At 65.0% G+C, this 55,220-nt stretch carries 55 protein-coding genes (2 of these 55 only partly in view); 29 read left to right on the top strand and 26 right to left on the bottom strand.

Going from position 1 to position 55,220, the window contains the following annotated elements; genetic code table 11:
- The 4 genes from OU419_RS27605 to OU419_RS27590 all read right to left on the bottom strand — a co-directional run.
- On the bottom strand, window positions 1-1,659 hold the 5' portion of the coding sequence (locus OU419_RS27605; protein ID WP_254475467.1) for a PAAR domain-containing protein. 192 nt of this gene lie to the left of the window's left edge; only the first 1,659 of its 1,851 coding nucleotides appear in the window; it begins with the start codon at window positions 1,657-1,659; its stop codon lies beyond the left edge, outside the window.
- Window positions 1,660-1,778: 119 nt separating this feature from the next.
- A complete protein-coding gene (betT, locus tag OU419_RS27600; protein ID WP_254475465.1) occupies window positions 1,779-3,758 on the bottom strand; it encodes a choline BCCT transporter BetT in 1,980 nt (659 codons plus the stop codon).
- Window positions 3,759-3,971: 213 nt separating this feature from the next.
- Entirely contained in the window at window positions 3,972-4,781 is an 810-nt protein-coding gene (locus tag OU419_RS27595; RefSeq protein WP_254475464.1) for a TlpA disulfide reductase family protein, read from the bottom strand.
- 81 nt (window positions 4,782-4,862) lie between these two features.
- Complete coding sequence (locus OU419_RS27590) at window positions 4,863-6,314, bottom strand: aminotransferase-like domain-containing protein (RefSeq protein ID WP_254475462.1); 1,452 nt, start codon at window positions 6,312-6,314, stop codon at window positions 4,863-4,865.
- A 185-nt stretch (window positions 6,315-6,499) separates the two neighbouring features.
- Between OU419_RS27590 and OU419_RS27585 the strand changes: the two genes are divergently transcribed.
- Entirely contained in the window at window positions 6,500-6,730 is a 231-nt protein-coding gene (locus OU419_RS27585; RefSeq protein WP_254475460.1) for a DUF1127 domain-containing protein, read from the top strand.
- 141 nt (window positions 6,731-6,871) lie between these two features.
- Window positions 6,872-7,561, top strand: a complete 690-nt coding sequence (locus OU419_RS27580; protein ID WP_254475458.1) for a M15 family metallopeptidase — start codon at window positions 6,872-6,874, stop codon at window positions 7,559-7,561.
- 18 nt (window positions 7,562-7,579) lie between these two features.
- On the opposite strand, the gene OU419_RS27575 is transcribed toward OU419_RS27580, so the two are convergent.
- On the bottom strand, window positions 7,580-9,070 hold the full coding sequence (locus OU419_RS27575) for a YifB family Mg chelatase-like AAA ATPase (RefSeq protein WP_254475456.1): 1,491 nt from the start codon (window positions 9,068-9,070) through the stop codon (window positions 7,580-7,582).
- 36 nt (window positions 9,071-9,106) lie between these two features.
- A complete protein-coding gene (locus OU419_RS27570) occupies window positions 9,107-9,373 on the bottom strand; it encodes an accessory factor UbiK family protein (protein ID WP_254475454.1) in 267 nt (88 codons plus the stop codon).
- Window positions 9,374-9,796: 423 nt separating this feature from the next.
- On the opposite strand from OU419_RS27570, the gene glnK reads away from it, so the two are divergent.
- The 4 genes from glnK (at window position 9,797) to sutA (ending at window position 12,446) form a co-directional block, all read left to right on the top strand.
- Entirely contained in the window at window positions 9,797-10,135 is a 339-nt protein-coding gene (gene glnK, locus OU419_RS27565) for a P-II family nitrogen regulator (protein ID WP_003457590.1), read from the top strand.
- Window positions 10,136-10,175: 40 nt separating this feature from the next.
- The gene (locus OU419_RS27560) at window positions 10,176-11,510 is read left to right on the top strand and encodes an ammonium transporter (RefSeq protein ID WP_254475452.1); all 1,335 of its coding nucleotides are present in this window, start codon (window positions 10,176-10,178) and stop codon (window positions 11,508-11,510) included.
- 106 nt (window positions 11,511-11,616) lie between these two features.
- Window positions 11,617-12,042: a secondary thiamine-phosphate synthase enzyme YjbQ gene (locus OU419_RS27555; protein WP_254475449.1), complete on the top strand. Its 426-nt coding sequence runs from the start codon at window positions 11,617-11,619 to the stop codon at window positions 12,040-12,042.
- Window positions 12,043-12,119: 77 nt separating this feature from the next.
- Entirely contained in the window at window positions 12,120-12,446 is a 327-nt protein-coding gene (gene sutA, locus OU419_RS27550) for a transcriptional regulator SutA (RefSeq protein WP_254475447.1), read from the top strand.
- Window positions 12,447-12,543: 97 nt separating this feature from the next.
- Here the strand turns inward: sutA and OU419_RS27545 are convergent, their stop codons facing one another.
- The 6 genes from OU419_RS27545 to lptM all read right to left on the bottom strand — a co-directional run bounded on the left by OU419_RS27545 (window position 12,544) and on the right by lptM (window position 17,291).
- Window positions 12,544-13,236 (bottom strand): HAD family hydrolase, encoded by a 693-nt coding sequence (locus OU419_RS27545; protein ID WP_254475446.1) that lies wholly within the window; start codon window positions 13,234-13,236, stop codon window positions 12,544-12,546.
- Window positions 13,233-14,123 carry a tyrosine recombinase XerC gene (xerC, locus tag OU419_RS27540; protein WP_254475567.1) on the bottom strand — a complete coding sequence of 297 codons (891 nt, stop codon included), beginning with the start codon at window positions 14,121-14,123 and terminating at the stop codon, window positions 13,233-13,235. The genes OU419_RS27545 and xerC overlap by 4 nt, the downstream gene beginning before the upstream one ends.
- An 85-nt stretch (window positions 14,124-14,208) precedes the next feature.
- Complete coding sequence (locus OU419_RS27535; RefSeq protein WP_254475444.1) at window positions 14,209-14,913, bottom strand: DUF484 family protein; 705 nt, start codon at window positions 14,911-14,913, stop codon at window positions 14,209-14,211.
- Between the two features lie 134 nt (window positions 14,914-15,047).
- A complete protein-coding gene (dapF, locus tag OU419_RS27530; protein ID WP_254475442.1) occupies window positions 15,048-15,878 on the bottom strand; it encodes a diaminopimelate epimerase in 831 nt (276 codons plus the stop codon).
- 13 nt (window positions 15,879-15,891) lie between these two features.
- Window positions 15,892-17,139 carry a diaminopimelate decarboxylase gene (lysA, locus tag OU419_RS27525; protein WP_254475440.1) on the bottom strand — a complete coding sequence of 416 codons (1,248 nt, stop codon included), beginning with the start codon at window positions 17,137-17,139 and terminating at the stop codon, window positions 15,892-15,894.
- A gap of 11 nt (window positions 17,140-17,150) precedes the next feature.
- Window positions 17,151-17,291 carry an LPS translocon maturation chaperone LptM gene (lptM, locus tag OU419_RS27520; RefSeq protein ID WP_254475438.1) on the bottom strand — a complete coding sequence of 47 codons (141 nt, stop codon included), beginning with the start codon at window positions 17,289-17,291 and terminating at the stop codon, window positions 17,151-17,153.
- Between the two features lie 257 nt (window positions 17,292-17,548).
- Here lptM and OU419_RS27515 point away from each other — a divergent pair, with 257 nt between their 5' ends.
- The 4 genes from OU419_RS27515 (at window position 17,549) to rnk (ending at window position 19,689) form a co-directional block, all read left to right on the top strand.
- Window positions 17,549-18,610: an AraC family transcriptional regulator gene (locus OU419_RS27515; protein WP_254475437.1), complete on the top strand. Its 1,062-nt coding sequence runs from the start codon at window positions 17,549-17,551 to the stop codon at window positions 18,608-18,610.
- The gene (gene cyaY, locus OU419_RS27510) at window positions 18,607-18,942 is read left to right on the top strand and encodes an iron donor protein CyaY (protein ID WP_254475436.1); all 336 of its coding nucleotides are present in this window, start codon (window positions 18,607-18,609) and stop codon (window positions 18,940-18,942) included. Before OU419_RS27515 ends, cyaY begins: the two co-directional genes overlap by 4 nt.
- On the top strand, window positions 18,920-19,126 hold the full coding sequence (locus OU419_RS27505; protein WP_254475435.1) for a DUF1289 domain-containing protein: 207 nt from the start codon (window positions 18,920-18,922) through the stop codon (window positions 19,124-19,126). The genes cyaY and OU419_RS27505 overlap by 23 nt, the downstream gene beginning before the upstream one ends.
- A gap of 155 nt (window positions 19,127-19,281) precedes the next feature.
- Window positions 19,282-19,689, top strand: coding sequence for a nucleoside diphosphate kinase regulator (gene rnk / locus OU419_RS27500; protein ID WP_254475434.1), 408 nt, complete (start codon window positions 19,282-19,284; stop codon window positions 19,687-19,689).
- 43 nt (window positions 19,690-19,732) lie between these two features.
- Here the strand turns inward: rnk and OU419_RS27495 are convergent, their stop codons facing one another.
- The 3 genes from OU419_RS27495 to OU419_RS27485 form a co-directional block, all read right to left on the bottom strand.
- Complete coding sequence (locus OU419_RS27495; protein ID WP_254475433.1) at window positions 19,733-22,585, bottom strand: class I adenylate cyclase; 2,853 nt, start codon at window positions 22,583-22,585, stop codon at window positions 19,733-19,735.
- Between the two features lie 92 nt (window positions 22,586-22,677).
- On the bottom strand, window positions 22,678-22,914 hold the full coding sequence (locus OU419_RS27490; RefSeq protein ID WP_254475432.1) for a TIGR02647 family protein: 237 nt from the start codon (window positions 22,912-22,914) through the stop codon (window positions 22,678-22,680).
- Between the two features lie 68 nt (window positions 22,915-22,982).
- Window positions 22,983-23,258, bottom strand: a complete 276-nt coding sequence (locus OU419_RS27485; protein ID WP_254475431.1) for a hypothetical protein — start codon at window positions 23,256-23,258, stop codon at window positions 22,983-22,985.
- An 86-nt stretch (window positions 23,259-23,344) separates the two neighbouring features.
- Between OU419_RS27485 and OU419_RS27480 the strand changes: the two genes are divergently transcribed.
- Window positions 23,345-24,313: a magnesium transporter CorA family protein gene (locus OU419_RS27480; protein WP_254475429.1), complete on the top strand. Its 969-nt coding sequence runs from the start codon at window positions 23,345-23,347 to the stop codon at window positions 24,311-24,313.
- Window positions 24,314-24,534: 221 nt separating this feature from the next.
- A complete protein-coding gene (gene ppk2 / locus OU419_RS27475; protein WP_254475566.1) occupies window positions 24,535-25,428 on the top strand; it encodes a polyphosphate kinase 2 in 894 nt (297 codons plus the stop codon).
- Between the two features lie 4 nt (window positions 25,429-25,432).
- Here the strand turns inward: ppk2 and OU419_RS27470 are convergent, their stop codons facing one another.
- Window positions 25,433-26,200, bottom strand: a complete 768-nt coding sequence (locus tag OU419_RS27470) for a hypothetical protein (RefSeq protein ID WP_254475427.1) — start codon at window positions 26,198-26,200, stop codon at window positions 25,433-25,435.
- Between the two features lie 143 nt (window positions 26,201-26,343).
- Complete coding sequence (locus OU419_RS27465; protein WP_254475424.1) at window positions 26,344-27,033, bottom strand: Crp/Fnr family transcriptional regulator; 690 nt, start codon at window positions 27,031-27,033, stop codon at window positions 26,344-26,346.
- Between the two features lie 73 nt (window positions 27,034-27,106).
- On the opposite strand from OU419_RS27465, the gene OU419_RS27460 reads away from it, so the two are divergent.
- Window positions 27,107-27,631: an Mpo1 family 2-hydroxy fatty acid dioxygenase gene (locus OU419_RS27460; RefSeq protein WP_254475422.1), complete on the top strand. Its 525-nt coding sequence runs from the start codon at window positions 27,107-27,109 to the stop codon at window positions 27,629-27,631.
- 6 nt (window positions 27,632-27,637) lie between these two features.
- Here the strand turns inward: OU419_RS27460 and OU419_RS27455 are convergent, their stop codons facing one another.
- Complete coding sequence (locus OU419_RS27455; RefSeq protein ID WP_254475420.1) at window positions 27,638-28,441, bottom strand: MmyB family transcriptional regulator; 804 nt, start codon at window positions 28,439-28,441, stop codon at window positions 27,638-27,640.
- A gap of 128 nt (window positions 28,442-28,569) precedes the next feature.
- Here OU419_RS27455 and OU419_RS27450 point away from each other — a divergent pair, with 128 nt between their 5' ends.
- The gene (locus OU419_RS27450; RefSeq protein WP_254475419.1) at window positions 28,570-28,971 is read left to right on the top strand and encodes a hypothetical protein; all 402 of its coding nucleotides are present in this window, start codon (window positions 28,570-28,572) and stop codon (window positions 28,969-28,971) included.
- 404 nt (window positions 28,972-29,375) lie between these two features.
- Here the strand turns inward: OU419_RS27450 and OU419_RS27445 are convergent, their stop codons facing one another.
- Complete coding sequence (locus OU419_RS27445) at window positions 29,376-29,966, bottom strand: 2-hydroxychromene-2-carboxylate isomerase (RefSeq protein ID WP_254475417.1); 591 nt, start codon at window positions 29,964-29,966, stop codon at window positions 29,376-29,378.
- 184 nt (window positions 29,967-30,150) lie between these two features.
- On the bottom strand, window positions 30,151-30,882 hold the full coding sequence (locus OU419_RS27440) for an SDR family oxidoreductase (RefSeq protein WP_254475415.1): 732 nt from the start codon (window positions 30,880-30,882) through the stop codon (window positions 30,151-30,153).
- Window positions 30,883-30,971: 89 nt separating this feature from the next.
- Here OU419_RS27440 and OU419_RS27435 point away from each other — a divergent pair, with 89 nt between their 5' ends.
- Window positions 30,972-31,544, top strand: a complete 573-nt coding sequence (locus tag OU419_RS27435) for a TetR/AcrR family transcriptional regulator (protein WP_254475413.1) — start codon at window positions 30,972-30,974, stop codon at window positions 31,542-31,544.
- An 81-nt stretch (window positions 31,545-31,625) separates the two neighbouring features.
- On the opposite strand, the gene OU419_RS27430 is transcribed toward OU419_RS27435, so the two are convergent.
- The 6 genes from OU419_RS27430 to OU419_RS27405 all read right to left on the bottom strand — a co-directional run bounded on the left by OU419_RS27430 (window position 31,626) and on the right by OU419_RS27405 (window position 38,247).
- Complete coding sequence (locus tag OU419_RS27430) at window positions 31,626-32,615, bottom strand: sulfate/molybdate ABC transporter ATP-binding protein (RefSeq protein WP_254475412.1); 990 nt, start codon at window positions 32,613-32,615, stop codon at window positions 31,626-31,628.
- Window positions 32,616-32,618: 3 nt separating this feature from the next.
- On the bottom strand, window positions 32,619-33,491 hold the full coding sequence (gene cysW, locus OU419_RS27425) for a sulfate ABC transporter permease subunit CysW (protein WP_254475410.1): 873 nt from the start codon (window positions 33,489-33,491) through the stop codon (window positions 32,619-32,621).
- A gap of 10 nt (window positions 33,492-33,501) precedes the next feature.
- On the bottom strand, window positions 33,502-34,320 hold the full coding sequence (cysT, locus tag OU419_RS27420) for a sulfate ABC transporter permease subunit CysT (protein ID WP_254475408.1): 819 nt from the start codon (window positions 34,318-34,320) through the stop codon (window positions 33,502-33,504).
- A 177-nt stretch (window positions 34,321-34,497) separates the two neighbouring features.
- Complete coding sequence (locus OU419_RS27415; protein WP_254475406.1) at window positions 34,498-35,496, bottom strand: sulfate ABC transporter substrate-binding protein; 999 nt, start codon at window positions 35,494-35,496, stop codon at window positions 34,498-34,500.
- Between the two features lie 151 nt (window positions 35,497-35,647).
- Window positions 35,648-35,830: a sulfur starvation response protein OscA gene (gene oscA, locus OU419_RS27410; protein WP_254475405.1), complete on the bottom strand. Its 183-nt coding sequence runs from the start codon at window positions 35,828-35,830 to the stop codon at window positions 35,648-35,650.
- Between the two features lie 143 nt (window positions 35,831-35,973).
- Window positions 35,974-38,247 carry a putative bifunctional diguanylate cyclase/phosphodiesterase gene (locus OU419_RS27405; RefSeq protein ID WP_254475404.1) on the bottom strand — a complete coding sequence of 758 codons (2,274 nt, stop codon included), beginning with the start codon at window positions 38,245-38,247 and terminating at the stop codon, window positions 35,974-35,976.
- A gap of 167 nt (window positions 38,248-38,414) precedes the next feature.
- On the opposite strand from OU419_RS27405, the gene desA reads away from it, so the two are divergent.
- The 14 genes from desA to OU419_RS27335 all read left to right on the top strand — a co-directional run.
- Window positions 38,415-39,596, top strand: a complete 1,182-nt coding sequence (gene desA / locus OU419_RS27400; protein ID WP_254475403.1) for a delta-9 fatty acid desaturase DesA — start codon at window positions 38,415-38,417, stop codon at window positions 39,594-39,596.
- Window positions 39,597-39,736: 140 nt separating this feature from the next.
- Window positions 39,737-40,708, top strand: coding sequence for a GGDEF domain-containing protein (locus OU419_RS27395; protein ID WP_254475402.1), 972 nt, complete (start codon window positions 39,737-39,739; stop codon window positions 40,706-40,708).
- Between the two features lie 594 nt (window positions 40,709-41,302).
- Entirely contained in the window at window positions 41,303-41,779 is a 477-nt protein-coding gene (locus tag OU419_RS27390; RefSeq protein ID WP_254475401.1) for a hypothetical protein, read from the top strand.
- The gene (locus OU419_RS27385) at window positions 41,772-43,184 is read left to right on the top strand and encodes a hypothetical protein (protein WP_254475400.1); all 1,413 of its coding nucleotides are present in this window, start codon (window positions 41,772-41,774) and stop codon (window positions 43,182-43,184) included. Before OU419_RS27390 ends, OU419_RS27385 begins: the two co-directional genes overlap by 8 nt.
- Before the next feature lie 53 nt (window positions 43,185-43,237).
- Complete coding sequence (locus OU419_RS27380) at window positions 43,238-44,332, top strand: DegT/DnrJ/EryC1/StrS family aminotransferase (protein WP_254475399.1); 1,095 nt, start codon at window positions 43,238-43,240, stop codon at window positions 44,330-44,332.
- Between the two features lie 10 nt (window positions 44,333-44,342).
- Window positions 44,343-45,863 (top strand): lipopolysaccharide biosynthesis protein, encoded by a 1,521-nt coding sequence (locus tag OU419_RS27375; RefSeq protein WP_254475397.1) that lies wholly within the window; start codon window positions 44,343-44,345, stop codon window positions 45,861-45,863.
- A 2-nt stretch (window positions 45,864-45,865) separates the two neighbouring features.
- Window positions 45,866-46,795 carry a glycosyltransferase family 2 protein gene (locus tag OU419_RS27370; RefSeq protein ID WP_254475395.1) on the top strand — a complete coding sequence of 310 codons (930 nt, stop codon included), beginning with the start codon at window positions 45,866-45,868 and terminating at the stop codon, window positions 46,793-46,795.
- 31 nt (window positions 46,796-46,826) lie between these two features.
- Complete coding sequence (locus tag OU419_RS27365; RefSeq protein WP_254475393.1) at window positions 46,827-49,040, top strand: polysaccharide biosynthesis tyrosine autokinase; 2,214 nt, start codon at window positions 46,827-46,829, stop codon at window positions 49,038-49,040.
- 22 nt (window positions 49,041-49,062) lie between these two features.
- A complete protein-coding gene (locus tag OU419_RS27360; protein WP_254475391.1) occupies window positions 49,063-49,824 on the top strand; it encodes a WbqC family protein in 762 nt (253 codons plus the stop codon).
- On the top strand, window positions 49,821-50,327 hold the full coding sequence (gene rfaH, locus OU419_RS27355) for a transcription/translation regulatory transformer protein RfaH (protein ID WP_254475389.1): 507 nt from the start codon (window positions 49,821-49,823) through the stop codon (window positions 50,325-50,327). The genes OU419_RS27360 and rfaH overlap by 4 nt, the downstream gene beginning before the upstream one ends.
- Before the next feature lie 34 nt (window positions 50,328-50,361).
- Window positions 50,362-51,360, top strand: a complete 999-nt coding sequence (locus OU419_RS27350) for a glycosyltransferase (RefSeq protein ID WP_254475387.1) — start codon at window positions 50,362-50,364, stop codon at window positions 51,358-51,360.
- On the top strand, window positions 51,357-52,592 hold the full coding sequence (locus tag OU419_RS27345) for a glycosyltransferase family 4 protein (protein ID WP_254475384.1): 1,236 nt from the start codon (window positions 51,357-51,359) through the stop codon (window positions 52,590-52,592). The genes OU419_RS27350 and OU419_RS27345 overlap by 4 nt, the downstream gene beginning before the upstream one ends.
- Window positions 52,561-55,185 (top strand): hypothetical protein, encoded by a 2,625-nt coding sequence (locus OU419_RS27340; protein ID WP_254475382.1) that lies wholly within the window; start codon window positions 52,561-52,563, stop codon window positions 55,183-55,185. Before OU419_RS27345 ends, OU419_RS27340 begins: the two co-directional genes overlap by 32 nt.
- Before the next feature lie 16 nt (window positions 55,186-55,201).
- Window positions 55,202-55,220: the 5' portion of a glycosyltransferase family 4 protein gene (locus OU419_RS27335; RefSeq protein ID WP_254475381.1), read on the top strand. Its footprint extends 1,073 nt past the window's final position; the window shows 19 of its 1,092 coding nt (coding positions 1-19); its start codon is at window positions 55,202-55,204; its stop codon lies off the right edge, out of view.

Genomic DNA, 55,220 nt, shown 5'->3' with positions numbered 1-55,220 from the left:
CCAGTCGACCAGAGTTATAGAAATGACCTCCAACTCATCCGGAAGGGACAATTCCTCTGTGGTTGGAACGTCTTTCAGGGGCACGCCCGCATCCCGCGCCAGAGCATGCATGACCCGCAGGTACACCCGGGAAAGATGTCCGTATACCGTTCGCCGCATCAGCGGTGCGGCCAGCACGTATTTCATGCCATCGCGGCGGTCGCCCCGGTAGGGCGCGAAGTGTTCCCAGGCATCGGTGACGAGCCGGGCCCTGGCATCCAGGGGGGCGAGCAGGTCGGCGTACTGCAGGCGCTCGGTGGCCTGCTGCGCCATGCGGTAGGCGGTGGTTCGCTGGAAGGGCGTATCCCGGCTGACCAGGTCGCAGAATGGCCGGGCCAGGTACAGGCATTCCTCCATTTCCGGCGGGTAGCCGCCGCCGATGTCGGAGTGCGCGCCGGGCAGGCTGAGTTCGAGGAATGGCGCGCTGACGCGGCTGAGAGGGAAGTTGTAGCGATGCTCGTCACGGGCGGTGAGATGAACCACCTGCGTGGCGCAGCCCGGGGGCAGGTACAGCTCGACATCGCCGTTCAGGGCATCGCCCGGCAGGCCCCAATCGCCCAGGCCGCCGACCGAGAGCACGGTGTCGAACAGGCCGATAAAGGGAATGCTGACGCTGCTGTCCAGTGTGAAGTCCGCGGTGAACGCCTTGCGGTTCTGGTTCAGCAGCGACCCCATTGGCCCTTGTTCTTTCCGGAACACCTGATTGACGAAGTGCCGGGCCGCGGCGGCGCCGCGGCTGAAACCGAAGATGTCGAGTTCCAGCGCCTCGATGACGTGACCGGGATTGCTCATGCTGACTTGCAGTACAGCCTTGGTGATCGCAGTAAAGGATTCTTCGACTTTTGCAATTACTCCTGTATGACCACGTCCGAGAGCCTGCCCGGACATCAGTGAGTCAGGTTGCCCACTGGTTGTTCCTATACCTGTGATGTAGACGCGGGCGGTAGCTTGGGCGCGTTTGGCAATAGGATCGGCACTGTATAGCTGATGTAGCCGCCAAACATTGCTCACATCATTGCCATAGCTACCGTTGGGATCGGTCTGGAAGCGCTTGCAGCGCTCATAAACTCCCTGCGCGGCCTCGTCGTCCAGTTGCAGGGCGGCGGCGCGGCACTGGTTGCCGATCTCGGTGTTGGCGGCGTTGTTGCCGGTGCCGTCGAAACCAATGAACACTCGCAGCCGCAGGCGTTGGCGAGTGTCCTCTTCGAGTTCCTCTTCCTCTTCTTCCTCCTCCCGCGGCTCCTCTGCTTCCTCTCCCGGCTGGGCGGGTGGCGTTGCTGTGGGCGGCATTGGCGCGACTGCCATCGCGCCGGACATGGGCTGCGGCGGTGTGAAGGGGGCGGGATTATGTTGCTGGCCGAAAATCACGGTGCCGGAGCCGCCGATGATCACGCCACCATGATTGATGGTGCTGCCCTGGATGGCCGCCGGGCGGCCATTGATGAGGAGGTTGGGAATGACCTGGGCGTCGATGACGGCCCCACAGCCGCAGGTGTCGCCCAGACGGGCGGCTTGCAGGCCATCGATCAGGATGTCAGCGGAGCCACTCGCGATGGCGGTCGCGCCACAGCGAGGGCATACGGCGGCGTCGGTGATACGGGCGGCGGGTTTGCCGGACATGCGAATCCCCCTTTCTTGACGGAAAGGGAGATGGTGAGCGGGTGGGCCAAAAGACGAATAGTCGGACTGTTCCGAAACGACATTGGTAAAGAGGCCGGCATTCGCCGGCCTTTTTTCATTCAGCGCACCACGTGCAGGAAATGCAGGTGGCGTTCGTACTGGTCGAGGATGTCGCTGATCACGCCATCGCGGCTCCAGCCCATGATGTCGTAGTCCTGCCCGCCTTCCTTGAGATGCACTTCGGCGCGGAAGTATTTGCGGGACTCGCTGGTGTCTTCGGTGTCGCGCATGACGAAGCTGGGTGTGGTAAAGGCGCGCGGGCGGACTTCGTAGATGAAGTCGACCTCGCTGCCATGCCCGACTTCCAGCCGTACCCGGCTGTCGTCGCCGGTCGTCACGTTGACGTCGTAGCCCTGCTTGCGCAGTTCGGCCGCAACGTCCTCGCAGGCGGGCTGCGCCACTTCCTCGATGAAGCGGTTGACGTGGCTGCGCCGCGGGAACATGGCGATGCTGCGCAGGCGGCGCTGCCATCCGTCGCTGCTGCCACCGCGATTGCGCGCGGGCGAGAAGTTCAGCGCCTGGTAGCGGATGCCGCGCTTGGTGGCGTCCAGGTGCAGCGCCTTGAACAGCCCCCAGATCGAGGCAAGGAGGATCACGGCGAATGGCAGGGCGCTGGCGATGGTCGCGGTCTGCAGGGCTTTCAGGCCGTCGGTGAGCAGCAGCGCGACAGCCACCACGCCCATCAGCACCGACCAGAAGATGCGCTGCCACAGCGGCGAGTGGTCGTGGCCGGAGGAGGCGAGCATGTCCACCACCAGGGCGCCGGAGTCCGCCGAGGTGACGAAGAACACCACTACCATCGCCACTGCGATCAGCGAGATCACGCTACCCAGCGGGAAGTGTTCGAGGAAGGCGAACAGTGCCAGTGAGCTGTCCTGGTTCACCACGTCCGCCAGATGCGTGTAGCCGTCCTGGAGGATCATGTGGATGGCGCTGTCGCCGAACACGGTCATCCACAGCAGGGTGAAGCCGGCCGGGACGAACAGCACGCCGCAGACGAACTCGCGGATGGTCCGGCCACGGGAAATACGCGCGATGAACAGCCCGACGAAGGGCGACCAGGACAGCCACCAGCCCCAGTAGAGCAGGGTCCAGCCGCCGATCCAGTCGGTGGGCTCGTAGGCGTAGAGGTTGAAGGTCTTGTTGACGATCTCCGAGAGATACGCGCCAGTGTTCTGCACGTAGGTCTGCAGCAGAAACACGGTGGGACCGAGGACCAGCACGAACAGCAGCAACACCACCGCCAGCCCGAGGTTCAGCTCGGACAGGATGCGGATGCCTCGGTCGAGACCGCTGGCGACCGAGAGTGTGGCGAGGCCGCAGGTCACGGCGATCAGGATCACCTGTACCGTCTGGTTCACCGGCCAGCCGAACAGGAAGTGCAGGCCGCTGTTGATCTGCAGCACGCCATAGCCCAGCGAGGTGGCCACGCCGAATACCGTGCCGATGATCGCGAAGACATCCACCGCATGGCCGATGGGGCCGTAGATGCGTTCGCCGATCAACGGATAGAGCGCGGAGCGCAGCGTCAGTGGCAGGCCGTGACGGAAGCTGAAGAAGGCCAGGATCAGCGCGACGATGGCGTAGATCGCCCACGCGTGCAGGCCCCAGTGGAAGAAGGTCAGCTTCATCGCTTCGCGCGCGGCTTGCACGGTGTTCGGTTCGCCCACGGGCGGGGCGGTGAAGTGCATCACCGGTTCGGCGACGCCGAAGAACATCAGGCCGATGCCCATGCCGGCGGAGAACAGCATGGCGAACCAGGTGGTGTTGCGGTAGTCCGGGCGGCTGTGGTCGGGGCCGAGCTTGATGTCGCCGTAACGGCTGACGGCGAGGAAAACCACGCTGATCAGCACCAGGGCCACGGCGAGGACATAGAACCAACTGGCGTTGGTGATGATCCATTTCTGCACCAGGCCGAACAGTGTCTGGGCCTGGTCTGGCAGCAGCGTCGCGAAGGCGACGAGGGCGAGAATAAGAACGGCGGAAGTGTAGAAAACCGGAGGGTTCAATGTGCTCCGGGGGCGAGTTGGTGTCTCCATCTTGAGCTAGCTCTCCTTTTGATCGGATTGCCACCCTGGGGGCGGAAGACGCAACATCCTAACATAATTCAATAGCTAATCTGACTTGAAGGCTTTGGATCGATAGTTTTTTAGAATGCAGACCCGCATTCGTTGCCGGCACGCGGCAGGTTTAAAGGCCGCGACCGCCCCCCTTCACTGAAGACCAGAGCGCAACCGCCGGCAAATTTCCCGTCAGTTCGTGTCCTTGAGTTGCCCCAGGCCGTATTCGAGGCTGGCGGCGGACAGTTCGCCCATCTGGCTATGCCGCAAACGGCCGCTTGCGTCGTAGAACAGCGTGGTCGGCATGCCGAACGAGCCTGTCGCCTGGCCCAGGCGATTGCCGCTGTCGAGCACCACCGCGGTTTCGCTCAGGCCCTGCTCGCGCAGGAAGCGCTGGACGGCTTCGGCGGATTCCCCCTGGTTGACCAGCAGGAAGCGCACCTCGGGACGGTTTCTCTGCGCGGCCTCCAGCACGGGCATTTCGCGTCGGCAGGGTGGGCACCAACTGGCCCACAGGTTCACCACCAGAGGCCGGCCATCCAGCGCGCGCAGTTCCACGGGCTGGCCATGCAGGTCGAGCACCGTGAGCTCCGGTAGCTGCTGGCTGCGATCCAGCGCCGCGACCACCGCGTTGCCGCCGCCCCATACGCAGGCGCCCACCAGCGTGGCAATCGCCAGCGGCCTGCGAAGCTGTGCCTTGCGCCAGGCCAGCAGCCCGCCGGTCAGCGCGGCGGCGACAATGCCGGGCACTGCGAGGAAGCCGCCATCGCGAATGTCGACGATGCTCAGCGGCGTGGCGAAATACTGTTCGGCATAACGGGCGACGAATGCAAACCGCGCCGCCAGCAGGCCGCCGATGAGCATGGCGAAGAGGGCCGCTTCGGGATTGGCCTTGCGCGCGCGCCCCGCGATCCAGCCGGCGAACAGCGCGGCGAAGAATCCGAGGTAGAGCAGTACATGGGGCAGGGGAATGGCGAGCGAGCCGAGGGTGAGACTGGTCATGGTGGGTTCCGGTTGGCGGACCGCCAGTATCTCAGCCCTGCGCGGCGAGAGCAGGGCGAGGCTGTGGACAAATGTTTCCCGTCAGGCCGGCGACGGCAGTTCCTCGTCCTGCTCGTGTCGCTCGGCGACCAGTCGGGCGGCGCAGGCGCCGACCTTGCGCACCGCGTCTTCGATGCTCGCCAGCTCGCGGCTGGAGTAGTTCATGCGCAGGCAATTGCGGTACTTGCCGGAGGCAGAAAAGATGTTGCCGGCCGCGACCTGCACGTTGTCGCGGCGTAGTTCGTGGTTCAGCCGCACGCTGTCGAACTGCGCACCCAGCTCCACCCAGAGCATGAAGCCGCCGCGCGGTCGGCTGGCCTGGGTGCCATCCGGAAAATAGCGGCTCACCCATTCGGTCATCAGGTCGCGATGGCGCTGGTACTGCGCGCGCATCCGACGGATGTGCGGCTCGTAGTGGCCGCCGCCGACGAATTCGGCCAGGGCCATCTGCGGTTGTGGTGCGCAGGTGCCGCTGGCGATGTACTTGAAATGCAGGATGCGGTCCAGATAGCGCCCCGGCACCACCCAGCCGGTGCGCAGGCCCGGCGCGACGGTCTTGGAGAAGGAGCTGGCCAGCAGCACGCGGTCGTCGGTATCGAAGGACTTGATGCTGCGCGGGCGCGGGAAGGCGTAGGCCAGTTCGCCGTAGACGTCGTCTTCGAGGATCGGCACGTCGTAGCGCGCCGCCAGGGTCAGCAGGGCGCGTTTGCGGGCGTCGGGCATGATGTAGCCCAGCGGGTTGTTGCAGTTGGGCGTGAGCAGGATCAGCTTCACCGGCCATTGCTCCATCGCCAGCTCCAGCGCTTCGAGGCTGACGCCGTTGATCGGGTCGGTGGGGATCTCAAGCGCCTTCAGGCCATGCGCCTTCAGCGCCTGCATGGCACCGTGGAAGCTCGGCGAGTCGATGGCGACGATGTCTCCCGGTTGGCAGATGGCGCGCAGGGTGATGGCGAGCGCTTCCTGGCAGCCGGTGGTGATGACGATCTCGCTGGGCGGCACCTGGCAGCCGGAGTCCAGCATCAACCGGGCGATCTGCTCGCGCAGCTCCAGCGAGCCCTGTATGCCTTCGTAGCCAAGGCTGCGCAGATCTGTACGGCGTGCCGCGTGAACCATTGCGCGTTGCAGCGGTTTGAGCGACGGGCTGGCGATATCTGGCGTGCCCCTGCCCAGCTGGACGAAATTGCCGCCGGGCGCGCGCCGGACCTGCTCCAGCACCTGGTCCCACTGGGAGATTTCCACCGGCCGCTGTACCGGGCGGGTCATGGCCGGCAACGGTGGAAGCTGGCGCCGTTCGGGGACGAAGTAGCCGGACTTGGGCCGTGGTTCGACCAGCCCGGAATCCTCGAGGACGCGGTACGCCTGCTGCACGGTACTGATGCTGACGCCATGTTCGTCGCTCAAGGCCCGTACCGATGGCAGGCGGTCGCCCGGGCGGTAAAGGCCTTGTTCGATACGCGCCCCGATTGTCTCGGCCAGTTGTGCATAGCGTTTCATGACAGAACTCCTGCGCGGACCCAATTTCGTAGTAACCAGTACAGATCAGGCAAAAATACGCCATTCAGAGTGCTTCTGCTGTTTTCTGTATGGGTAAAATCTCAATTTGTTGAGTCTGTAATGCTTTTTGCCGAATCGTCACTCTGTTCCCAGGTTCAACGGGCCAGTAACAGAGGAGCGATGGCATGACCGGAATGAGCGATGTACGACTGACCCTGTACCAGCAGGAATTGCTGGAAATCCGCGACGGCAGCGTGGCGTCTCGCGGCCCGCAGGAAAATCGCTGGCGCCAGTTCTGGCGGCGGGTGCGTACCCGCAAGCAACTGCTCGAACTCAGCGACGAGCAACTGCGTGATATCGGTGTCAGCCGCGAGCAGGCCCGGCTGGAAGCAATGCGACCGTTCTGGCGCTGCTGATTGGCGATACCCCCGACTGTGATCGGAATCCATGCCTTTCGAACCTGATAGATTGCTGCGTGTGCTTCAGCGCAAGCGTTGAATGAACAGGGTCGCGTCCGTGGATGCGGGGTTCGAGAGATCGGTTTGGGTGAAAGGTTCATGCTGAATGAGCTGGAGTTGACGGGCAGGGCTCGAACTCACGTGGTGCAATTGTCGGAACCGCGCTTCGCAGCACAGCCCGAAGCTGCATCGGCTTTCATGGATATGCGAGAGGCTGCCCGTCGCGACGGTATCGATCTTTTACCTGTCAGTAGTTTTCGGGATTTCCGTACTCAGCTTCGCATCTGGAACGGCAAGTTCAGCGGCAGTAAGCCGCTGTATGACATGCAGGGTCGCCCCCGCGACTTCAGCCTGCTGTCAGCGACCGAGATCATCCACTGCATCCTGAACTGGTCCGCATTACCCGGCGGAAGCCGGCACCAATGGGGAACGGAGATCGACGTGGTGGATGGCGCTGCGATGCCTCCCGGCTACGTCCCGCAGTTGCTGCCCGAGGAAGTTGCCCCCGGCGGCCTGTTCCGGGGATTGCACCAATGGCTCGACGCAAACATGGCCGCATACGGTTTCTTCCGGCCTTACCGGTACTTCAAGGGGGGCATGTACCCGGAGCCGTGGCATCTCAGCTATGCGCCTCTGTCCGTACCGGCCCTGAGCCAGGTTTCGGTCGAGTTGCTGGCCGAGGCGTTAAGCGGCGCTGACATCCTCGGCAAAGACCTGGTGCTGGAGATGCTCCCCGATATCTACCGCGACCACATCCTCAACATCGTGGCGCCTGACGATCAGGGCTGACTGCCTCTGGCGTTCCGCTCAATGCCCCGCGCGGTATTGCAGCGCTTCGGCGAGGTGGGGGCGTTGGATGGCGTCCATCTGCTGCAGATCGGCGAGGGTGCGCGCTACCTTGAGAATCCGGTGCAGGGCCCGTAGCGAGAGGTTCAGGCGTTCGCCGGCTTTCTCCAGCCAGGACTGGTCTTCGGCGGTCAATGCACAGAATTGGTGCATTCTCTTCAGGTCGAGAAAGGCGTTCGCGCAGCCTTGCCGAGCCAGTTGGCGCTGCCGCGCGGAGGCGACCTGACGGGCGATTTCGGCGCTGGGTGTGCCCGGAGCGCTGGGAGCGAGGCTGGTACTTTCGCGGCTGACGGTGAGGTGCAGGTCGATCCGGTCCAGCAGCGGGCCGGAAAGCTTGGCGCGATAGCGCTGGATCTGCTCCGGCGAACAGCGGCAGCGGCCACTCGGATCGCCAAGATATCCACAGGGGCAGGGGTTCATCGCCGCCACCAACTGGAAGCGTGCCGGGAAGCACACACGGCCATTGGCGCGGGCGATGACGATCTCGCCGCTCTCCAGCGGCTCGCGCAGTACCTCCAGCACCTTGCGGTCGAACTCCGGCAATTCGTCGAGGAACAGCACACCTTCGTGGGCCAGTGTTATCTCGCCGGGTTGCGGGCGGCTACCCCCACCGACCAGTGCTGGCGCGGATGCGGTGTGGTGAGGCTGGCGGAACGGTCGTTGTGGCCAGTGGGTGAGCGGCCCGCGCCCCGCGACGGAGTGGATTGCCGCCACCTGCAGGGCCTCGTCTTCATCCAGCGGCGGCAGCAGGCCGGGCAGGCGGCTGGCCAGCAGCGTCTTGCCGGTACCCGGAGGGCCGCTGAACAACAGGTTATGAGCGCCGGCCGCTGCTACCAGCAATGCGCGCTTGGCCGCCGCCTGCCCCTGGACGTCGGCGAGATCGGGGTAGGGCGGAGTGGCGCGCATCAAGCCCTGTGCTTCGTAAGGCTGGAGCGCTGCCTGGCCACTGAAATGGGCTGCCAGTTCCAGCAGATGATTCACTGCGAGGACCCGCAGGCCGCTGGCGAGACTGGCTTCCTCGGCGTTTTCCCGAGGTACCACCAGGGTGCGCCCTGCCGCGCGAGCGGCGAGGGCAGCAGGCAGCACGCCCTGGACCGGCCGCAGGCTGCCCGACAGCGCGAGTTCGCCGAGGCATTCCAATGTATCGAGGCCGCTGGCGCTGGCGAGCTGGCCGCTGGCGGCAAGGATGCCCAGCGCAATGGCCAGGTCGAAGCGCGCACCGTCCTTCGGCAGGTCGGCGGGCGCGAGATTGAGGGTGATGCGGCGCGCGGGAAAGTCGAAACCGGAGTTGAGCAGCGCGCTGCGAACGCGGTCCTTGCTCTCCTTGACGGCAGTTTCCGGCAGGCCAACCAGGGTCAGCGACGGCAGGCCGTTGGCCAGATGCACCTCGACGGTGACAGCGGGCGCCTCGACGCCGACCTGGGCTCGGCTATGGACGATGGCCAGCGACATGGATCGGTCCTTGATCGCATGCCACCCGCGCGGGACTTACCTGGCGTCGGCGGGCGGCGAGAGTTTGCTTTCCAGTTCCGCGACTTTTGCCTCCAGTGCTTCGAGGCGGGCGCGGGTTCGGGCGAGTACCACCATCTGGCTGTCGAACTCGTCACGGCTGACCAGGTCGAGCTTGCTGAAGGCACTCTGCATCAGAACCTTGAACTGAGCTTCCAGCTCGGCCTTCGGCAGGGGCGACTCGCCACCGAACAGGCGTCCGGCTTGTTGGCTGATGGCATCGAGGAAGGCTTTGGGCGGCAGCATGGTTCTGGGTTCCGGATTGAATCAGGCGAGGAGTCTATCACGCAGCGACTCTCGGCTGCGGCAGCGCGCACAGTGAAGGGTTGCACGCTTTTTGAGCAATGTGCTCGCGCGGTGTGCGCGCTTTCGGTGCGGCTGGCGCCGGCTGGCGAATGGCCAGAAACCGCGCGTTTACGCCAAGTGGCTGAAAGCACGGGTATTTCGTTGAACTGGCAAGGTTCATGCTTTGGGGCAGATATGGCGTGCACCGGTGCAGTTCCGGTGCTGCAGGCGAGGCGGGGGATCGCATCGCGAGAAGCGGCTGGATAAGAGTCGGAATGCTGAAGTAGGGCCGCCGACGCATTACAAAAGCCAGACACTGCGCTTAGACTTGTCCCGGGTTCGTTCTTCCTGGGGCGAGTCCACCAAAACACGGGAGAGAGTTTCATGAAGCTAGTCACAGCCATCATCAAGCCGTTCAAGCTGGACGACGTCCGTGAGTCGCTGTCCGAGATCGGCGTGCAGGGCATCACTGTGACCGAAGTCAAAGGCTTCGGCAGGCAGAAAGGCCACACCGAGCTGTACCGTGGCGCGGAATACGTCGTCGATTTCCTGCCCAAGGTGAAGATCGACGTCGCCATCGCCGATGACCAGCTCGACCGCGTTATCGAAGCCATCACCAAGGCCGCCAATACCGGGAAAATCGGTGACGGCAAGATTTTCGTCGTAAATCTGGAACAGGCCATTCGTATCCGTACCGGCGAAACCGGCACCGACGCGATCTAAGCCCAGCCAACACCGAACCCACGCCCCAGGAGAAACAACAATGACTCTGCGCAGATACGCAGGGCTAGGCGCCCTATTGCCTCTCGCAATGCCCGGACTGACACTGGCCGATGAGGCCGCGGCCCCCGTCCTGAACAGCGGTGACACCGCCTGGATGCTGATTTCCAGCGCGCTTGTGCTGCTGATGACCATCCCTGGCCTAGCACTCTTCTACGGCGGTATGGTGCGTGCCAAGAACGTGCTGTCGATCATGATGCAGTGCTTCGCGATCACCGCGCTGATCAGCATCCTCTGGGTTGTCTACGGCTACAGCCTGGCCTTCGATACCGTCGGCATGGAAAAGGGCGTGGTCAACTTCGCGTCCTTCGTTGGCGGTCTGGACAAGGCGTTCCTCAGCGGCCTGACCAGCACTGGCCTGACGTCCGCTGCCGCGCTGTTCCCCGAGAGCGTCTTCGTGATGTTCCAGATGACCTTCGCGATCATCACGCCGGCCCTGATCGTCGGCGCCTTCGCCGAGCGCATGAAGTTTTCCGCCATGCTGATCTTCACCGCCCTGTGGTTCACCCTGGTCTACGCGCCGATCGCCCATATGGTGTGGAGCGGCGACGGCGGCCTGATGTGGGACTGGGGCGTGCTGGACTTCGCCGGCGGCACCGTGGTGCACATCAACGCAGGTATTGCCGGCCTGGTCGCCTGCCTGGTTCTGGGCAAGCGCAAGGGCTACCCGACCGCCGCAATGGCGCCGCACAACCTGGGTTACACCCTGATCGGCGCGGCGCTGCTGTGGATCGGCTGGTTCGGCTTCAACGCCGGTTCCGCCGCCGCCGCCAACGGCACTGCCGGCATGGCCATGCTGGTCACCCAGATCGCCACCGCCGCCGCCGCTCTGGGCTGGATGTTCGCCGAGTGGATCACCCACGGTAAGCCGAGCGCCCTGGGCATCGCTTCCGGCGTGGTTGCCGGTCTGGTCGCTATCACCCCGGCCGCCGGTACCTGCGGCCCGATGGGCGCCATCGTGATCGGCCTGGCGGCGGGTGTGATCTGCTTCTTTGCCGCCACCAGCCTCAAGCGTGCCGTGGGCTACGACGACTCCCTGGACGCCTTCGGCGTGCATGCCGTCGGCGGTATCGTCGGCGCACTGCTGACCGGCGTGTTCGCGGCTCCGGCCCTGGGCGGCTTCGGTACCGTGACCGACATCGGCGCCCAGTTGTTCACCCAGTTCAAGGGTGTGGCCTTCACCATCGTCTACACCGGTATCGTCAGCTTCGTGATCCTCAAGGTCCTGGATCTGGTCATGGGGCTGCGCGTCACCGAGGAAGAGGAAACCGTGGGTCTGGACCTCTCCCTGCACAACGAGCGTGGCTACAACCTGTAAACGTTCGCGCAAGTTCGACGAAGGGCGCCCTCGGGCGCCCTTTGTTTTTTCGTACGCCACGCTAGAATGCGCGCGCATCACCGTCCGACTCGGAGGCGAGAACGCCATGTGGCAGCAGAGGGTCATTACCCTGCGCCCTCGTTCGCGAGGCTTTCACCTGATCACCGACGAGCTACTGGCGGCGCTGCCGGAACTGGCAGCGTGTCGCGTGGGCCTGTTGCATCTGCTGTTGCAGCACACCTCGGCATCGCTGACGGTGAACGAAAATGCCGACCCCTCGGTACGCCGCGACTTCGAGCGATTTTTCAATCGCCTGGTGCCGCAGGACGAGGGCGGCTATGAACACGATTACGAAGGCCCCGACGATTTGCCGGCGCACTTCAAGGCCAGCCTGCTGGGCTGCCAACTGACACTGCCGATCCAGAATGGCCACTTGGCAATGGGCACCTGGCAGGGTATCTATCTCGGCGAGCACCGTGACCACGGCGGCCCGCGCAGAGTGTTGGCGACCTGGCAGGGCGAGCTTGTATGAATTTTTTCCGGCAGCGTTCGTCAAAGTGCGCAGCTGGGCTATAACTAACCTGCTTTGCAGCACCATGAGGTTGAACAATGAGCGACGAAGAACTGGAACAGGATGAGCTGGATGGCGGCGACGAGGACGACGGCGAGGAGCTCGCTGCGGCCGATGACGGCGAAGCCGATGGCAGCGATGGGGATGAAGCCCCTTCTTCTTCCGGCGGTGGCAAGAAAGCCAAGGCCGCGGTAGAGGAAGAGGAACTGCCCTCGATCGAAGCCAAGCAGAAGGAGCGTGATGCCTTGGCCAAGGCGATGGAGGATTTCCTCAGTCGCGGCGGCAAGGTGCAGGAGATCGAACCCAATGTGGTCGCCGATCCGCCGAAGAAGCCGGACAGCAAGTACGGCAGCCGCCCCATCTGATGTGACATGAAAAAGCCCCGCCATTCCCGGGAGGGAGTGGCGGGGCTTTTTCATGCCTGTCCGTTCTCCACCGTCTCATGGCGATGGAGTGGGTGCCTCACAGCCTGGCCAGCACTCCTGGAAGCTCCGCCAGGTTGTGGATGATCGCGCTGGGCGCTTCCTCGCCGTCCCATTCCTTACGGCTGGGGTTGAACCAGACAGCCTTCATGCCGGCGCGCCGCGCGCCGGCGACGTCGTCGCTGGGGTGGTCGCCGATATGTACCGCATGCTCCGCCTCTACGCCTCCACGGCGTAGGGCTTCCTGGAACGGATGCGGGTCGGGCTTGCCGACGCCCAGTTCCTCCGCGCAGAGGGCGAAGCGGAAGTAGTCGGCCAGGCCCAGGCGGCGCACATCGGCATTACCGTTGGTGAGTACGCCCAGGATGAAGCGGTTGGCCAGCTGCTCCAGCGTTGGATGCACCTCGGGGAACAGGGCGACTTGGTGGCGTGCGTGGAGAAATGTCTGGAAGCCGGCTTCGGCGATGTCTCTGGCCTCGCCCTGCGGATAACCTGCGTCGAGTAGTGCGTGGAACAGGATACGGCGGCGCAGTTCGCTCAGGCGATGCTTGAGCATCGGGTCCTGCTCCATCAATTGCGAGCGGATCGCCCACAGACGCTCGATGGGTACCGGACCGAGTTGCGCGGCATTCACCGCCAGCCAGTCGCGCAATGTCGCTTCCGCGCTGTTCATCACTGGCGTGACGTCCCACAGCGTGTCATCGAGGTCGAAAGTGACCAGACGGATACTCATTCTTCAGCTCCCGGCTCGCCGCCGTTCTTCTGCCTGCGTGCCCGTGGATGGGCCTGGTCGTAGACCGTGGCGAGGTGTTGGAAATCCAGGTGGGTGTAGATCTGCGTGGTAGCGATGTCCGCATGGCCGAGCAACTCCTGCACGGCGCGCAGGTCCTGCGACGACTCCAGCATGTGGCTGGCGAAGGAGTGCCGCAACATGTGTGGGTGCAGGTGCTGGCCCAGCTCGCGCACGCCCGCTTCCCGCACCCTGAGCTGGATGGCGCGCGGTGTCAGGCGCTTGCCGCTGCGGCCGATGAACACTGCGCTGTCCTGCGGCGAGGCGAGCGCGCGTAGCGGTAGCCAGGCCTCGATGGCCTGCCGCGCCACGCGGCCGACCGGCAGTTCGCGCACCTTGTTGCCCTTGCCGTGCACGCGCACCAGGCCGTCCTTGAGGTCGAGCCATTCCAGGTCGAGGCCGACCAACTCCGACAGGCGCAGCCCCGAGGAGTAGAACAGCTCCAGCATGGCCTGGTCGCGACGGGCGATGAAGTCGTCTTCCACGCCGCCGTCGAGCAGTTGCGAGGTGCGGTCGGCATCCAGTGTGCGCGGCAGCTTGCGGGCGCCCTTGGGTGCCGACAGACCGTCGGCGGGGTTGTGCCGGCAGCGGCCCTCGCGGATCAGGTACTGGAACAGGCCGCGGGTGGCCGACAGCAGCCGGGCCAGGCTGCGGCTGGCAAGACCCTGCTGGTGCAGGCGGGCGACGAACAGGCGCAGTTCGCGCACCTGCAGTTGTGCCCAGTCATCGATCGAGGACTTCTCGCAGAGACCGGCAAGGCGGTCAAGGTCGCGGCGATAGCCGTCGAGGGTGTGAACGGAGACCTGGCGCTCGCTGCGCAGGTGCTCCATGTAGGCGTCCAGGTCTGTGGCAAGCGTCAAGCGACCAGCTCCCAGTCAATCGGCCCGGACTGCAGCTTACCGCGTTGGGCGACTGTCAGCGTACCGAGCGCAGTGGCGTGGCGAAACGCGGCAGAACCCGCGCGAGGACCTCGGCGATGTAGCCGAGGAACAGGGTGCCCAGCGAGCTCTTGTAGTGCTGCGGATCGGGGCTGCCGATCGCCAGCACGCCGTGCAGGCCCTGGAAGGTCAGCGGCACCACGGCGGCCGAGCCGACCTGTTCGCGCTCACTTTCGTTGAACAGGAACGTCAGCTCGTGGGGGCGCAGCACGCCGCACACGGTCTTGCCGCCGGACAGCAGGCCACCGATGGCCTGGTGCGCCTCGGCGCTGCTCACCGAGCGACCGACTGGCAGGTTGTTGTCGCTGAACAGGATCAGGCTGACGTAGGGCACCATGAACTCGTGGCGCAGGCTGTCTTCCGCCGTGCTGACGATCTCTTCCAGGCTGGTGGCGTCGAGCAGGTCGAGCACCAGGCGGCGGGTCTTGTCGAACAGGCGGTCGTTGTCGCGGGCTACGTCCATCAGTTGCGACAGACGGTGGCGCATCTCGATGTTGCGCTCGCGCAGCAGGCGTACCTGGCGCTCCACCAGCGATACCGCGTCGCCCGGCTGGTGCGGGATACGCATCTCAGGGATCAGCTCGTCATGGTCGACGAAGAACTCCGGGTGCCGACGCAGATAGTCGGCGACCTGGTCGGCTTCGAGCGTAACGGTCGGTTCCTGGGGGGTGTCGGTGGTCATAAGCGTCCCGGTTCAGCGCCTTTCCCATGCCCGGTGGTGCGGGGCTGGGAATAGGCTCAATGCTCATTTACCTTTCGTGAACGGCACATTCCCGTCCGTTCCCGCCTGGGCCCGGCAAGATGTGGAAAGTGCCGCTACAGGCGTACCTGGCCTTCGAAGACCCGCACGGCCGGCCCGGTCATCATAACGGGCTGACCCGGTCCTGCCCACTCGATGGACAACCGTCCGCCGGGAAGCTCGATCTGTACAGGAGACTGCAGCCAGCCCTGGCGGATGCCCGCGACCGCCGCCGCGCAGGCGCCGGTGCCGCAGGCGAGGGTCTCGCCAACGCCGCGTTCCCACACACGCAGCCGCGCCTGATGCGGGTTGACCACCTGCAGGAAGCCGATGTTGGCCTTCTGCGGGAAACGTTCATGGACTTCCAGTTTCGGGCCGAGGGTGCGTACGGGGGCGCTGTCGACATCCTCGACGCGCAGTACGCCGTGCGGGTTGCCCATCGAGATCGCCGCCAGCTCGAAACTCTGGCCATCCACATCGACGGCGTAGCTCAGCGCTTCGTGGTCGGCCAGGAACGGCACCTGATCGGGGAGCAGGCGCGGCGCGCCCATGTCGACGGTGACCTGGCCATCGTTGGCGATGGTCAGCTCGATCATTCCACCCTTGGTTTCCACGCGGATGGTCTTCTTCGCGGTCAGGCGCTTGTCCACCACGAAACGGGCGAAGCAGCGCGCGCCGTTGCCGCACTGTTCGACCTCGGTGCCGTCGCAGTTGAAGATGCGGTAGCGGAAGTCCGCCTCCGGCGTGCTCGGCGGTTCGACGATCAGCAGCTGATCGAAGCCGACGCCGAAATTGCGGTCGCCCCACTGTTTGACGTGGCGGGGTTGCACATGGGCGTGCTGGCTGACCAGGTCCAGGACCATGAAGTCATTGCCCAGCCCATGCATCTTGGTAAAGCGCAGAAGCATCGTTGTCTCGGCCTCAGTCCGGCAGCAGGCTTTCGCCGGCGAATAGCTCTTCGATCGTCTCGCGGCGACGCACTTCGTGCGCGGCCGAGCCATCCACCAGCACCTCGGCGGCGCGGCCCCGGGTGTTGTAGTTGGAACTCATCACGAAACCATAGGCGCCGGCCGAGCGAACGGCCAGCAGGTCACCTTCGGCCAGGGCCAGCTCACGACCCCTGGCGAGGAAGTCGCCGGTTTCGCAGATTGGTCCGACCAGGTCATAGGTGCGCGTTTCGCCGTTGCGGGCTGCGACCGGAGTGATGTCCATCCAGGCCTGGTAGAGCGCCGGGCGGATCAGGTCGTTCATCGCCGCATCGACGATGGCGAAGTCTTTCTGTTCGGTGTGCTTGAGGTACTCGACGCGGGTCAGCAGTACGCCGGCGTTGGCGGCGATATTGCGGCCCGGCTCGAACACCAGCGCCAGCGGGCGGTTGCCCAGGCGCTCGCGGATCGCACGGATGTATTCGCCCGGCGTCGGCGGTGTTTCGTCACGGTAGCGCACGCCGAGCCCGCCGCCCAGGTCGAGATGGCCGATGGCGATGCCGCGCGCGGCGAGGCGATCCACCAGTGCCAGCAGGCGGTCGAGGGCGTCGAGGAAGGGTTCCAGGCTGGTCAGTTGCGAGCCGATGTGGCAATCGACGCCGATCACGTCCAGGTTCGGCAGTTGCGCGGCGCGGGCATAGACCGCCTCGGCGACGTCGATGGCGATGCCGAACTTGTTTTCCTTGAGGCCGGTGGCAATGTAGGGGTGGGTATGCGCATCCACATCCGGGTTGACCCGCAGGGACACCGGCGCCTTCACGCCCAGCTCAGCCGCGACCTGCTGCAGGCGCTCCAGCTCGACCTCGGATTCGACGTTGAAGCAGTGCACCCCGACTTCCAGCGCGCGGCGCATGTCGTCGCGGGTCTTGCCGACGCCGGAGAATACGACTTTCGACGCGTCGCCGCCGGCGGCCAGCACACGTTCGAGCTCCCCACGGGAAACGATGTCGAAACCGGCACCCTTGCGTGCCAGTACGTTCAGCACGGCCAGGTTGGAGTTGGCCTTGACCGCGAAGCAAATCAGATGCGGCACGCCTGCCAGGGCATCGGCGTAGGCGTGATATTGCTGTTCGAGATGAGCGCGGGAATAGACGTAGGTCGGCGTGCCGAAACGTTCGGCGATGGCCGACAACGACACGTCTTCCGCGAACAGTTGCCCGTCGCGGACGTTGAAAGCGTCCATCGGACCTTCCCTCAGAGACCGTAGCGGTCCTTGCTGTGTTCGCTCTTGGCTTTCTCGTCGTCCGGCAGGTACAGCGGTCCTTTCTGGCCGCAGCCGGCCAGTGCGGCGGCAAGCACGGCGAGCGCGACGAAGGGAAGCAGCAGTCGCTTCATGGCGGAATCCTTGTAATAAAGCATCGATTGGCCCGGAGTATACCGGCCCCCCGCCGCCTTGCCTATTCAAGCGGGCTCCCGTCGGGCGGGGCTTGCAGGCCGGGTCCGGCGGATTTTCGCCCGGTTCGCGGCAGCCACCTCCAGGCGGCGCCGCCAGCGAGCTACCGGCAGTGCCGGGCTGACGGGTTCCGGCGTTGCGGCGCGGCTCGCGCCGAAACACCGGCAACCCCTATCATTGGCCAAAAACGGATGATCCGATGGAGTATCGCGAACCCCTGCCCAGTTCGGTGTCGGTGGCCTATCTGCAAGGTCTGGTGGACCACCTGCAGCGTCTGGGCGTCGATCCTGCGCGGTTGCTGGCGCAGGTCCAACTGGAGCCGTCGATCCTCGCCCAGCGCGATCAGCGCATCGCCGCCAGTGCCTATCTGGAACTGGTTGGTGCCGGCGTGCGGATGAGCGGCGACGACAACCTCGGGCTGCACCTCGGCGAAGCCGTGCGCCCCGGTTACTACGGTGTGCTGGGCTATCTGATCATGAGTTGCGCGACCCTCTCCGACGCCTTGCATCGCCAGGCCCGATACGCCGCGCTGGTGGGCAACCTCGGTCGCGTCGAGCTGGCCGACGAGCCGCCGCGTGAGGAGTGCGAGCCGCTGGTCAGGCACAGTTGGGAGCCGCTGCTGCCACAACAGCAGAGGCAGCTGAGCGAGGAAACGCTGGCCGGCTGGGTCAGTTTCGGGCATTGGGTCAGCGGCGTGGACGAAGCGCCGTTCGAGGTGCGTTTCAGCCACAGTGCGCCGGCAGACACCCGCGAGCACCAGCGCATCTTCCGTTGCCCGGTGCTGTTCGATCAGCCGGACAACGCCCTGGTTTTCCCGAAGCGCCTGCTGTCCCTGCCGCTGGGCCAGGCCGATGCCCAGGTACAGCGAACGCTCGATGCCTACGCCGAGCGCCTGCTGGTGGAAATCAACAAGGGCGACAACGTGCTCGACCGCGCACGCCTGGAGCTGGCGCGCCAGTTGCCGGAACAGGGCGTCGATCTCGAACGTCTGGCGCAGGCCCTTGCGCTGAGCCCGAGAACCCTGCAGCGCCGCTTGCGCGACACCGGCCTCTCCTTCAGCCAACTGGTGGACGAAACCCGCCAGCAACTGGTGCTGCACTACCTGCGCGACCCCGCGCTGGACTCCGCCGATCTCGCCTACTTGCTGGGTTTCAGCGAGGCCGGCTCGTTGTCGCGGGCATTCCGCCGCTGGACGGGGCAGAGTCTGGGCCAATACCGGCGTAAACTGGCGCCTTTGACCGACACCGAGGACGACGAATGAGCACTTTGAGCGAAGCCCGCTTCCATGATCTGGTGGATGCCGTACAGGTAACGGTGGAGGACGCCTTCGACGACAGCGATCTGGATGTCGACCTGGAGAACTCCGGCGGCGTGCTGACTGTGCGTTTCGAGAACGGTACCCAGTTGATCCTCAGTCGCCAGCCGGCCCTGCGCCAGTTGTGGGTGGCGGCGCGCTCCGGCGGCTTCCACTTCGACTACGACGAATCCGGTGCGCTGTGGATCTGCGACAGCACCCGCGAGCCGCTGGGCGCGCTGCTCAACCGTGCCACCCTGGAACAGGCGGGCGAGGATGTCGAGTTCCCCGGCGTCTGATCCGCAGGCGAGCGTAGCGTCGCCCTGCTGCCGGCGTTGCTGCCTGGACGAGGGCGATGTCTGCCTGGGCTGCGGCCGCAGCCTGGGCGAGATTCTCGAATGGAACGAGGCTGACGGCGAGCGGCGCAGGCGGATAATCGCGGACGCCGCACAGCGCAGAAACAAGCGGTCACCTGCGCCTTGACCGGGCGGTATTGCTTATTTTCTGTACTGTGTTAGTGTCCGGGAAAACCCCGCCCTAGGGCGGGGTTTTGCTTTTCTGGATATTCCGATCGAACAAATCAGGGCCCCGGATGCGTGAGCTTCCGGGGCTCTCCTGTAAGGAGACTGCCAACCATCATGACCACTTCACCGTCCATCACCGTTACTCGACTCGACCTGCAACGTCTGGAGCGCCTGCTCGACAGCCTGGATGAGTACGGCCCCGCTGCCGAGGCGCTGGAGGCCGAACTGGCCCGTGCCACGGTTGTCGGCCACGACGAGATACCGCCGGGCGTGGTCACGATGAACTCCACCGTGCGCTGCCGCGAGGAAGGCAGCGGCAAGGAATACCACCTGACGCTGGTTTACCCGGCGGACCTCGGTGGCGAAGGCAAGGTGTCGGTCCTCGCTCCGGTGGGCACTGCGCTGCTCGGCCTTACCACTGGCCAGAGCATCGACTGGCCGGCGCCGAGCGGAAAGACCCTCAAGCTGACGCTGCTGGAAGTGGAATACCAGCCCGAGGCGGCCGGCGACTTCGATCGCTGATCCCCTCGCGGACCCGCCGCCGGGCGTATCGCGCCGAAGCCCTTCAGGCCTCGGCCAGCGCCCGGTTCAGAGCCTGCTCAAGGCTTTGCTTGTAACGCAGGAAATGCACCGTCTGCAGTTCGCCGCCCTCCTGCATTGCCGATAGGTCGAGGTCGGTGATGTAGCACGGATAGCGCTCCTGGCCGCGCCGCCGGTCGAGGATATGCCGGGCTGCCGCCTGGAACAGCTCGGCGCCGAACTCCAGCTCCGAGAATTCGCGATGGTTGCAGTACAGCGTGGTGCGCGCGCGTTGGCCGTCGCCAGGTTCGACGATCGCCTGCACGTTGTAGTAAGGCAGTGCTTCCAGCGCCTGTGGCGCGTTGCGCCGTTCGACGCGTTGCGCGCGCTGGTGCCCGTTGCCGATCACTTCGTAGAAGAGAATGTCCGCCCCGACCGGCCCCTGGGCTTCGAGCAGCAGCGGGATCATGGCGTTGCGGCGGTACTGCACCGATTGCAGGAAGCGTTGCAGCGGCAGCAGCAGGCCTTCCTCGCTGTCGTAGTCCTGGCGTCGGCGCCAGAGTGCGTTGCGCTCGTCGAGGACGGTGACTTCCGCGCTGCCCTCGTCCAGGCGGTAGAACACTTGCACGGTATTGGCGCGGCCCAGCGGCAGGATCATGGCGAGATCGTCGCCTTCGAGCGCATGCCGATCCAGTTGCAGTACGCCGCTGTCGTCCTGGGTGTCGCCCAGATGCTCGATCAGCGCCGGCAAACCCTCGATCACCCGGTGGCTGACGTTGCCCGGCAGCAGGTGCAGCAAGTGGAAGTGCCGGCGCACCTGTAACAGGTAGCGCCCGCCGCGCCCGCTGGCGAGCTGTGCGTAGGCATCGCGGAACAGTTCTTCCACGCGCTGCGCGATGGCGTTGGCGCGGTTACGGCAGTAGCAGCGTACCACCAGGCGTGGCGGTGGCGCGTCACCGGGCAGGCCGTTGAGGAATTCGCGCAGGCAGTCGAGCAGCGCGTGCGGCCCGGCGAAGCGGCTGACCAGCAGTTCGTTCCAACTGTTCAGGGTGATCTGGTCGAGGGTCAGCACCAGATTGTCGCGTACGCCGGAGTAGCCGAGGGAGTCGGTGCGCTCGGTGGTCATGTGCACGTTCATCTGGCTGTGCTGGCGTAACGGATCGATGCCGACGTTCACCAGGATCAACGCCTGCGACGGCACACTGCTGCGCAGCAGGGCGCTTTCCGGCACTTCCGCCAGCGGCAGCGGGAAGGCCTGTTGCAGGCAGCCGAGCAGGTTCTGCAGTTCGAATTCGCTCAGGTCGCTGGCGCCGGGTTGCAGCGACAGCCGCGTGCTGGTGTCGATCACGCCGTTGCGGTGGCTCCAGGCGAGCAGTTCCATCAGGTCGCGGGCGCGGCGCAGTGGCGCGAAATCAGCCATTTCCTGCAGCGACAGGTTGCCGGCGAACAGTGCCCAGTAGGGCGGTTTGCCTGCTTCTCCGGCAGGCAGGTGGGCGAGGGTGAGGATGTCTTCGGCCATGTCCGGGGCGATGCCCGGGTTGATGAATTCCACCTTGCCCGCCTTGCGTTCGAACGCGGCGTAAAGGCGTCGGCCGAGGATGCCCAGGTCCCTCGGGTTGATACCGCTGGCGGCTTGTTGCAGGCGAGCGAACTGGGAAAGGAAGCGATAGCTGTGGGTCAGCTCGTTGACCAGTGCGCGGCGCTCCAGCAGCACCTGGCGGACTTTCCACTGGCTGCGGCTGTCGAGCAGGCCGAAGGCGCGGCTGTCCCATTTCCACTCGGCGGACAGGCGCTCCATCACCTTGCGCTGCCAGCTCTTGCGGCCCTGGCGCGGCGGGCGGCCTAGCTTCTTGCCGACCTTCAGGTACAGGCAGCGGCGGATCAGTTCCAGGCGTTCCTGCTCGCCGCGCGCCACCAGGTATTCTTCGAGGCGACGGTAGAGCATCACGTAGGGGTCGAGTTCTTCGAGGTCGAGGCGGCCGGCATAGATGGCCTGCTTGTAGCGCAGGCTCAGGCAAGCCACCTGCGGATGCTCGCTGGCGTAGACCTCGGTGAGCAGCAGCTTGAGCACGGATTTATAGGGCGATTCGATGCCCTTGAACAACTGCCACATGCCGGCGCCGATGAACTCGCCCGGCGGAATGTGCGCGAGGTGCCCGAGGTCGAGGACTTCGTCGGCGCGGATGAAGCGCTTGTTCAGCAGGGTCTGGCAGTACTCGGCGTAACGCCCTTCCTCATAGACCGGCACCAGCCACCATAGTGGGGTGCGTCCGCCAAGCCAGATCGCCGTGCGGTAGAACTCGTCGAGCAGCAGGTAGTGCTGGCTGGTGCCGCAGTCGTCGGAGGTCAGCCGCGCCTCGCGGGCGCCCTGGGTGAAACGCTGTGGCTCGACGAGGAAGCAGTGCACCTCCGTACCCTGGGTGGCGGCCCATTGCTCCAGCAGGTCGCACTTGCGGCGCAGCTCGCCCAGCTCCGGGGCGGACAGCTCGGAGGCATGGCAGACCCACAGGTCGAGGTCGCTTTGCTCGGCCTGCGCGACGGTTCCCAGGCTGCCCATCAGGAACAGTCCGTGGATCGGCAGCGGCGGATTGCCGCGGCGCGTCTTGTAGCTGAAGGATCGTGTGAGGCGCTGGGCTTCGGCGAGGATGTCGTCGTCCGGAACGAAGCCGGAGAGGCCGGCGGGGGTGGAGGCGGAGACATAGCCGGGCAACAGTGGATGATTGACGTCGAACAGCAGCGGAAGCAGCCGCAGCACCAGTTGCTGACGGCTGGACAGCGCTTCGCTGGCGCGTTGCAGGCGGCCGGCGTTGATCTTGAGGAAGCGCTGGCGCAGTTGTGCCAGCACCTTGCGGTCGATGCCGTCGTCGATGTCCGGGCGGATCTCGTGGATGAGCGTCATGGCGTACTGCTGTCTGGCCAGCGGCGCCGCCTCGTGGAGTGCGGCGCACGGAGAGTTGCCAGGTTATCGCCCGTCGGCGGCAAGTCTTGAGGTCAGGAGGAGCGCAGGATGCCCAGCAGTACCTGGGCGTGCTCGGCGGCGTCGAGGCCGAGGCTGGTCAGGTAGCCGCCATCGGGTTTGTCGATGAGCCCCTTGGCGTGAAGCCGCTCGGCGGCGGCGACGGCCTCCTTCGAGGCGTCATGGTGGACTTTCAAGCCAGCCTGGCTGTTCTCCAGGTCGTAGAGCGCCAGTAGATCCAGTTCCGCAACCATTTCTTCTGTGAAGGCCATACACCAACTCCTGATGGTCCAGTGAGGCTCCAGTGTAGCCACATCGCGGGACGCCCCGGCAAGCCCTCTCAGTCGTCTTCGTCGGGCAGGGTGGGCAGCGCGCGCAGAGCCTGCTCGTACCATTGGCCGTCGAAGGCGCGGTCTTGAGCCAGCATCGCCTCGATCTCATGGGCCAGCACCAGCGCCATCAGATGCAGGGCGTCCTCGCGTTCGTAGCCGACCAGCGTAAGCTTGTTGAACACCGCGCGGGCAGCGGGCGGGCTTTCGCTCTCGATCTGGTTCTCGATGGCCTGGATCAGGGTTTCCTCGGCGAAGGACTCTTCGCCATCTTCTTGTTCGGACATCGCATTGCTCTCCGATGGGCTTGTGAAGCAGCGGGAAGTTGGCCAACCTGCGGTCAACCTCAGGCTTGGAAGGATTGTCGGGCGACATGATCACCTATTACACCCTCGTCGGCGACCGCCTGGTGCGCCACAACGGCAACGAATGCCACGGCATGCCCAAGGACACCCTGTGGATCGACCTGTTCCAGCCCACCGCCGAGGAGGAGCAGCTACTGGAGTCGATCATCGCGGTGGATGTGCCGACCCAGGAGGAGATGGCCGAGATCGAGGATTCCTCGCGCTTCTACGAGAGCAAGGGCGCGCTGTACATGACCACCACCGTGGTCGGAGGCATCCGCGAGCACAAGCCGAGCACCTCGGAAGTCACCTGCGTGCTGACCCCGCACTGGCTGGTGACGGTGCGCTATACCGACCTGCTGGCCTTCCGCACCTTCGAGGCCCGCACCCAGCGCGGCGGCTGCGAGGGAGCCAGCGACCAGTTGTTCGTCTCGCTGATGGACAGCGTGGTGGATCGCATCGCCGATGTTCTGGAAACCGTGCAGAAGCAGCTCGACACACTCTCCAACGGCATCTTCCACGAGGGCGGGGCCAAGGGGGGCAAGGCCGACCTGCAGGGGATCGTCAAGCAACTGGGGCGCAGCAACTCCCTGCTGTCCAAGCTCAACGAGAGCCTCCTGAGCATCAGCCGGCCGCTGGCGTACTTCCGCCAGGGCAACAACGGCTGGATCAGCGACGAAGTGAAGCTGGGCATGAAGTCGGTGGAGCGCGACGTGCGCTCGCTCAGCGAGTACCAGTCGAAGATGTCCGGCGAAATCACTTTCCTGCTCGATGCCACGCTGGGCCTGATCAACATCGAGCAGAACAGCATCATCAAGGTGTTCTCCATCGCCGCCGTGCTGTTCCTGCCGCCGACCCTGGTGGGCACCGTGTATGGCATGAACTTCGAGCACATGCCCGAGCTTGCCTGGCTGGCGGGCTACCCGATGGCGCTGGTGGCGATGGTCATCTCGGCGATCATTCCGTACTACTGGTTCAAGTACAAAGGCTGGCTGTGAGGCATGCTCGCGGCACATGACGGGCAGCTCCCCCGCCGGGATTGATGTCGGTCAAGGGGAGTCGCCGCGACGGTGAGCAAAGTGGACAGGATATCCGGCCAACCCATTCCGTCTCACAGGAGGAGACCATGCCCCAGAACGACCCCAAGACCCTGCCCGCAGGATCCATCGCGGCCCCTACCGGTGGCGGCGAGGAGATTCGCTCCCAGAGCCACGGCCCGGTGGCGCTCACCGTTGCGATGGCGCCGCGCGGCAGCAACGAGGATTCCACCTCTGCCGACCTGCCCGCCAGCTACCCGTACCGCAAGCGCATGCAGCGCAGGGAGTACGAGGTGCAGAAAGCCAAGCTGCAGGTCGAGCTGCTCAAGGTGCAGAACTGGGTGAAGGAGACCGGACAACGCATCGTCGTGCTCTTCGAAGGGCGCGATGCGGCCGGCAAGGGCGGCACCATCAAGCGCTTTACCGAGCACCTCAACCCGCGCGGCGCGCGAGTGGTGGCGCTGGAGAAGCCCAGCGATGCCGAACGCGGGCAATGGTACTTCCAGCGTTACATCCAGCATCTACCGACCGCGGGTGAAATCGTCTTCCTCGACCGTTCCTGGTACAACCGTGCGGGGGTAGAGCGCGTGATGGGCTTCTGCACGCCGCGCCAGTACCTGGAGTTCATGCAGCAGACGCCGGACCTGGAGCGCATGCTGGTGCGCAATGGCATCCACCTGTTCAAGTACTGGTTCTCGGTAAGCCGCGAGGAGCAATTGCGGCGCTTCGTATCGCGCCGCGACGACCCGCTCAAGCACTGGAAGCTGTCGCCCATCGATATCCAGTCGCTGGATCGCTGGGACGACTACACCCAGGCCAAGGAAGCGATGTTCTTCCACACCGACACCGCAGACGCGCCCTGGGTTGTGGTCAAGTCCGACGACAAGAAGCGTGCGCGGCTCAATTGCCTGCGGCACTTCCTGCACTCGCTGGACTACCCCGGCAAGGATCTGAAGATAGCCCGCGCGCCGGACGAGCTCCTGGTTGGCCGCGCCGCCGAGCTGGACTGCGATGAGCTGGAGCGGCCGCTGCCGACGATGCCGGCGACCGAGCGCGAGGTGCCCGCTTCGGCCTGAGCCGCTACTGCTGGCTGATCTGCATCAGTTGCCCTGAGACCGCGCGGGCGTTGCGCTCGACGATGATCGGCGCCCACGGGCGGCCCGAGGCGCTGACCAGGGCATTGCTCTTGCTGTTCATGTCCAGCAGCGCCTTGCTCAGATAATCCCAGCGCGTCTGCAACTTCTTGGTCGTGTCGCCATCCGGCAGTTGCTCGATGCGTTGCGACAACAGCGGAACCAGCACGCTCTCGTCCTGCCCCAGGTACTCCTGGGGTTGTTCCCGGGATATCTCCAGCCCGCTCATGTAGGCGCGGCCCAGATACTGGGTGGCGAGGAACTCGACCCGTACCGGCAGCTCCCACAGCGGGACCTGACCGGCATTGGCGCTGGCCGGGACGAAACGCTCGATCTGGTTCAGCAGGTCACGCAGCGCCCGGCTGAGGTCCTGGTTGTAGCGCCAGGGCAGGTCCTCTTCCTTGGGGCCGTAGGAAACGCCATTGCGAATCTGGGTAACGAATTCCGCATGCGCCTTCTTCAGGTCGGTATCGGATCTGGCATAGCTCTTGAGCGTGCTGTCCAGGGTGGCCAGGTCCTTTTCCAACTGGGCGGCGTGGTTTTCCTGGAAGCCTTCGCCGCGCAGCAGGAGCAGGCTGTTGATCGATCGGCAGGTATACACCTGCATGGTCTGCAGTTGCAGCTCATCGCTGGGCAGGCTGGCCTGCGCACAGAGGGCGAAAAGGCCGAGATAGCACAGCAGGAGACCACGAAGCACATCGAGTGTCCGGAGCATGGCGGGAGGTTCCTTATTGTTATTGTGTGCCGCTCGGCGCGCCGGGTTGTGGTTTTCTGGCGCCAGATCCACGGCTATCCCAAGGCTAGCGCTGATCGCCGCTACTGCAACCATCCGAAAGAGTGATTCGTGGGGCTCAACACCTAGGCGTGCGCGGCATCGCGCAGGCGGTCGCGGTCGAGGATCTCGATCCCTCCGTAGCTGAGCCGGAGGATGCCCTGGGCTTCCAGGTCCTTGAGAATCTGGTTGGTGGTCTGCCGTGACAGCGACAGCATCGCCGCCAGTTGTTCCTGCGGCAGGTGCAGCTCGCGCTTGCAGGTGGACGACTCGCCGTAGCCCTCGGCGATCATCAGCAGCCGCCGCGCCAGGCGCGGTGCGGCCGGCAACAGTGACAGCTCTTCCAGCACGGCGAAGGTAATGCGCAGCTTGTGGCTCATCAGCAGGGCGAAGTCGCGCCAGTACTCCGGGTGCTGGGTGAGCATCGCCTGCAATGGAACCTGGGGCACCTGGAGCAGTGTCGTGGCGCCCTCGGCGAAGGCGTCGTGGGTGCGTGGCTGGCCGTCGAACAGGCAGATCTCGCCGAACCAGTTAGGTGGCTCCACCAGCGCCAGCAGCGCTTCCTTGCCATTTTCGCCGACCACGCTGATGCGCATTGCACCTTCCACAACGCAATACAGCCCACAGGGGGCATCGCCGCGGGCGAACAGGCGTTGCCCGGCTGGCAGGCGGCGGACCACGGCGGCGCCGCACAGGGCTTGGCGCAGACTGTCCGGGAGGGCCTGGAACCAGCGGCCCTCGACGAGGCGGAGCAGATACGGATTGGCGTCGGTCATGGCTTTGTCGGCTAGCTGACAGAGTGCAAGGGCGCACAACGCCATCATGCCAGTACCTTGCGGGAGAACAACAATGAAAACGCTCGTCGACCATCTGGCCCAGTACGCCGCCTACCACCGTGACCGTCGCAACATCGTCAGCCACTTCATCGGCATTCCGATGATCGTGTTGTCGATTGCCACCCTGCTGTCGCGCCCGGGTTTCGACCTGGCCGGCCTGACCATCGCTCCAGCCACGTTGCTGGCGCTCGCCTCGATCATTTTCTATCTGCGCCTGGATTTGCGCTTTGGCCTGCTGATGACCGCGCTGCTGGCGCTGTCGTTGTGGGGCGGCGCGCTGTTCGCCGCCGGCAGCACGGCGTCCTGGCTGGCCTGGGGCATCGGGCTGTTCGTGGTGGGATGGATCATCCAGTTCGTCGGTCACTGGTACGAAGGCCGCAAGCCGGCGTTCATCGACGACCTCACCGGGTTGATCGTCGGCCCGCTGTTCGTCGCCGCCGAAGCAGCCTTCCTGCTCGGCCTGCGCGATGAAGTGCGCCATGCCGTGGAAGAGCGCGCCGGCCCCACCTGCATCCGTGACAAGAACGCCACTGCCTGAGTCCGCTCAATCCATGCCGTTGAGCTGGCGCAGTATGCGTGCGCTGTCGGGATCGGCCGGGAAGAAGGTTTCCAGGGCCAGTTCCGACAGCGTCACGTCCACCGGCGTGCCGAACACCGTGATGGTGCCGATCAGGCTGCACACGCCGAGTTCGGTCTGTAGTTGCACCGGAATCAGCACCATGTCGCCGCTGGCGGCTTCGTCGTAAGGCGGTGCCGGGTAGGCCGCCACTTCCTCACGCAATGCCTGTAGCGCCGGGTCGCCGCTAGCCTCGTAGTCCCGCTGCAAGCGCTCCAGTACATGCGCCTTCCACGGCCCGAGGTTGAGGATGCGCGGCGCCAGGCCATCGGGGTGCAGGCTCATGCGCAGCACGTTTATCGGCGGCTGCAGCAACTCGGGCGCCACGCCGATGAGGAAGATATTCACCGTGCGATTGGACGCCAGCAGATTCCAATGGCGGTCCACCACCATCGCCGGGTTCGGCTCATGGGCCATGAGCAACTGGTCGATGGCCTGCTTCGCCACGGTCAGCGCCGGGTCGTCCAGGCCCTTCTCCGAATACACCGGTGCGTAACCGGCGGCGCTGAGCAGGCGGTTGCGTTCGCGCAGAGGGATGTCCAGTTGCTCGGCCAGGTGCAGGAGCATCTCGCGGCTGGGCAGGGCGCGTCCGGTTTCGACAAAGCTCAGGTGGCGCGTGGAAATTTCCGCGTCACAGGCGAGATCGAGCTGGCTGAGTCGGCGGCGCTGGCGCCATTGGCGGAGCAGGGCGCCGACAGGCTGTGCCGGATTGTTGTGGGCTGGGTTGTTCATGGGAACGAACAATAGACCGCGGCGGGTTCCGCGGCCATTACCTGGCAGGTAATCGACGCGCATCAGGCCTGGGTGGATTCTGCATCCACACGCCGCCAGCCGGTGGCGCCCCCTGAAGGAGCTTCGCCATGACTCTGCTGCAATCCTCCCCGCTGCTTCGCCTCACCCTGAAAGCCGACGCCCTTGCCGGCGGCGCCATCGGCCTGCTGATGGCCCTGGCTGCGCAACCGCTTGGCGAACTGTTCGGCCTGCCGTTCATCCTGCTGCTGGTGGCTGGCATCGTGCTGCTGCCGCTGGCGCTGGTGCTCTACTGGATGAGCAACCAGACGGTACTGCCGCGCACCGGCGTCTGGGCGGTGATAGCCTTGAACGCCTTGTGGGTGCTGGAGAGCATCGCCCTGCTGGTGACCGGCTATGTGCAGCCGACCGCTCTGGGCTACGCCTTCGTCATTGGCCAGGCGCTGGTGGTCCTGCTGTTCGCCGAGCTGGAGTTCTTCGGCCTGCGCCGCTCGGCTGTCCTGGCCTTGTGACGGCACCACCCGTAGGGCGCATAGCGCATCAGCGTTATCCGCCCTACGTTGTTTGCGAACCGCGTTACGCCAGAGCTTCGCCGATGAAGCTTTGCAGGATGGGTGGAGCGCAGCGATACCCAGGCGGTCGGTGCGTGGAATCGATGGGTATCGCTACGCTCCACGCCATCCTACGTTGGTGCTTGTCGACAACTCTGCGGAATGGGGCTGCCCGGTTCCCGCATGCGAACCGTGTTACGCCAGAGCTTCGCCGATGAAGCTTTGTAGGATGGGTGGAGCGTAGCGATACCCATGCGGTCGGTGCGTGGAGTCGATGGGTATCGCTGTGCTCCACGCCATCCTACGTTGGTGCTTGTCGACAACTCTGCGGAATGGGGCTGCCCGGTTCCCGCATGCGAACCGTGTTACGCCAGGGCTTCGCGGACGAAGTCGAGGCGGTCCTGGCCGAAGAACATGTCGTTGCCGACGAACATGGTCGGCGCGCCGAACATCCCGCGCTTGATCGCCGCCTCGGTGTTGGCTTTCAGCGCATCCTTCACTTCCTGATCGGCGCTCAGCGCCAGCAGTGCCTGCGGATCGAAGCCCGCCCCGGCCAGCAACGGCCCGAGTACCGCCGGATCGCCCAGGTTCAGCGCATCCACCCACATGCCCTTGAACACGCAGGCGAGCAGTGCCTCGAAGCGCTCCGGCTGGCGCATCTGCACGCCGGTGGCGGCGCGCATCAGGGTGAGGGTGTTGATCGGGAAGTGCGGGTTCATCTTCAACGGCACGCCGTAGCGACGGGCGAAGCGATCGATGTCGATCATGGTGTAGCGACCCTTGGCTGGGACGGCGATGGGTGAGGAATTGCCGGTTGCCTGGAACACGCCGCCCAGCAGCACCGGCCGATACACCAGCTCGGCTCCGGTTTCGGCGCAGATCGCCGGTAGCTGGGTGTAGGCCAGGTAGGAAGTCGGGCTGCCGAAATCGAAGTAGAACTCGACGCTCTTGCTCATGAGTGGCTCTCTCTTTTTTTGAAGGTTCGCAAAATCGGCATATGACTTTGCGAGCAGGAGCCAGGCTGGGTGGAATTCAGCGGGGCGCGTACCGTTTGCTCTGATAGGCAGCGCCGGCAAACGAGCAGTCCTTGCTGGATTCCAGCGACGCCTGGTCGGCGCGCAGCTAGTCGTCCTCGGATTTTTACCAGCGCTCGATCCACGGGCGCAGATCCAGCTCGAAGGTCCAGGCATCACGTGGCTGTGAATGCAGATACCAGTAGCTGTCGGCAATGTGCTCAGGGGCGAGGATGCCGTCCTGGTCCTTGAGTTTGTAGCGCTCGGGGAAGTTGTCGCGGATGAACTCGGTGTCGATCGCGCCGTCCACCACCACGTGCGCCACGTGCAGGCCCATCGGGCCGAGTTCACGCGCCATGCTCTGGGCCAGCGCGCGAATGCCGTGCTTGGCGCCGGCGAATGCGGCGAAGCCCGACGCGCCGCGCAGGCCGGCGGTGGCGCCAGTGAAGAGGATCGTGCCGCGCTGGCGCTTGACCATGCGCTTGGCCACCTCACGGCCAGTTAGGAAGCCGGAGAAACAGGCCATTTCCCAGATCTTGAAGTACTTGCGCGCGGTTTCTTCGAGGATGCTGCACGGCACGTTGGCGCCGATGTTGAAGACGAAGGCCTCGATGGGGCCGATGTCGCGTTCGATGGTTTCCACCAGTTCGATCACCGCCTCTTCCTTGCGCGCGTCGGAAGCGAAACCGTGGGCCTCGCCGCCTTCGGCACGGATGGCGTCCACCAGCGGCTGCAGCTTGTCGGCCGAGCGCCGGGTAACGCAGGCGATATAGCCTTCTCGGGCGAAGCGGCGGGCAATCGCGCCGCCGGTGGCATCGCCAGCGCCGATCACCAGCACGACTTTCCTGTTCTGCGACATCCTCGTTTTCCTCTTTGGTAAACGGTCGTTAGGTAAACGAACGTTATGCTATTCTCCGGCGGACCGTCAACCCGCTCCGGAGGCGCCCGATGCGCTACTCAGCCACCCACAAGAAAGAAACCCGCGAGCGTCTGCTCCACAGCAGCAGCGCGCTCGCCAAGCAGGGTGGTTTCGCCAGTACCGGCGTCGATGGGTTGATGAAGGCGGTCGGGTTGTCCGGCGGGGCCTTCTACAACCACTTCTCCTCGAAGAACGAACTGTTCGCGGCCATCGTGCAGCGCGAGCTGACCCAGAGCGTCGAACGCCTGGCCGCGCAGGGCAAGCCGTTCGACCGCGCCCGCCTGGAACGTGCGTTGTTGCGCTATCTGAGCGTGAGCCATGTGAACGACGCGTCTGCCGGCTGCGCGATTCCCGCGCTGGGGGCGGAAATCGCCCGCGCCGATCAGTCGGTGCGGCAGAGTGCGGAAAACACGCTGCTGGAACTTCAGCGGGCCTGGGCCGAGGCACTGGGCTCGGCCCAGGACGCCTGGGCGCTGCTGGCGCAGTGCGTCGGCGCGCTGGTGGTGGCGCGGATGGTCGCCAGCGAGGAGACCCAGGCGGCCATCATCGAATCGAGCCGGGATTTTCTGCTTCGCCACCTGGACGAAGCGGGGCGGGAATAGAGCCCGCAGAAGCGGGCCGCGCCTGCGACCATTGCCACGCCGTAGCGCAGCGCGGACGAGATCGCAAGCGCGCTGCGCCGGTCAGATGCTCGCCACCGGCTGATACGCTTTCGGCTTGAAGTACAGCGTTTCGCCACGCGCGAGGCCGGTCAGACTGTCGTGGTCCTTGACCACTTCGGCCTCGATCAGCTCATCCTGGCCGTCCACCTTGAGCGTCACGCGGGTGATCGCGCCCAGCGGGCGAATGTCGCGGACTTCGGCGGGGCGATGCTCTTCCACCGCTTCGCGGGACAGCGACACCTCGTGCGGACGGAACAGCACGTGCTCGTCACCGCCGATGTGCAGGCGGTTGGAGTCGCCCAGGAAGTGGTAGACGAAGTCGCTGGCCGGGTTCTCGTAGACCTCGCCGGGGGAGCCGATCTGCTCGATCACGCCCTTGTTCATCACCACGATGCGATCAGCGACTTCCATCGCCTCTTCCTGGTCGTGGGTGACGAACACCGAGGTCAGGTTGATCTCCTCGTGCAGGCGCGCCAGCCAGCGGCGCAGCTCCTTGCGTACCTTGGCGTCGAGGGCGCCGAAGGGTTCGTCGAGCAACAGGATCTTCGGTTCCACCGCCAGGGCGCGCGCCAGGGCGATACGCTGGCGCTGGCCGCCGGAGAGCTGCTCCGGGTAGCGGTCCGACAGCCAGTCCAGTTGCACCATGTTCAGCAGTTCGTGGACCTTCTCGGCGATGCGCGACTCGCTCGGGCGCTCCTTCTTCGGTTTCATGCGCAGCCCGAAGGCGACGTTGTCGAACACCGTCATGTGGCGGAACAGCGCGTAGTGCTGGAATACGAAGCCGACGTTGCGATCGCGCACGTCGTGCTGCGAGACGTCTTCGCCGTGGAACACGATGTTGCCGGCGTCCGGGGTTTCCAGGCCGGCAATGATGCGCAGCAGGGTGGTCTTGCCGCAGCCGGACGGGCCGAGCAGGGCGACCAGCTCGCCGCTGTGGATGTCGAGGTTGATGTCGTTCAGCGCCTTGAAGGCGTTGAAGTTCTTGCTGACGTTACGAATTTCGATACTCAAGGCTCACTCCTCGTCAGCTTTGACTTTGGCGCGGGACAGGCGCGATTCGCTCCACTGCTTGAGCAGCAGGATGACCAGGGCCATCAGCAGAAGCAGGGTGGCGACGCTGAAAGCGGCGACGTGGTTGTATTCGTTGTAGAGGATTTCGACATGCAGCGGCAGGGTATTGGTGACGCCGCGGATATGACCGGAAACCACCGATACCGCGCCGAACTCACCCATTGCCCGCGCGGTGCACAGCACCACGCCATAGATCAGGCCCCATTTGATGTTCGGCAGGGTGACGTGCCAGAACATCTGCCAGCCGTTGGCGCCCAGCAGGCGCGCCGCTTCTTCCTCCTGGGTGCCCTGCTCCTGCATCAGCGGGATCAGTTCGCGGGCAACGAAGGGGAAGGTCACGAAGACGGTGGCCAGGACAATACCGGGCACGGCGAAGACGATCTGGATGTCATGGTTCGACAGCCACTCGCCGAAGTAGCCCTGGGCGCCGAACAGCAGCACATAGATCAGACCGGCGATCACCGGGGAGACCGAGAACGGCAGGTCGATCAGGGTCACCAGGATGCTCTTGCCGGGGAACTCGAACTTGGTCACGCACCAGGCGGCGCTGACGCCGAACACCAGGTTCAACGGCACCGAAATGCCCACGGCGATCAGCGTGAGCTTCAGTGCGGCCAGTGCGTCGGGCTCCAGGATGGCCTCGAAGAAGGTGCCGAAGCCCTGCTTCAACGCCTCGCTCAGCACCACGAACAGCGGCAGCAGCAGGAACAGGGCGAAGGCCAGCCAGGCCAGCGCGATCAGGGCGCGGCGGCCCCAGACATTACCCCGGCGAGCAGCGTTGGCAGCGGCCGCGGCGGAAAGGCTTGCGGTACTCATGGCGCGCTCCTCAAGGCGTTTCGATGCGGCGTTGCAGCAGGTTGATCAACAGCAGCAGGACGAAGGCGACTACCAGCATCAGCACACCGATGGCGGTGGCGCCGGTGTAGTCGTACTGGTCCAGCTTGACCATGATCAGCAGCGGCAGGATCTCGGTCTTCATCGGCATGTTGCCGGCGATGAAGATCACCGAGCCGTATTCGCCGACGCCGCGGGCGAAGGCCAGGGCGAAACCGGTCAGCCAGGCCGGCAGCAGAGCCGGCAGCAGCACATGGCGAAACACCTGCAGGGGCTTGGCACCCAGGCAGGCGGCGGCTTCTTCGACCTCGCGGGGGATGTCCGCCAGCACCGGCTGCACCGTGCGCACCACGAACGGCAGCACCACGAAGGTCAGCGCCAGGGTGATACCCAGCGGGGTGTAGGCGATCTTCAGGCCGATCTCGGTGGCGAAGCGGCCGACCAGGCCATTGGGTGCATACAGCGCGGTGAGCGCGATGCCGGCCACGGCGGTGGGGAGGGCGAAGGGCAGGTCGATCATCGCGTCGATGATCTTGCGTCCCGGGAAGCGGTAGCGCACCAGCACCCATGCCAGCAGCGTGCCGATCACTCCGTTGATCAACGCTGCGATCAACGCGGTGCCGAAGCTCAGCTTGAGCGCAGCGAGGACGCGCGGCGCGGTGATGATGGTCCAGAACTGATCCCAGGTGAGCTGGGTCGTCTTGAGGAACATGGCCCCCAGCGGAATCAGCACCAACAGGCTGAGGTACACCAGGGTGTAGCCCAGAGTCAGCCCGAAGCCGGGTATGACCGGGGAAATGCGTCGTGACATTGGTTGTCCTTTCTCATGAACGCGTTGAGAACCTGGCTACGCCTTGCATTGCCCTAGCTCGCAAGGTCGTAGGCAGGTTCTGTGCCCCTGCCATGTGGCCGGGGTTTCCGTCCGGCGCAGGCTGTGCACCGCCTGCGTCGAACGTGCCGCCCGGCGCAAGGCCGGGCGGGTGGCGCATCACTGCGCCTGGTAGATCTTGTCGAAGATGCCGCCATCGTTGAAGAACTTGGGCTGCGCGGATTTCCAGCCGTCGAAGTCCTTGTCGATGGTCACCAGGTTGAGTTTCGGGAACTGCTGGGAAAACTCGGCGGCGACCTTCTCGTTACGCGGGCGGTAGAAGTTCTGCGCGGCGATGCGCTGGCCTTCTTCGCTGTACAGGTACTTCAGGTATTCCTCGGCGACCTTGCGGGTGCCCTTCTTGTCGACGGTCTTGTCGACCACTGCAACCGGCGGTTCGGCCAGGATGGAAATCGACGGTACGACGATCTCGAAGTTCTCGCCGCCCTGTTCTTTCTTGGCCAGGAAGGCTTCGTTCTCCCACGCCAGCAGCACATCGCCGATGTTGTTGTTGACGAAGGTGATGGTCGAACCGCGGGCGCCAGTGTCCAGAACCGGCACGTGCTTGTACAGGTTCTTCACATATTCCTGGGCTTTCTCATCGCTGCCGTACTGCTTCTTGGCCCAGGCCCAGGCGGCCAGGAAGTTCCAGCGGGCGCCGCCCGAGGTCTTCGGGTTCGGAGTGATGACTTCCACGCCCTGCTTGGTCAGGTCGCCCCAGTCCTTGATGCCCTTGGGGTTGCCCTTGCGTACCAGGAACACGATGGTCGACGTGTAGGGAGTGCTGTTATCGGGCAGACGCGCTTGCCAGTCGGCCGGCAGCAGCTTGCCCAGCTTGTTCAGTTCGTCGATGTCGCCGGCCAGGGCCAGGGTCACGACGTCGGCCTTCAGGCCGTCGATCACGGCGCGGGCCTGCTTGCCTGAGCCGCCGTGGGATTGCTGGATGGTCAGGTCATCGCCGCCCTGGGCCTTCCAGTGCTTGATGAAGGCGGCGTTGTAAGCCTGGTACAGCTCGCGGGTCGGGTCGTAGGAAACGTTCAGCAGTTGAGTGGCGGCGGAAACCGGGCCGGCAATCAGTGCGCTGGCCAGAGCGGCCAGGGCGAAACGGCGGATGGACATGTGCAGCTCCTGATAATGCAGATCTTTGTGTTTGTTGGCAGTGTCTTGCGGGGGAGGCGTCAGCCGCGCATTCGTGGCTGACTGCTGCTGTACCGGTGGGGCAGGGCGGTCATGGCGACTCTCCGGTGGTCCAGTCGTGTCGGACGGATGCTCAGGCCTGCTTGGCGGCACTTTGCTGGAGGCGGAACTTTTCCTTGCGTTCGATCTGGACGACCTGGCCGTTGTGCACGGTGATCTCGACGGCGCCGAAACGCAGGCCACGCAGGGCGCTCTGGACTTCGCGCAGGATGTTGGCTTCTTCCTGGCCGTCCAGGCTACGGAGGGTTGCGCTCATGGGTATCTGCTCCTAGTAGGTTGACCGCGGCGCCGCTTCCGGGCGGCCATTCGTGCGGTGTGAGCGCATCTTAGGCAGGAGCTGGATATTCTTAAAAATACTGTTTAAGAATTTTTATATACCCGAAAGTTTCAAGGGTGCCGTCAGGCCCGGTGGCGCGGCAGTTTGGGTAGCAAGACGTCGGCTGGCTGTGGCGCGCCGTACCAGTAACCCTGGCCGAAATCACAGGCATGGGTGAGCAGGAAAGCGGCCTGGTCCGGGCGCTCGACGCCTTCGGCAACTACCTGAAGGCCCATGCTCTGGCCCAGGCCGATGACCGCGCAGGCGATGGCGGCGTCCTCGGACTCGTCGGGAAGGCCGGCGACGAAGCCCTGGTCGATCTTCAGTTTGTGGACCGGCATGCGCTTGAGGCGCATGAGCGACGAGTAGCCGGTGCCGAAGTCGTCGATGGCCAGATGTACGCCGAGCAGACGCAGTTGGCAGAGCAGTTCCAGCGCCTGGTCGAAGTTCTGCATCACCGCGCTTTCGGTGATCTCCAGCTCCAGGTGATGCGGCTCCAGGCCCGCCTGCTCAAGCGCCAGCGCAACTCGTTGCTCCAGCCCGCCGCGGCTGAACAGGCGGCTGGATACATTCACTGCGATGTAGTCCAGGTCGATGCCTGCATCGAGCCAACTGCGCATCTGCCGGCAGGCCTGGTCGAGCATCCAGGCGTCCAGGGCGGTGATCAGCCCGCACTCTTCGGCCACCGGGATGAAGTCGCAGGGCGGCACCAGGCCGCGCTGCGGGTGCTGCCAGCGTACCAGCGACTCGACACCGACCATGCGCCCGCTGGCCAGGTCGTGGACCGGCTGGAAGTAGATGCGCAGCTCGTCGTTGTCCAGGGCATGGCGCAGCGCGGCTTCCACCTGAACGTGGGAGCGCGCGCGGGCGGTCAGTTCCGGCGTATAGAAGGCGTACAGACTGCGGCCGCTGGCCTTGGCCTGGAACAGCGCGGCATCGGCGTGCTGCATCAGGTGGTCGACGTTGCGCGCATCCTCCGGGAACAGGCTGACGCCCAGGCTGACGGACATGTAGATAGTCTGGCCGTTGACCATGAACGGCGCGTTCATGGTTTCCAGCAGGCGCTGGGCGAGGCTGCTGGCGTGTTGCTGCTGGGGGCTTTCGAGGATTACCGCGAACTCGTCGCCGCCCAGCCGGGCGAGTGAGCAGCGCTCGTCGAGGCAGCCTTGCAGGCGCTCGGCGACGGCCTTGATCAGCAGGTCGCCGGTGCTGTGGCCGAGGCTGTCGTTGATGTGCTTGAAGTGGTCGAGGTCGATGACCAGCAGGGCGCCGCCGCCCTGTTCGCGCTCGGCGCGGGCCAGCGCCTGCTCGATGCGTTCGCGCAGCAGCAGGCGGTTGGGCAGCGCGGTGAGGGGGTCGTGGTGGGCGAGGAAGTCCAGCTCGTGCTGCGAGCGTTTGAGGCTGCTGAGGTCGGAGAACACCGCGACGTAGTGCGTCAGCTCGCCCTGGTCGTTGCGTACCGCGCGTATGTGCTGCCACTGCGGATATACCTCGCCGCTCTTGCGACGGTTCCAGATCTCGCCGCTCCAAACGTCCTCGTTCTGCAGGGTTTCCCACATGCGGCGATAGAAGGCCGCATCCTGCCTTCCCGACTTCAGGATCGACGGTTGCAGCCCGAGCACGTCCCGGGCGTCATAGCCGGTGATGCGCGAGAACGAGGGGTTGGTGTGCACGATGACGCCACGGCTGTCGGTGACCAGCAGACCTTCCTGGGTTGCCTCGAACACCGCCGCCGCCTGGCGTAGGTGATCTTCGTTGCTGCGCTGGCGGGTGATGTCGCGGCTCACGCCGGTCATGCGCAGCGCGGTGCCGTCGACGTCCCGCTCCACGCGGCCACGGGCATGGACCCAGCGGTAGCTGCCATCGCCGTGGCGGATGCGGTAGACGCAATCGAGCTGCTCGCTGAGACCGTCGATGTGGTCCTGGTAGGCGGCGAGGGCGGTGTCGTGGTCCTCGGGGTGCAGGCGGTTTTCCCAGAGCAGGAAGTCGTCGCTCAGGCGGTCGCCGGGCAGCCCGATCAGGCTCGCGTAACCCGGCGAGTAGTAGACGCGGTGGGTGCGCAGGTCCCAGTCCCAGATACCATCCTCCACCACATTCAGCGCGCGGCTCAGGCGCTTTTCGCGGTCGCTCAGAGAGCTGATGGTCGCCTGCTGGTGGCGGAACTGCCGGTGCAGCAGTACGAACAGCAGCATCGCGCTGCCAGCCACGAACAGGTACTTTTTGGCGGTCATCCAGCGCAGGGTCTGGGCCGGGTCGGCAATGGCCATTTGTAACCAATGATCACTCGCCAGCATCCAGACTGTGGCGAGCACCAGGTACAGCAGGCTGATGCGCAAGGCGCTAAGACGAGGGTTCATGTGGCGGCAAGGCGAAGATATTGGCTGGGCAGTATAAAGGATGCCCATAGCGGGGCGTTCATATCTAAAAGACCGGATGGTTTTCCGGACCCGCTTAGTGATAATGCGAGCTGGCCTTGCCCGGCAAAGCCGCTCTTTCACACCACTTCCGAGGTTCATTATCGACCATGTGGTACAACGGTTTCCTTGATCTGTCGCCGTGGCAACTGGTGGCGATCACCCTGGTCCTGACACACATCACCATCGTCAGCGTCACCGTCTATCTGCATCGCTATTCGGCGCACCGTGCCCTCGAACTGCATCCCGCGCTGCAGCATTTCTTCCGTTTCTGGCTGTGGATGACCACTGCGATGAACACTCGCGAGTGGACTGCCATCCACCGCAAGCACCACGCCAAGTGCGAAACTGCCGACGACCCGCACAGCCCGGTCTACAAGGGCCTGGGTACCGTGCTGCGCAGGGGCGCCGAGCTCTACCGCGAAGAAGCGCAGAATGAAGATACCCTGCGCATCTACGGCAAGAACTGCCCGGAAGACTGGATCGAGCGCAATGTCTACTCGCGCTTCCCGATCGGCGGAGTGGTGCTGATGGCGGTGATCGACCTCGCCCTGTTCGGTGTCCTCGGCATGACCGTCTGGGCCGTGCAGATGATGTGGATCCCGGTATGGGCCGCGGGCGTGATCAATGGCCTGGGCCATGCGATCGGCTACCGCAATTTCGAGTGCCGCGACGCCGCTACCAACCTGGTGCCCTGGGGCATCCTCATCGGCGGCGAAGAACTGCACAACAACCACCATACCTATCCGAACTCGGCCAAGCTGTCGGTCAAGAAATGGGAGTTCGACCTGGGATGGGCATGGATCAAGCTGTTCAGCTTCCTGCGCCTGGCCAGGGTCGCCCGCGTGGCACCCATTGCCCATCGAGTCGAGGGCAAGGGCAGCCTGGACATGGACACCGCGATGGCGATCCTCAACAACCGCTTCCAGATCATGGCCCAGTACCGCAAGCTGGTGATCGGCCCACTGGTCAAGCAGGAGCTGGCCAAGGCTGACGAGTCGGTCCGCCATCTGTTCCGCCGTGCCAAGCGCCTGCTCTCCCGCGAGACCAGCCTGCTGGAAGATCGCCACCATGCGCGCATCCAGGACCTGCTCGCGCAGAGCCAGTCCCTGCAGGTTATTTACGAGAAGCGCCTGGCCCTGCAGCAGATCTGGGTGAAGACCAGCGCCAACGGTCACGACATGCTGGCGGCGATCAAGCAGTGGGTCCACGAGGCGGAGGCCAGCGGTATCCAGTCGCTGAAGGAATTCGCCGAGCAGCTCAAGACCTACTCGCTACGCCCCGCCGTATGAATTGACACCATCGTCCCCGGACGATGGATAGCCAGTCGCGAGAAAAGCCCGCCGTTCGGCGGGCTTTTCGTTTATTTTGAAGCTGCCTGCCGTAGTTTGCGGTCATAGCCCCACGCGATAAGAGGGGAGGAAGCCGACACATGGATGAACAGAACAAGATGCCCGTGGACCAGGACGAAGCCCTGCTTGCGCTGCTGCACAGCCGCGCCGAGACCCAGCGCCTCAAGGAGCGCGAGCAGCTTTTCAGCGCGCTGCTGGCGAGCGTCAACTCGGTGCTCTGGGCTTTCGACTGGCAGGCCCAGCGCATGGTCTACGTCAGTCCCGCCTACGAGCGCATCTTCGGTCGCTCGGCAGCGCTGCTGCTGTCGGACTACAACGAGTGGCGCAACTGCATCTACCCGGACGACCTCGAATACGCCCAGAGCAGCATGCAGGACGTGCTGGAGCGCGGCGCCATCGAGCAGCGCGAATACCGCATCCTGCGCGCCGACGGCGAGGTGCGCTGGTTGAGCGACAAATGCTTCGTCAGCCAGCACAGCGAAGCCGGCCTGCCGCTGATGATCGTCGGCATCGCCGATGACATCACTGACAAGAAGCACATGGAGACTGAGCTGCACCGTCTGGCCACCACCGACGTGCTGACCCAGAGCAGCAACCGCCGCTACTTCTTCGACAGCGCCGAACAGGCGTTCCGCGACTGCAAGGCCACCTCCACGCCGCTGGCGTTCCTGTTGCTGGATGTCGACGACTTCAAGAAGATCAACGACGTCTACGGCCACCAGGTCGGCGATGTGGTGCTTCAGCGTATCGCCCAGTGCGGTGCGGGAGCGTTGCGTCGTGGCGACCTGTTCGGGCGCATCGGTGGGGAAGAGTTCGCGGTACTGCTGCCCGGTTGTGACGAGAGCATGGCGCGGCAGATCGGCGAGCGTCTGCAGCGGGAAGTCCAGCGGCTGCGCTTCAATGAGGCCGAGCATTACTTCAGCGTCACCATCAGCCAGGGGCTGACCCTCCTCCAGCCGGACGACCAGAACCTGTCCGCGCTCTACAGTCGAGCCGATGCGGCTCTGTACCAGGCAAAACGCACCGGCAAGGACCGCATGGTTCAGGCGTGAAACACTGCCGCCGCGACCCGCGGCGGCGGATTATCGCTTTCCGACTATTACCTTCGCCTGCCTTCGGCGCACCCGGGGACGGGGTGGTCATGCTGTCAATATGCTTGTGCCATTAATATGGCGGCTTATAAATCAATGGGTTGCGAATCCATAAATGCCTTTTGTCGGAATCTTGGCGGTTGGGTGTTTCATGGATTGACACACCTTCGGCCACGCCACTATTACTAACCACATAGCAATATCGTGTGGTGTCTGGATGAGACACCCCGGGGAGTAGTCGCACGAGTAGTAGCGTGTCAAGGAAGATTTCGATGTACCCCCCCTGTCTTCCTGCCACCTCCTGTTCACTGCCCGAGAACTTCCGCTGCCTTTGCCGCAACGGAGGCGAGATGGTTTTTTGCTGTTGTTTTTCCAGATTTTCGGAATTGGCCGAGGGGCGGTAGCTTTGCCCGGCGAAAAGTAACGGCCATTCCAGGGATAAGCAGTTGATAGTCGTTAATTGAATCGGGTCATTCGAACTCGGGCGGTAGCCTTGTCTTCGAATATTGCCAAAGGCCCGGCGCAGAGCGATCTCCTTGAGTGGAGCTACTGTCGATGGCCAATCGGAAAACGATAGAGAGCGGAACTTGTAACGCTTTCGCAACAGCCAGGCCCGCACTTGCCATTTCTCTGAAGGCCACGTCTCCAAAGATACTGCGGAATTCTGGCGCCAAGACTTCCGGACACCCGCTGAAGTTTGGTCGAAATGCCGGACTTATCGCCGAAAGTATTTATGCCCGTGTTTCAGCAGAGAATTGGCCAGAACTTTCGGCGGAACTTTTCAATCGCCAATCGTTATTGATCTCTTCATTGGGCCGGAAACTTTCTGCCGTTTCCGAGCTGTTTCTTCCGGCACTCCGCAGCGGCGTGCCGTTCTGGCGAACCGCCCTCGTACCGATCCACCCCACCCAACGGGCGACGGAATTCCGGCGCGAACACGCGCCCCTTGCCGGCCATTTGCGCCGGCACCACGACGAGCGCTGCGCGACATGTTGCGTTTCGCGCTTCCTTGGGAGTCAGGCTGATGACTGATCAATCCTTCCGTTCCAACTATGCCTGTGTGGTCGGCGGCGCCGGCCCGGCTGGCATGGGGTTCCTCTTCAACGCATACAAGACCGGCGCCCTGGCCAGCCTGGCGCGCTCCGGCCTGCTGGTGGTGGACGCAGCCCTGGCGGTTGGCCGTGGCCGGCTGGGCGACTACCACATCACCGCCAACTCGGTGGGCGATGTGTTCCTCGACTGCCTGCGCGATCCGGCGTTGCTGCCGATCTTCGCCCCGCTGGAACACTCGGCCGCCTTCCGTCGCCTGCGTGACGATCCCCACGGCGCGCCGATGCTCACCCAGGTGGGTGAGCTGCTGGCACACGCCTCGACGCTGTTCATGCGCTATGTCACCGGCCATCTCGGCGTGGACGTGGCGCTGGGGACTCGCATCGAAAAGATCGTCGCCGGTGACGACGCCGGCTTCCAGCTGGCCCTGCGCAGTGGATCGCGCAGTTGGCAGATCGACTGCGGCGCCCTGGTGCTCAACCTGGGTGGCCGGCAGAACCGCGAGTACCTCAACTGGAGCCTGGCCGAGCAGGACCTGCAATTGCCTCACGACGGCCCCACGGTCTACTCCTCCGATGCGCTGTTGAGCCTGAGCCCCGCCGAGCTGGTGGAGCTGTTCGGCGACCGCGTCGGGCCGGATACCCGCTTCACCGTGGTGGGCGGTTCGCACAGCGCCTTCTCGGTGCTCGACAACCTGGCCTGCGCCCTGGATTGCCTGGGCCTGGAGCAACTGACGCTGATCCACCGCGCGCCCATCCGCCTGTTCTTCGAGAGCGTCGAGGAGGCGCGGTCGGCGGGCTACGAGGTAGACGAGAGCATGGACGTGTGCCCGGTATCCGGACGGGTCAACCGCTCCGGCGGCCTGCGCTATCGCGCGCACCAAGTCGGCAGCGACGTGCTCGCCAACGGTTACGTCAGCGGGACCCGGGTAAAGGTCGAGATGCTGCGTATGGACGACCGCTCGCCCGCTAACCGTGCGCGCCTGGAGCAGTGCTGCCGCGATCCGGGGGTGATGGTCCAGGCCATCGGCTACCAGCCCTGCCTGCCGGCGATGCGCCACGCCAACGGCGAGCCGCTGCAGGTGCGCGAGAGCAAGGGAGGGCTGGATTCCGACGCCGCAGGCTGCCTGCGCGACCTCAGCGGGCGGCCGATCCCGGGACTGTACAGCTTCGGCCTGGGCTCGGGCCTCGCTGCCAACCCGATGCTGGGCAGCGAGCGTTCCTTCGACAGCCGCATCTACGGCGTCTGGCAGTTCCACCACGACGCCAGCGGCCGGGTCATCGAGGCATTGCAGGAACACTTGGCGAACCGCGCCGCGCAGGCGCCCGCCAGCGTCATGGACACCCAGTTGGAAGGCGCACCGTTCGTGCTGCCTGCGCTGGGCTGAGCGGCACGCCAGCCGCCAGCGATGGAATTTCCATTCATCAGAGGGATGCGACCGTGATCAATGTGACCAAGACTTATCTGGGTGATCTGGAGAAGTTCAAGGCGTACGTGGAAAAGATCTATGCCTCGGGCTGGATCACCAACCACGGCCCCTGTGTCACCGAGCTGGAAGAGCGCCTGCAGGACTACCTGGGTGTGCGCCATGTGATCCTCACCTGCAACGGCACCATCGCCCTGCAGGTCGCGTACCGCGCGCTGGGCGTCACCGGCAGCGCGGTGACCACACCGTTCAGCTTCGTCGCCACCAGCAGCACGCTGCAATGGGAAAGCATCCGGCCGCGTTTCGCCGATATCGATGCGCAAACCTGGAACCTCGACCCACAACTGATCGAAGCCAGCCTGGCGCCGGACACCAGCGCCATCGTTGCCACCCACGTGTTCGGCAACCCCTGCGCCGTGGAGGAAATCCAGGCGGTGGCGCAGCGTAACCGGTTGAAGGTGATCTACGACGGCGCCCATGCCTTCGGTTCGCGCTACCGCGACCGCTCTGTGCTGGCCTGGGGCGACGTGAGCACCCTGAGCTTCCACGCCACCAAGCTGTTCCATACCATCGAGGGCGGCGCCATCGTCACCTCCGACGACGACCTGGCCCGGCAGATCCGCCTGATGTGCAACTTCGGCATCGCCGACGTGGACAAGATCGTCGGCCTGGGAATCAACGCCAAACTCAACGAGTTCTCCGCCGCGATGGGCCTGTGCGTGCTGGACGACATCGAGACCATCCTTGCCCAGCGCGAGGAGATCGCCGCGCGCTACACCGCCGCTCTGGGCGGTTACTACGACCTGCAGATCGTGCAGGCGGGCGCGCGACAGAACAACAGCTACTACCCGATCGGCCTGCGCGACGAGGAGCAGGTACTGCGCGTGCGGGCCGCCCTGAATGCCGTCGGGGTCAATCCTCGGCGCTACTTCTACCCGTCGCTGGACACCCTCGACTACCTGGCGCCGCAGCAGCCTCAGCAGCTTTCCCGCGAACTCAGCCAGCGCATCCTCTGCCTGCCGCTCTATCCGAGTCTGCCGCAGGAGGTACAGCGCGCGGTGATCGATGTGCTGCTGATGGAAAGCGGCCGGGTCGCCGAGGCGGTTTGAGATGTCGATCATGGCGCGAAAGCGGTCGCTGTCGATGATCCGCAACACCCTGCTGAACTACACGGGGCAGGCGTACGCGATCGTCATCGGCATCCTGATCCAGCCGTTCTACCTCGGCCACCTGGGGGCGGAGGCGTATGGCCTGATCGGCTTCTTCGCGGTGCTGCAGACCTGGCTCCTGCTGCTCGACGTCGGCCTCTCGCCGGCGCTGGTGCGGCAGGTCGCCCACGGCCGGGGCATGCAGGGCGAGGCATACAGCCAGGCGAGCCTGCTGCGTTCCTTCGAGCTGATCCTGCTGCCGCTGACGCTGCTCAGCAGCCTGGCGGTGTACGCCGGCAGCGGCTGGATCGCCGGCCACTGGCTGAACGTCCAGACCCTCAGCCCGCAACTGGTCGCGCAGTGCGTCAGCCTGATGGGACTGCTGGTTGCCCTGCGCCTGTACGGCACCCTCTACCGCAGTGCGCTGCAGGGGCTGGAGCTGCACGGCTGGATCAACGGGATCAACGTTTTCATCACGACCCTGCGCTACTTCGGTGGCCTGTTCCTGGTGGCCGAGGTGAGCCAGGACCCACTGGTGTTCTTCGAATTCCAGGTCGCGGTGTCGCTGCTGGAAACCCTGCTGCTGGGCGGCAAGGCCTACCTGTGGATGGACGTGCGCCTGCTGACCCGCTTCTGCTGGGACACACTGCGCCCGGTTCTGCCGTTCGCCCTGGGCATGTTCTTCACTTCGGGCCTGTGGATCGTCCTCACCCAGTTGGACAAGGTACTGCTGTCGAGCCTGCTGCCGCTGCGCGACTACGGTTACTTCTCGCTGGTGGCGCTGGTCAGCGGCGGCATCCTCAGCCTGGTCAACCCGCTGGCGCAGGGCCTGCTGCCGCGCATGACCATGCTGGTCGCCGAGGGCCGCCACGCCGACATGCAGCAGCTCTACCTGAACGCCAACCGCTTCGTCTGCGTGCTGATGTTCCCGATGGTGGCGGTGATCGCCGCCCACGGCCACGACCTGATCCTCGCCTGGAGTGGCGACGCCGAGGCCGCGCGCTGGTGCCGGCCGGTGCTGGTCTGGTATGTGCTCGGCGCAGGCCTGATGGCGGTCGGCAGCTTCCAGTTCTACCTCCAGTACGCCCACGGCCAACTGCGCATGCACGTCTGGTACAGCGTGGTTTCCGCCCTGGTGAGCATCCCTCTGGTGATCGCCAGCGCCTACCTGTTCGGCGTGGTCGGCGTCGCGCTGTGCTGGTTTGGCCTGCGCCTGGTGGCCTTCCTGATCTGGCCGGCGATCGTGCATCGCAGCTTCGGTGACGACCTGCATGCCCCGTGGCTGCGCGACACCCTGCAGATCGCTGCGCTGAGCGTCGCCGGCCTGCTGCTCAGCGAACCCTTCTACGCGCTGCTGGCCCGCTCCGGCGGGCGTCTGTCGCTGCTGCTGGCGCTGGCCACCTGCGGCCTGATCACCCTGTTCCTGGTGGGCGTCGGCTCCGCTCCGGCGTTGCTGCGCCTGTTCAAACCGTCCCACAAGCCGAGTGTCTAGACATGGATATCCGCTCAGAGCTGCAGATCCTCTCCAACTGGCCGGAAGCCCCCGAACCACTGCTGAGCGTCGTGTGCCTGGCCTACAACCAGGTGAACTACATCGGCCGCACGCTGGACAGCTTCCTCGAACAAGTCACCGACTTCCGCTTCGAGGTGCTGGTCAACGATGACGCCTCCACCGACGGCACCGCCGAGGTGATCGCCGACTACGCCGCGCGCTACCCGCACATCATCAAGCCGATCTTCCACAAGGAAAATCAGTACTCCAAGGGCCTTTCCCACGGCCTGCCGGTATTCCGCAAGGCACGCGGCCGCTACATCGCCTACTGCGAGGGCGACGACTTCTGGACCGATCCGCGCAAGCTCCAGATCCAGGTCGACTTCCTCGAAAGAAACCCGGACTACGTGATCACCTATCACGACGCCTACACCTTCAACGAGGACGGCGTGCTCAAGCCGCAACAGCTCACCGGCAAGTTCCGCCGCGATGCCAGCCGCCTGGAGCTGCAACAGGCGCGGCCGATTTCCACGCTGACTACCTGCTTTCGCAACGTCCTCACCGAGATGCCCGCGGAGCTGCTCACCACACGCATGGTCGACCTCTGCTGGTGGTCGCTGCTGGGAGCCTACGGCAAGGGCAAGTTCCTTGGCGAAATCCGCCCGGCTGCCTACCGCGTGCACAAGGGCGGCATTTTCTCCATGCAGGCCGATCGCGTGCAGCAACAGATGACCCTGCACACCTACTACTGCCTGGCGCGCTACTACCAGCGCATCGGTGACCGGGCGCTCAACGAGTACTTCCTGGTCCAGGTCTGCCGCCTGTCGATGGCCTCGATTCCGCTGCCGCGCAAGATCGAGGCGTTCCTGCTGCTGGTCGGCAATCACGGAATGAACCTGCTCAAGCGGCTGAACCCGATTCAGGCGCGCTGAGCCGCGCCGCCTCACTGGAGGATGGATGTCCATGAGTGTCATGCCCCGCTCGTCCCTGGAAACCTTCCAGGACACCCGTATCGACGTCGCCGGCCTGCTGCGCCTGCTGTTCGACCACAAGAAGATGATCATCGCCGTGACCGGGCTGTTCGCCGTTCTCGGCATCTTCTATGCGGTGGTCGCCACCCCGATCTACGTATCGGGGGCGATGATCCAGATCGAGCAGAAGAAGAACGGCCTGAACGGTACGCCCGAGGTCATCAACCGGCCCGACTCGGTGTCACTCGCGGCCACCGAGATCGAACTGCTGAAGTCGCGCGCGGTGCTCGGCAAGGCGGTCGAGCTGCTCAAGCTCGACATCGTCGCCAAGCCCAGGCACCTGCCTCTGGTGGGCGACTACCTGGCGCGGCGCTTCAAGCCGGCGCCGGACCAGACCCTCGCCACGCCGTGGCTCGGCCTGGACTCGTATGGCTGGGGTGGCGAGCAGATCAAGGTGTTCCAACTGGACGTGCCGGAGGAGTACCTGGGCGAGCCGCTCACCCTGGTCGCCGACGGCGGCGATGCGTACCACCTGCTCAATGCCGACGGTGAGCTGCTTCTGCGCGGCCAGTTGAGCAAGACCATCATCGAGAAGGGGTTCACCATCGAGGTGGATGAGCTGGTGGCCCGTCCGGGTACCGAGTTCGTGCTCACCCGCAATCGCCTGCTGACCACCACCCTGGGTTACCAGAAGCTGCTCAAGGTCGGTGAGGCCGGCAAGGACTCGGGCATCGTCTACCTGACCCTGGAGGATCCCGATCCGCAGCAGGCCGACCGCATCCTCGACAAGATCAGCCACCTTTATGTGCTGCAGAACGTCGAGCGCAGTTCCGCCGAAGCGTCCCAGCGCCTGCAGTTCCTGCGCTCGCAACTGCCGGTTGTTCGCCTGGAGCTGGAGCGCGCCGAGGCCGCCTACAACGCCTACCAGACCAGCGCCAAGTCTGCCGATATCAGTGTCGAGACCCGCGGCGTGCTGGATCAGGTGGTGGGCATCGACAACCAGTTGTCCGAGCTCAAGCTCAAGCGTGCCGAGTACGACCGCCTCTACACCCCGAGCCACCCGGCCTACCAGGCGCTGCTCAAGCAGATGAGCAGCCTCGACGAGCGCAAGCAGCAACTGCAGAAGCGCATCCAGACCCTGCCGGCCACCCAGCAGGAACTGCTGCGTCTCTCCCGTGACATGCAGGTCACCCGGCAGACCTACACCTCCCTGCTGAACAAGGCCCAGGAGCAGGACATCATCCGCGCCGGCACCATCGGCAACGTGCGGGTGATCGACACTGCCCAGGCCAACGTCGAGCAACCGGCCAAGCCGATGCGCAAGATCATCGTGCTGCTCGCCACCCTGTTCGGTTTCTGCCTCGCCCTGGGCATCCTGTTCCTGCGCCAGGCGTTCTACCGTGGCGTGGAGAACCCCGAAGCGATCGAGCAACTCGGGCTGTCGGTGCTCGCCGCCGTGCCCTACTCGCGCCAGCAGGAGCGCCTGGAGAAGGAGCGCAAGGGCGACCTCGCCGGGCATACGCCCAAGCTGCTCGCCGCGGCGAATCCGGGCGACCTCGCCAACGAGGCGCTGCGCAGCCTGCGCACCAACCTGCACTTCGCCCTGCTGGAAGCGCGCAACAACGTGGTGATGCTCACCAGCCCGGCGCCGGGCGCGGGCAAGTCGTTCGTCTCCAGCAACCTGGCGGCGATCATCGCCCAGTCCGGGCAGCGCACCCTGCTGATCGACGCCGACATGCGCAAAGGCTACCTGCACCGCGTGTTCGGCCTGACGCCGCGCCACGGCCTGTCCGATGCACTGAGCGCCCATCGCCCGCTGAGCGAGGTGATCCTGCCGACCGAAGTGCCGGAGCTGGACTTCATCTCCTGCGGCTTTGCCGCGCCCAATCCGTCCGAGCTGCTGATGCACGAGAACTTCGCGCAACTGCTGCGCGACGCTTCGGCGCTGTACGACCTGGTGATCGTCGATACCCCGCCGGTGCTGGCGGTGACCGACGCCGCGCTGGTCGGCCGGCTGTGCGGCATCTGCCTGCTGGTCACCCGTTTCGGCCAGAGCCCGGCCAGCGAGATCGATACCGCCCGCCGCCGCCTGGGGCAGAACGGGATTCATCTGCAGGGCGCGATCCTCAATGGAGTCAAGCGCAAGGCCTCGACCGCCGCCTACGACTACGGTGCCTACGCCTACCGGTACGACAACCGGGACTGAGAACGGAAACAGGGATGAAATCATGGTCCACATCGTCAGCCTGATGCAGCCGTACCTGTTCCCCTACCTGGGGTACTTCCAACTGATCGCCGCCAGCAGCCTGTTCATTCTCGGCGACAGCCTGCAGTACACCCGGCGTGGCTGGATCAATCGCAACCGGCTGCTGGTCGGTGGTCGCCCGTGGCAGTTCAGCGTGCCGCTGGAGCAGGGTTCGCGCAGCCAGGCGATCAACCAGAGGCTGCTCAGCGAGCAGATGCGGCTCACCAGCCAGCGCTTGCTGCACACCATCCGCCACGCCTACCACCGGGCGCCGTGCTACGCGCAGGTGTTCCCGCTGGTGGAGGAGATCCTCGAAAACCCGGAGCGCAACCTGGCGCACTTCACCGAGCATTCGATCCGGCGCATCTGCCGCTACCTGGAGATCGATACGCCGATAGCGCGGTTCTCCGATATGGGCCTGGCCGGCGACATCGACCGCGAGCAGCGCTTGATCCACGTGGTGAAGCGCAGCGGCGGCAATGTCTACCTGAACCCCGAGGGCGGCCGGCACCTGTACTCGCCGGATGTCTTCCATTCCCACGGCGTCGAGCTGCGTTTCCTGCGCATGGACGAGTTCAGCTACCGGCAGTTCGACGACAACTTCGTGCCCAGCCTGTCGATCATCGACGTGCTGATGTTCAACCAGCCGGACGAAATGCGGCGCCTGCTCGGCCGCTATTCCGTCGATCGCCCGGCGCCGTCCCCTGTCGTCGTCCGGCCTGGTGTCGAGGAGTACGAATCATGAGCGCCACCGAACCGCTGCACCGCTGGTACCTGATCCAGACCAAACCGCACCAGGAGCTGCGCGCCGAAGAGAACCTGGCGCGCCAGGGCTTCGCCTGCTACCGCCCGGTGGTGGGGCAGGGCGCGCGGCCGCAGCCGCTGTTCCCCGGCTACCTGTTCATCCGCCTGGATCAGCAGCACGACAACTGGTTCCCGATCCGTTCCACCCGGGGGGTGTCGCGCATCGTCAGCTTCGGCCCGCAGCCCTTGCCGGTGGCCGACGAGCTGGTGGAGGACATCCGCCGGCGTCTGCTGGCGCTGCCCGAGCGTCCGGCCTCGCGCTTCCAGCATGGGCAGACGGTGCGGGTGCGTTGCGCCGGTGCCTGCGAAGTGGACGCGATCTTCCTCTGCGACGACGGCGCCGAGCGCGCGCTGATCCTGCTCAACCTGCTGCAGCGCGAGCAGCGCGTGCGTGTGCCACTGAGCCGTCTTTCGGCGGCCGATGGCGAAGGATGGCGGGCCTGAGCGCCCGATGAAGGACGAAGGAGAGCCCCGCATCATGACCGCATCGACCGTGCTGGTGACGCTGACCTACGGCGACCGCCTGGAGTACCTGGAAGAGCTGCTGGCGCGCGCCTTCCGCGAGAAGGACATCGCTTGCGCCATCGTCGTCAGCAACGCCTCGGTGGCCGAGCTGGACCAGTTGTTCATGCTCTGGCCCAACCGCGTGCAGGTGATCGAACTGGACAGCAACACCGGCTCGGCCAACGGCTACTGCGTGGGCATCGAGGCGGCGCTCAAGACCGGTTGCGAATACATCTGGCTGATGGACGACGACAACGCGCCGGCGCCGGGCTCGTTCCCTCTGCTCAAGCAGCGTCTGCTGGAGTGCGTGCAGCACCACGGCGCCGACCGTACGGCGGTACTGGGCTTTCGCCCGGAACATCAGGCCGACGTCGTCGCCGGGGTGCCGAGCCGCTTCATTACGCCGCCGCGCTCCAGCTATTTCGGTTTCCATGTCCACCAGTTGCCTTACAAGCTCTGGCGCCGTACCCCGTGGGGCAGGCCGCGCCCGCGCCCGGTGGCGCCGCTGCTGGAGTTGCCATTCGCCTACTACGGCGGGCTGCTGGCGCACCGGCAACTGATCGAGCGCATCGGCCTGCCGCGCCGAGAGCTGGTGCTGTATGCGGACGACACCGAATACACCTTCCGTATCAACGCCACGGGCGGGCACCTGTACCTCGTGCCCGAGGCCGGGCTGGACGACCTGGAACACTCCTGGAACATCAAGGAGCGCACCTCGAACATCTATGAAACCTACCTGCTGGGCAGCTCCGATCTGCGCGCGTACTACGCCGCACGCAACCAGGCGTGGTTCGACAAGAACCTCTGGGTGCGCTCGCCGCTGATGTACCGCTTCAACCGCTGGGTGTTCCTGCGCCTTTTGCACTTTTTCGCCCGCCGGCACGGCCGCGAGGGGCGCCTTGAACTGCTGCTGCGTGCCATCCGTGACGGCGAGTCCGGCGCGCTGGGCATGAGCAGGGCGTACCCGCTATGAAGATTCTGTTCCTCAACACGCTGTACGCGCCTTACTTCGGTGGCGGCGCGGAGGTGATGCTGCAGTCGATGGTCGAGGGTCTCAAGCGCCGCGGCCATGAGGTGCAGGTGCTGAGCACCGGCCCGGAATCCGGCGTGCAGAGCGAGTCGCTCAATGGTGTGCCGGTGCTGCGCGCCGGGATGCGCAATCTCTACTGGCCGTTTTCCGGACGCCGCCCCGGTCCGCTGCTGCGCCTGGCCTGGCACGCGCTCGACCGCTACAACCGGGGCATGCGCGAGGTGTTGGCGGATGTGCTGGAGCAGAGCGAGCCGGATGTGGTGGTGTGCCACAACCTGTCGGGCTGGTCGATTGCCGTGTGGGACGCGATCCGCGATGCCGGATTGCCCATCGTGCAGATACTCCATGACCAGTACCTCATCTGCCCGCGCGGGATGCGCTTCAACAAGGGCCGCCACTGCGAGCAGCAATGCGGCTCCTGCGCGCTGCTGCGGCGCTCCCATGCCAAGGCTTCGGCGACGGTCGATGTGGTTGTGGGCGTCAGCCGCTTCCAGCTCGACGTGCTGCTGGATGCCGGCTATTTCCGGGACAGCCGGCCCCACGTGATCTACAACGCTTCGCCGTTCGCCCCGCAGAACGACGAGCCGGCGGTGGTGGCGGCGCATCGGCCGCTGCGCTTCGGCTTCATCGGCACGCTGGCGCCCAACAAGGGGCTGGAATGGCTGATCGACTCCTTCCAGGAGACTCGCTGCGATGCGTCGCTGCTGATCGCCGGGCGCGGCGATGCCGAGTACGTGAACGCCCTCAAGTCGCGGGCCGATCCCCGGCACGTGCATTTCGTGGGCTACCGCAAGGCGGGGGATTTCTTCCGCACCATCGATGTCGCGGTGGTTCCCACGCTCAGCCAGGAACCGTTCGGCCTGGTGGCGCTGGAAGCCTGTGCCCATCACGTACCGGTGATCGCCTCGGCGCGTGGCGGGCTGGTGGAAATCGTCCGCGACGAATTCAACGGCCTGCTCTGCGAGCCTGACCGGCCCGACTCCCTGCGCGATGCGATCCAGCGCCTGGCGCAGGACCCGGGCTTGCGCCTGGGGCTGGCCTCGCGCGCACGGGCCAGCGTGGAATCGATGCTCAGCGTCGAGCGGATGCTCGACGAATACGAAGCCCTCTTGCGCCATACCCTGCTCGACCGTGGAGTCCGTCATGGATCTGCAATCCCCGTTTCCACGCTTTGAGCCCTCCCGCGGGGTGACCTTCGACCGCTCGCTGCTGGCGCTGGCGGTGCTGGTGTCGCTGCTGCTGGTTGAGACTTTCAGCGGCGCGCTGCGTTTCTATGCCGACCAGTCGGGCCTGTCGGCCCTGGTCTACCTGCCGAAGGTCGCCTGCATGGTGGCGGTGGCCTGGGAACTGATCACCCGTCCGCAGCAGCGCGGGTTGTGGCTGTTGCTGCTGCTGGCGCTGGCCTCGCTGCTGGTCGGCCACCTGCATGGCGCGGAGTGGAAGGCCGGTGCCTTCAGCGTGTTCATCTACGCGCCGCTGCTGTTCGGCCTGCTCTGTGGCAGCTACCTGGAAATGCACCGCAAGACTGTTGGCTGGGTGATCGCCTTCTGCCTCGCGGCTTCGCTGGCTGGCATAGCCCTGGACCTGCTCACCACGGTGTCCTGGAAGGGCTACACCTACTCGATGGGCGGGGTGGAGATCAGCGGCAACCGCGCCTGGAGCGCCTACGGTCTGGACCGCATCGCCGGCTTCTCGCGGATGTCGTCGAGCCTGGCGATCATGCTGGCGATCTTCAGTCTGTACCTGGGTTCGTTCCGCCTGCCGCTGCTGCTGCGCGGGCTGATCTATCTGGTGGCGCTGGCCGGCATCGTGCTCACTACCAACAAATCTTCTGCCGGGGCCTTCCTCGTCGCCCTGGTGGTGATGAGCTTCGCCCGCCAGCGCCTGGCCTTCCTGCTGGCGGCCCTGGTGGTGGTGCTCGGCGCGCTGGCGCTGCCGCTCTATGGCCTGCTCGTCGGCGTCGATCCCTACGTGGTCAGTTCTTCCGGCGACAGCCTGATCGGTTCGATGGTGGATCGCCTGGTCAGCACCTGGCCCAACCTGATCCGGGTGATCGACTACAACGGCTGGACGTACACCGGCGCGGGCCTGGGCATGACCGGCAGCGCCTACGGGGCGTTTCCGATATTCGGCGTCGAGCAGCTCGCGGTGGCGGACAATTCGCTGCTCTATCTCTGGTGCCTGTTCGGTGTGGCTGGTGTGGCGCTGTATGTGCTGGCCCTGCCGATGCTGATGCGCTTGCAGCGCCAGCCGGGCGGCGAGGCGCGCGCGCTGCTGGGAATCGCCTACTGCGTCCTGCTGGTGGGGTGGACCAGCGATGTGCTGGAAGCGCAGGTGCCCAGCCTGTTCCTCGGTCTGGCCATCGGTCGCGCCCTGCGCCTGCCGGACGAAGCCATCACCCCGCCGGCGCCGCAAGCCTGGCGCCTGCAGGGCGTGGGGCGTGTGCTGAGTCTGTTGCTGGGCGGCGCCGTGCTGCTGGGCATGGCGGGCCACTCGCCATCGGCGCTGGCCAAGGAGACCGCCACGGCGGACCTCGGCGAGGCGGAGTTCATTGTCGGCGCCAGCACTCATCAGAACGAGCGCCCGGGCAATCGCGACGGGATCAATCGCTTGGCCGCAGAAGCTGGCATCCGGTCGTTCCGCGACGACGCCTTCTGGTCCAGTGTCGAAGTCCGGCCCGGTGTGCTGTCGATTCCGGCAAGCTGGCGCGCGCAGATGCGCAGCACCCGTGCGCTGGGCATCGACACGCTGCTGATCCTGGGGCTGGAAAACCAGTTCTACGGCAGCAGAAAGCCGCGCGACGACGCCACCCGCGATGCGTTCCTGCGCTACGTGCGCCACGTGGTGCGCAGTTTCAAGGGGCAGGTGGCGATCTATGAAGTCTGGAACGAATGGGATGTGGAAAACCCCACCGACAAGGACTTCAGCGACGACTACCTGACCCTGGTTCGCGCCACCGCCAAGGTGATCCGCGAAGAAGACCCGAAAGCCAAGGTGATCGCCGGCGCGGTGACGCTGCGCGGTATCCGCCAGGGCTTCGCCGAGCGACTGCTGACCGGTGGCCTGCTGGAGGTGGCCGATGGGCTGTCGCTGCATCCCTCGGTGTACTGCGAGGGTGAATTGTCGACGCCGGAGAACTGGCTGGAATGGTTCAAGGGCGTCGACCAGCGCTTCGAACAGGTCGCCGGCAAGCCGGTGCCGATGTACTTCACCGAGTTCAGTTGGCCGGCCCACGACGGTGCCTGCGGCATCAGCCGCGAACGCCAGGCGGCCTACCTGGCGCGCGCCTACTTCCTGCTGCGCAGCCTGCCGAACGTGAAAGGTTCCTGGTGGTACGACCTGGTGGACGACGGCATCGACCGCCGCGACATGGAACACAACTTCGGCCTGCTCGGCGCCAGTGGCCAGGCCAAGCCGGCCTACCACGCGATGGCCAGCGTCGCCGGGATCATCGGCCACTACCGTTTCGTCGGCCGGGTGCCCAGCCAGGACCCGGATGTCTACCTGCTGCGCTTCGCCAAGGCAGGCGACGAGGTGCTGGTGGCGTGGACGCTGGGCCATGAACAGAACCTGAAGATCACCAGCCAGCCCAGCGGGTCGGACACCATCTGGCGCTTGCGGGACTTCGACGGCGTCAGCACCAGCCAGGGCCGGAAAGTCCCCTGGGACTGCCCTGAGGGCGGCGGTGCGTGCCAGGCCAGCATTCCCATCGATAGCGCTCCGACGCTGTTGCGCAGCGCCTCGGGCTATCAGTTGTCGCTGCGCTGACCCGGAGGGTTTCTCCATGATCGTCATCAACGCGC

This window comes from Pseudomonas triclosanedens, assembly GCF_026686735.1.
Classification (GTDB): Bacteria; Pseudomonadota; Gammaproteobacteria; order Pseudomonadales; family Pseudomonadaceae; genus Pseudomonas; species Pseudomonas triclosanedens.
This window is presented reverse-complemented; position numbering and strand designations above follow the sequence as displayed.

Bases quoted from the DNA above. Each gene is read 5' to 3' on its own strand.
- OU419_RS27390 (WP_254475401.1), top strand. From the start codon at position 41,303: ATGGCCAATCGGAAAACGATAGAGAGCGGAACTTGTAACGCTTTCGCA.
- desA (WP_254475403.1), top strand. From the start codon at position 38,415: ATGTGGTACAACGGTTTCCTTGATCTGTCGCCGTGGCAACTGGTGGCG.
- OU419_RS27405 (WP_254475404.1), bottom strand. From the start codon at position 38,247: ATGAACCCTCGTCTTAGCGCCTTGCGCATCAGCCTGCTGTACCTGGTG.
- OU419_RS27370 (WP_254475395.1), top strand. From the start codon at position 45,866: ATGGATATCCGCTCAGAGCTGCAGATCCTCTCCAACTGGCCGGAAGCC.
- OU419_RS27535 (WP_254475444.1), bottom strand. From the start codon at position 14,913: ATGACCACCGACACCCCCCAGGAACCGACCGTTACGCTCGAAGCCGAC.
- OU419_RS27595 (WP_254475464.1), bottom strand. From the start codon at position 4,781: ATGACCAGTCTCACCCTCGGCTCGCTCGCCATTCCCCTGCCCCATGTA.
- OU419_RS27505 (WP_254475435.1), top strand. From the start codon at position 18,920: ATGTCGAGTTCCCCGGCGTCTGATCCGCAGGCGAGCGTAGCGTCGCCC.
- OU419_RS27435 (WP_254475413.1), top strand. From the start codon at position 30,972: ATGCGCTACTCAGCCACCCACAAGAAAGAAACCCGCGAGCGTCTGCTC.
- OU419_RS27470 (WP_254475427.1), bottom strand. From the start codon at position 26,200: ATGCTCCGGACACTCGATGTGCTTCGTGGTCTCCTGCTGTGCTATCTC.
- OU419_RS27570 (WP_254475454.1), bottom strand. From the start codon at position 9,373: ATGCTGCCGCCCAAAGCCTTCCTCGATGCCATCAGCCAACAAGCCGGA.
- OU419_RS27445 (WP_254475417.1), bottom strand. From the start codon at position 29,966: ATGAGCAAGAGCGTCGAGTTCTACTTCGATTTCGGCAGCCCGACTTCC.
- oscA (WP_254475405.1), bottom strand. From the start codon at position 35,830: ATGAGCGCAACCCTCCGTAGCCTGGACGGCCAGGAAGAAGCCAACATC.
- OU419_RS27350 (WP_254475387.1), top strand. From the start codon at position 50,362: ATGACCGCATCGACCGTGCTGGTGACGCTGACCTACGGCGACCGCCTG.
- betT (WP_254475465.1), bottom strand. From the start codon at position 3,758: ATGGAGACACCAACTCGCCCCCGGAGCACATTGAACCCTCCGGTTTTC.
- OU419_RS27395 (WP_254475402.1), top strand. From the start codon at position 39,737: ATGGATGAACAGAACAAGATGCCCGTGGACCAGGACGAAGCCCTGCTT.
- lysA (WP_254475440.1), bottom strand. From the start codon at position 17,139: ATGGACGCTTTCAACGTCCGCGACGGGCAACTGTTCGCGGAAGACGTG.
- OU419_RS27555 (WP_254475449.1), top strand. From the start codon at position 11,617: ATGTGGCAGCAGAGGGTCATTACCCTGCGCCCTCGTTCGCGAGGCTTT.
- rfaH (WP_254475389.1), top strand. From the start codon at position 49,821: ATGAGCGCCACCGAACCGCTGCACCGCTGGTACCTGATCCAGACCAAA.
- lptM (WP_254475438.1), bottom strand. From the start codon at position 17,291: ATGAAGCGACTGCTGCTTCCCTTCGTCGCGCTCGCCGTGCTTGCCGCC.
- OU419_RS27415 (WP_254475406.1), bottom strand. From the start codon at position 35,496: ATGTCCATCCGCCGTTTCGCCCTGGCCGCTCTGGCCAGCGCACTGATT.
- OU419_RS27490 (WP_254475432.1), bottom strand. From the start codon at position 22,914: ATGGCCTTCACAGAAGAAATGGTTGCGGAACTGGATCTACTGGCGCTC.
- OU419_RS27590 (WP_254475462.1), bottom strand. From the start codon at position 6,314: ATGAAACGCTATGCACAACTGGCCGAGACAATCGGGGCGCGTATCGAA.
- sutA (WP_254475447.1), top strand. From the start codon at position 12,120: ATGAGCGACGAAGAACTGGAACAGGATGAGCTGGATGGCGGCGACGAG.
- OU419_RS27585 (WP_254475460.1), top strand. From the start codon at position 6,500: ATGACCGGAATGAGCGATGTACGACTGACCCTGTACCAGCAGGAATTG.
- OU419_RS27545 (WP_254475446.1), bottom strand. From the start codon at position 13,236: ATGAGTATCCGTCTGGTCACTTTCGACCTCGATGACACGCTGTGGGAC.
- rnk (WP_254475434.1), top strand. From the start codon at position 19,282: ATGACCACTTCACCGTCCATCACCGTTACTCGACTCGACCTGCAACGT.
- OU419_RS27385 (WP_254475400.1), top strand. From the start codon at position 41,772: ATGACTGATCAATCCTTCCGTTCCAACTATGCCTGTGTGGTCGGCGGC.
- OU419_RS27340 (WP_254475382.1), top strand. From the start codon at position 52,561: ATGGATCTGCAATCCCCGTTTCCACGCTTTGAGCCCTCCCGCGGGGTG.
- cyaY (WP_254475436.1), top strand. From the start codon at position 18,607: ATGAGCACTTTGAGCGAAGCCCGCTTCCATGATCTGGTGGATGCCGTA.
- OU419_RS27460 (WP_254475422.1), top strand. From the start codon at position 27,107: ATGAAAACGCTCGTCGACCATCTGGCCCAGTACGCCGCCTACCACCGT.
- OU419_RS27495 (WP_254475433.1), bottom strand. From the start codon at position 22,585: ATGACGCTCATCCACGAGATCCGCCCGGACATCGACGACGGCATCGAC.
- OU419_RS27345 (WP_254475384.1), top strand. From the start codon at position 51,357: ATGAAGATTCTGTTCCTCAACACGCTGTACGCGCCTTACTTCGGTGGC.
- OU419_RS27365 (WP_254475393.1), top strand. From the start codon at position 46,827: ATGAGTGTCATGCCCCGCTCGTCCCTGGAAACCTTCCAGGACACCCGT.
- OU419_RS27465 (WP_254475424.1), bottom strand. From the start codon at position 27,033: ATGACCGACGCCAATCCGTATCTGCTCCGCCTCGTCGAGGGCCGCTGG.
- cysW (WP_254475410.1), bottom strand. From the start codon at position 33,491: ATGAGTACCGCAAGCCTTTCCGCCGCGGCCGCTGCCAACGCTGCTCGC.
- OU419_RS27485 (WP_254475431.1), bottom strand. From the start codon at position 23,258: ATGTCCGAACAAGAAGATGGCGAAGAGTCCTTCGCCGAGGAAACCCTG.
- OU419_RS27560 (WP_254475452.1), top strand. From the start codon at position 10,176: ATGACTCTGCGCAGATACGCAGGGCTAGGCGCCCTATTGCCTCTCGCA.
- xerC (WP_254475567.1), bottom strand. From the start codon at position 14,123: ATGGAGCACCTGCGCAGCGAGCGCCAGGTCTCCGTTCACACCCTCGAC.
- OU419_RS27515 (WP_254475437.1), top strand. From the start codon at position 17,549: ATGGAGTATCGCGAACCCCTGCCCAGTTCGGTGTCGGTGGCCTATCTG.
- OU419_RS27375 (WP_254475397.1), top strand. From the start codon at position 44,343: ATGGCGCGAAAGCGGTCGCTGTCGATGATCCGCAACACCCTGCTGAAC.
- OU419_RS27440 (WP_254475415.1), bottom strand. From the start codon at position 30,882: ATGTCGCAGAACAGGAAAGTCGTGCTGGTGATCGGCGCTGGCGATGCC.
- dapF (WP_254475442.1), bottom strand. From the start codon at position 15,878: ATGCTTCTGCGCTTTACCAAGATGCATGGGCTGGGCAATGACTTCATG.
- cysT (WP_254475408.1), bottom strand. From the start codon at position 34,320: ATGTCACGACGCATTTCCCCGGTCATACCCGGCTTCGGGCTGACTCTG.
- glnK (WP_003457590.1), top strand. From the start codon at position 9,797: ATGAAGCTAGTCACAGCCATCATCAAGCCGTTCAAGCTGGACGACGTC.
- OU419_RS27455 (WP_254475420.1), bottom strand. From the start codon at position 28,441: ATGAACAACCCAGCCCACAACAATCCGGCACAGCCTGTCGGCGCCCTG.
- OU419_RS27450 (WP_254475419.1), top strand. From the start codon at position 28,570: ATGACTCTGCTGCAATCCTCCCCGCTGCTTCGCCTCACCCTGAAAGCC.
- OU419_RS27360 (WP_254475391.1), top strand. From the start codon at position 49,063: ATGGTCCACATCGTCAGCCTGATGCAGCCGTACCTGTTCCCCTACCTG.
- OU419_RS27480 (WP_254475429.1), top strand. From the start codon at position 23,345: ATGATCACCTATTACACCCTCGTCGGCGACCGCCTGGTGCGCCACAAC.
- OU419_RS27580 (WP_254475458.1), top strand. From the start codon at position 6,872: ATGCTGAATGAGCTGGAGTTGACGGGCAGGGCTCGAACTCACGTGGTG.
- OU419_RS27575 (WP_254475456.1), bottom strand. From the start codon at position 9,070: ATGTCGCTGGCCATCGTCCATAGCCGAGCCCAGGTCGGCGTCGAGGCG.